The sequence below is a fragment of the Rubripirellula obstinata genome (assembly GCF_001642955.1).
Lineage (GTDB): Bacteria > Planctomycetota > Planctomycetia > Pirellulales > Pirellulaceae > Rubripirellula > Rubripirellula obstinata.
Genome location: NZ_LWSK01000004.1, coordinates 1 through 57,671 on the forward strand (window position 1 = coordinate 1; position 57,671 = coordinate 57,671).

The following is a 57,671-nucleotide window of genomic DNA, read 5'->3' on the forward strand; positions in this document are numbered from 1 at the left end:
CGGCTACGCCGCGAAACCGAGCCAGAGAATTGATGTGGGGCAGCCATCCGGGTGCTCGCGCACCCGGCAGGGAGCTGCCGGCCCTCCGGGCCTAACCCGTTTAACCGCGTTGGGCATCGCCCCGCGCGTCCATGCGGGACGAAACGCGTGGGGCATCGCCCACGCGGTTTAACGATTGGATTCGTTACCGAACTCGGCAGCGGAAACGGATCGTGGCACTTTCGCCGACGCGAAGCTTGTCGGTCAACTTCCAGATTAGTTGCAACGATTCACCTTCGTTGGGCATCGTTTCAAACTCTGCACCCGCACTGCACGTTTGGCTTTCCGCGACGTATTCCAGCCGCGTCGTCAGGTTGTCCGTCAGCACGACTTGGTTGACGGCTGAATCGCCGACGTTTTCGACGCGGATGGCAAAGTTGACGATGTCGCCTGGCTTGGCGTCGGGGCGATCAGCCAGTTTGCAAATCTGCAATCGTCCCGCTTCGGGGAATTCGTAGATCGTCAGCCCTTCGACGCTCTGGTCGCGAGTCAGCACGGGAGCCTTCAAGTCCTCGATCGCCGCTTCCAGCGATTCGTTAGCTGTCCATGCGACCGCAGCCAACGCGAGTTCTTCGACCAACGCTTTCTGGTCGTCACGCAGTTCGCTGATTTGGTCGAACGTTAAACCGACAAGTGCCGCCAACACATCGGTGGCTTCTTCGATTTGCAGAATCCCTTCAACTGGCACGCCACGATCACGATGCCGCATCGCATCGAGCGAGCGTGCGACTTCGGCATGCCCGAGTTCGATGGATTCGCCGATCACGACACCGCCTTCATTGACTTCCAGATTGTTGGCACCAATTTGGCGATCGATTCCGGCCAGTCCAACGGCGTGATCACCTGAAAGAGCACCCGTGATTTTGCGGACTGATTTGAAACGCGGTGCGTAAACGCAGACACGATTACTGGCTTTGACTTCGATGTCGCCCGCTTCGGTCGTGTAGTGGACGATGGTGTCTTCGGGTTGCAGTCCGACGATGGTGTCATCGCGGCGAACGCGGGCACCGGGTGAATGGTCGCCACCGTCACACAGGAATTCTTGGCCGTCAATTCCATAAGCGTTTTGAGGGCCCATCGGCGGCGTGATCACGTGCGGAGTCGTGTTGCAGGGCTGGCCGCAACCACAAGCCGAACCACACGAACTGCCACCACATGAAATATCGCCGCATGAATTGTCGCCGCATGCACCGGATTGGCAGGATTCGACTTGAAAACCAACTTGCGTCACGCCTGCGTTGGCTGACATGTTGACGGGTGCGCTGGCGAGCGGCGCGGATGGTTGAAGTGGAGCCTGCTGACTAGCTTGAGCGGGCGGCCCGGTCCTTGGCGGAATCTCCCTTACCGGCATTCCCCCCGCCGGCATCCCCGCATTCGATGCAGTTGTTTGGATCGACGGTGACGCGCAGCCGGACGCAACCAACACGATGCCGGATAGCGTCAAGATAAACTGTGTCAATGAAAGTCGCATTGCGGCCGTCCGTTGGTTCACTAAGAGGTAATTCGTCTACTGCTGCGTCGCTGGATACTGAGTCGCCGGATACTGAGTCGCTGGATACTGCGTCGCCGGATACTGGGTCGCCGCAGAAACCACTTCCGGCTTTACGATCGGTGCCCAGGCGGGGGAACCGAAAAAGAATCGTGGCATCAGTGCTGGTGATCTTGGCGGTGCGACGCTGCCGATGCGGACGATCGCAACAGGGCGACCGAAACGGTCGGCGACTTCCAATGCGTCCTGGTAATAAGTCGTTTCGATCGGTCGCTCGGCCGCTTGAGTCTGCGGAAGCGGCGATGCGGTTTGCGGATCTTCCAGATAGACCACTCGAGTCACCATTTGTCCGTCCAGTGCCGCTTGAATGTCGTCCTCGTCAAGGTAAACCTCGATGGGATACTTCGTCGCCAAGCCTGGTGGCGGATACGTGCGATCGATCACTTCGATCGTCGGGTACAGTTCCGCACCTTCGTAGCCTGGGATCGTTGTCATCTTGAATCGATAGACGCTGCCAACCATCAATCCGGCTTCCAGGTCTGGTTCAGTTTCCATGAACGTGTCCGAACTGGACAACGCGAATTCGGTTTTTCCGGGGCCATGGAAAGCCACCGGTTGAAAGTAGGTCATCACGGGGCCGCGAACGTTACGCTGCATCGCTCCGATGTAACCCGGTGGCATGTCGCTGCGTTGCAGGCGATGTTGTCCTGCACCGATCGGGCTGCCTTGGCCCAGGTAGCTGGACGGGTCGGCTGCGTTTGCTGATTCGACCAGCGCCCCAGTCAGCGAGGCGACCGTCGCGATCAACGTCACGGCGATTGCCGCCGAGGTTGATTTCAAAGTGGATGCGATTGAACGGTTCATCGTTCGGGTTCTCATGCGAGAGGTAAAGCCAGCTTCCAAATCGTTTCAAACAAAAAACGCGGTGCGATGTTTCCATCGACACCGCGTTTTTGCAATTCATTCAGTCCAGACGATCAAGCTTACTGGTTACAGTTCGGATCGACTCGTTGGCTGGCGTGTTGGTACAGCCCGCGGCCTGCTGGAACACCTGGATTGATGTTCTGCTCGGTGATCTTCACGCGGCTAACAGGGTTGGGATAACTGTATCCCGGTTGTTGCCGAACGTTGATCTTCATCTTTTCCACTGGACGCGGGATGTGCATCGGAGTGTGGTTCTTGATGACGTGCTTCTTCAATCCAGCGGGCGACCCCAATGGAATGTGAGGTGGTCCGGGAAGCCCAATCGGTGTGCCGGTGATTGGCATGCCGTATTGAGGTGCCGTCATGCCAGCGACCATACCGGGCAAGCCCATAGGAGCCGAAGCACATTGTCCACCGCCAGGTCCGCCACCACCAGGTCCGCCGCAACCTTCGGTCATTGCTGCTGCGAATGGAGCAGGCAATCCTGCGATCGGTGGCATCATGACGCCGGCCGAAGCGATTCCGCCTGAACCAGCCATTTCGATGTCCTTGTCGCCCAAGCGAATGATCGCCAGGATCGAACCGCGACGGTCGGCTTCGACGATTGGATCGACGCCTGGATCAAGTCGCGTGCTAACAAGAGTATCGATACCGGCCAGAGCTGGACCTTGGAAGTCTGGATCTGGAAGGTAGATGACTTTGGTGACGAAGTTGCCGGTCAGCACTTGGTCAAAGTCTTCTTCGGTGAACTGAACGGGCACCGAGTTGTGAGCAAGGTAGGCACCGGTGCGAGGATTGGCGTAGGCCAGTTCAAGCGTTGGGTACAGTTCAACACCGGGACGAGCCTGAATGTTGGTCACCTTCAAGCGATACAAACCGCCTTGAGGAAAGTTCTGACGAGCCGGCACGACCAACGGTTCGCTGTCGAACATCGATGCGCCGGTTGCGTCGTACTTGACTTGCATGCCTTCGGGGCTGCCGAAGGTGACTTGAACGGTTGACGGAACACTGGCCAGCATCGGAGCACTGGAAAGAACTCCGCCGCCTTGTGGGATGTTTGATCCCAGTCCGCCACCGCCGCCCATGCAGGAACCTGATCCGCCGCAGGATCCGCCGCCGCAAGAACAGTTGTAGTTCACTTGATTAACGGCAGGCTTACCGGCGGACGCTGAAGTGCCGGACATTGGAAGCGGTGCACTTTGCATGACTCCCATGGGAGCCGCACCGATGGCACCCGGTGGCATTGGACCACCGCCCATTATTCCCGGCGGCATCCCGCCACCCATCATTCCACCGCCCATCATTCCCGGGCCGCCCATGGGACCGCCCATCATTCCTGGGCCGCCCATCGGGCCGCCCATCATTGGCGAACCCATGACTCCGGGACCGGGACCACCGACACCGGGGCCGGGCTGTGCGAGCCTTTGTTCGGGTGGCAGATTATGGCGAACCGGTGCACACCCGGTGGCGATCAACGCCGTGGCCGCCAGTAGCGACAATTGAGTGACGATTCGTTTCATCGTATCCCCCGTTCCTTGGGTAATTCGTGAGCGTCGGGTTTCGGGACCGACGCCGGCTGTTGGGAAGGTGCGTTTGCCTTCCAATGGCAGCCGCATGTGTTTTCTGGCTGGACTTGCCAAGCGATCGCTCTTTAGGATCACTCTGCAACTCCATTTTGCAATCGAACCGGACGCGCCGGAATGACTGCTTAGGGGGTCATCGGCATGTTGACACCTGAATCTTTGAAAAAACCGTCATAACCATCCCATGAAGTCCGACCGGCATATTCCAATCCTGATGAAACCCTCCGTGAAACTCATCATGAACCGGTTCACCTGCTTTCTGTTCTGCTTGGCGGTCGCCGTTAACGCAGCAGCCCAATCGGATGCCGTCAACGCAAGCGACGCTGAAGCAGAAACGACGCAGAATCAAATGGAAGTTCGCGGCACGGAGCTAACCTCTGACCCGGCTGCGAAAGAATTGTTGGTTCGGGTCATCAAGCACATGGTTGGCGGTCCAGCCTTTGACGCGATGGTTCGTGAAACAGTTCATGTTTCACAGCACGATGTTGTCGGCGTCGGCAGCTACGAACAAGCGGGCGGTGGCACGGGATGTTATCACCTGCAATTGTCGATGCACGACGGACACGGCAAACACTCGCTGCGTCAAATCAGCGACGGCCGTTTGGCGTGGACGCGAAACGAGATTGCCGGCGTCGTTTCACTGCGGCGTGTCGATGTCGCTCGATTGGACGAATGGATTCGGCCCGATTCGCGAGCACTGGGCTTGCCACCACGTTTACTGGTCGGCGGTTGGGCCGAACTGTTGCTGACGCTCAACAACGACTATCACGTCAAGCTTGGTTCAGCGACATTGTCCGAGCAAAAGGTGCTTGTGATTACTGGAAATCTGAAACCGGAGGTTCGGCAAACCGTTTTGGCGGATTCTGGACGCGGAGAATGGCCAGAGCTCTACCCAACTGAAATTCGCGTCGCGATCGCCACTCAGCCGGATCCCAAAACTGGCTTTGGAAAGTGGTTGCCCGTCCGAATGGAGTTCCGCGGTGATCCGATCTTGGTGCCTGAAAAAGATGGTTACACGACCAGCAAAAACGGTCCGCTGATTACGTTGATCGAAATCTATTCGCTACGCTCGATCGATCCCCCGCCGCCAGAACGTTTTCGCTTTGAAAACCAAAACGCCGAAGTTGACATCATCAACGAAACCGATCGCTACATGCGAGCCTACGGCGTCCGGTTGACTGAAAGCGAACGCCGAAGTCTCAGGCGGTAGTTGTTTTCCGTTAAACCGCGTTAGCATCGGATAACGTAGGCCGGAACAAGCGCAGCGCAGTTCCGGCAATTGCATGGTATTGCGCCCGATTGCCGGAACTGCGCTAAGCTTGTTCCGGCCTACATCAAACGTCTACCAATGCTGCACTCTCAACGGAAACACGGTTGGTCTACAATCAAGCAAACCAACATGCTTCCTTGTAGAGTCCCGCACAGAGTCATTCGCCTTGTCCAAACCCGCTAATCGCCAGCCACCTTCCGCCTTGTTCGCTTGGGCACAACTTGTCCGACTACCGAACGTCTTTACCGTCCTCGCCGACGTCGGTGCCGCGTTCTTGCTGGTTTCCGGTGGACCGACACCGATCGGACGCTTGGCCTGCGTGGCGGTTGCCGGTGTTTTCCTTTATTGGGCCGGCATGATCTTGAACGATGTTTTTGACGTCGATATTGATCGTCAAAAACGTAGCACGCGACCGTTGGCGTCAGGATTAATCTCAATCGGTGCCGCCAAGACGGCCGGTTGGTTGCTGTTGATTGTCGGTGTCTTGGTTGGCGGTGCCAGCGGATATATTCCGTCGGCGAATTATGAATCGACCTGGTTGCCAATGGTGATCGCCAGCCTGCTTGGCGTGACGATTGTCGCGTACAACGGCCCGCTCAAGAAAACTCCGATCGCGCCCGTTGCAATGGGCGGTTGCCGAGTGCTTAGCTTTTTACTTGGTGCATCACCGCTGCTGGGGACAGCCGACGGGTTCACGATTCCAAAGTACGTGCTGGGAATCGGCGTCGGGATGGGAGTCTACGTGATGGGGCTGACCCAGTTTGGTCGTCGTGAAGCGGAAGGTGGCCCGTCGTTGAACTTGCCGACCGGCACGTTGGTGACACTGTTCGGAGCGGTCTTGTTGGCCGTCGCACCGCAATTGCAACGAGCACCGATCGGATGGCATCTGGCAGATTTGCGATTCACGTTCCCCATGCTGATCGGACTGATCGCCTTCCCCGTCGTCGTGCGAGCTTTCCGAGCAGTACGCGATCCCACACCGGCCAAGATTCAAGTCACGATGCAAATTGGAATTCTAACCATCATCCCATTGTCAGCCGCGTTCGCGTTCTTGGGCGCAGGTCAGGTCTGGGGATTGGCGATCTTCGGGTTGGTGGTCCCCGCCTTGCTGCTGGCGAAAGCGTTTCGCGTAACCTGAATCGATTGCGATGAGATCACTTTTCCGAAAGCGGTGTGTCGCGGAATTGTTGATGGCAAGACTTGCAATTCGCCGAGATGCGTTGAGAGATTTGATTTAGGTTGCCAGGCCGCATGCCGTTGCGTAACTCGGTCTCTAGCTTTTGAGCATCCGTCTCTGAGTCTCGCAGTAATTGCAAAATCGGTTTTGGCCAGTTCTGTGTTTCTTCGCTACGAAGCAGTTCTGTGAAATGCTCTCGCAAGATCAGAGCTTCGTGCGCAGGATCCAAGTCGGGATGTTGCTGAGGCGACTTCCACTGGGCGGCAGCGATCAGCTTCAAATAATGATGCGTGTGTTCGATGTTCACCATCGCCTGGGCGACCGCAGGCACTTGTTCCACTTCTTGAAACTCAACTGCCAACTGGTCCAGTGTTTCGTCGGGCACCCGCTTGGCCCGATCCGCGGATTGGTACAACCCGCGATAATTCGGGTCGGTTCCCGCCATTTCCAGCACGGTCCTGGCGTCGGACGGCGGGATCATACCGCCTGCGACGCAGGCGGCGCTGGCCGCGGCTGGACTTCGGTGTTTGCCGTGGTGGCAATGAATGTAGATCGGGCCACCAAGATCGCGAAACGCCTTGGCCAGTTCCATCACACGTTGATCAGGGACGCCATCATATCCGTGCGGCAAATGAACGTATCGCAACCCATGTCGTTTGGCGGCTTTGACGTCCGGCCTCGCACCATCGACACTGATGATCGTTTTGATGCCAAGGTTAGCGAGTTCTTCAAAAGCTTGGTCATCGGCGGGCAGGCTGCCTGAAATCACACCAGCGTGAAGCTGAACTGAATTCGGCAAATGGTCAAAGCTGCATTTCCGCGGGTAGGCTTTCACTGCCTCACCAGCGTCGTGGCGAGTCTCTTCGGCGACACCAATCAACGAGCAGCAAATTATTGCAAATAAGCAGCATAGAGAGATGAGTTTCTTCATGGACAGATTGTATCGCAATCCGTGCTTCGCAACCGTAACGGGTTGTGAATGGTCCGTGCTGGGTGTCATCTTACGAGAAAAATCCGGTGTTGGCGGACCACGGGTAAAGAGGGTAAATTTAAGGAATTCGTGAAACGCTGGAACCAACGCAGTGAAACTGGAAAAACCGGGCTAAGTCGGTCAAAAATCATGGACTGCACTTACTGGACACTCCTATCATGGAGCTGGGCGGAGGACAACGCTTTTGATCGAAACGATTTGAAGACACTGTCATCCAAAGAGGTTCACCGGGGAAGCCCGCAAAAGAAGCTCACCGAGGAAACCGAAGAACGCCTTTCTGCCAATTGCCAATTGTTGATTGAACGAGGATACCATGGTTACTGACAAGTCTCAGTTGCGTACAACTCTCACAACCGATCGCGGACTGAGCTAGAAGGGTTATGTCGGATCTACTCGCTTCGCCTGTCGTACAATCTGGTGCTGCCGTAGTGATCCTGTGTGTCCTGATTGCTGCTGGATTTTATATCGTGGCAAGCTGTCGGGACTATGTCGCTGAGGACCAGGAAGTGGCCTCCGACGCCCTCGCAAACTTGCGAGAAATGCATCGTAACGGTGACATCACGGACGAAGAATTCCGAACTATAAAAGCAAGAACCCAGCATCTTCGCACGGGTGAATCAAAGAACGCACCAGCCGACGACGTTGCAACCGCGACAACTGACGCTGACCCGCAAAACGAATCGACCGATTCAGATCGTTGAATCGGTAACTCCCAAGTTTAGATTCGCATCTTTGATCTTCACATCCACCGCGAAGATTGAAGGACAACCCTATCCGACTGTTTGCCCTCCCAAATCCACTTGGGCATGCGAGACGGAAAATATAACCGTTTAGAAACCCAACACGTACATCTGTGACTTTCAAAGTCGCCGCTGTTTCGTGATTCAATGAATCCTGATGCAATCGGTACTCAATCCGGTGCGTCACTATCAGGAGTAGCGCATGCCTTCGAAGGACACACCCACCAAGAGTCGCGGAACATCAACGAACAAAAAGAACGCGTTCTGTTCTTTCTGTCGTAAAAGTTACCGCGATGTTGGACCACTCGTCGAAGGGCCCGGCGACGTCTACATCTGCAACGAATGCATTGAACTGTGCCAATCGATTCTTGATCAAGAAGAGAAACGCCGCGGCCCCAGCAAGGCCCTGTTCAATGAAATCCCAGCACCTCGCGAAATCGTCGAGCACTTGGACCAATATGTAATCGGACAAGGATCGGCAAAACGAGTCTTGGCGGTCGCAGTTCACAACCACTACAAGCGACTCAACAGCGAATGGGAAGGCGACGGCGAAGTTGAAATCGAAAAGAGCAACATTCTGCTGGCCGGGCCAACCGGCAGCGGTAAAACGTTGCTGGCTCGTTCGATGGCTCGCATGCTGAACGTTCCCTTTGCAATCGGCGATGCGACAACGCTGACCGAAGCCGGGTACGTTGGCGAAGACGTCGAAAACCTGTTGCTGAAATTGCTTCACGCAGCCGACTTCGATGTCGATGCGGCTCAGCGTGGGATCTTGTACATCGACGAAGTGGACAAGATCGGCAAGACCAGTGCCAATGTTTCGATCACTCGCGATGTTTCGGGCGAAGGCGTCCAGCAAAGCTTGCTGAAGATGCTGGAAGGAACCGTTGCCAACGTTCCACCGCAAGGCGGACGGAAGCATCCCGAACAGCAGTACATTCAACTGGACACCAGCAACATTCTGTTCATCGTTGGCGGAACGTTCACGGGCATCGAAGACATCATCCGTAAACGTCTTGGGCACAAGACGCTTGGTTTCGGCGGCGGCGATAGTGTTCGCAACGAAGAATCCGATTCGGATCTGATGGCCAAGGTGCAAACCGAAGACATCCTGCAATTCGGTTTGATTCCCGAATTGGTCGGACGTTTGCCAGTGGTCAGCTACCTGCAACCGCTCGACGAAGCCGGATTGGTCGAAGTGATGACCGAGCCTAAGAACTCGCTGATCAAACAGTACCAAGCTCTGTTTGCGATGGAAGGTTGTGAGCTTAACTTCACCGACGACGCACTGCATTGTGTTGCTAGAAAAGCACTGGACAAGGGCGTGGGAGCACGTGGACTTCGCGGCATCCTAGAAGAAACGATGTTGGACATCATGTACGACTTGCCCGACCAAAAAGACGGCACGTTGTTCACGATCGACGAAAGCATCGTGATGGGAACGAACAAACTGTTCACGATGCCCACGACCAAGAGTGCATAGCTCTCGATCAACGAACCAAAACGAAACGACGCCCAAGCCTAAACCGCTTGGGCGTTTTTCGTTTGCTCCGGTGGGTTTGCCATGCTCGTAGTCTTCGTAGGCCGAATGGAGCCAAAGCGACATCCGGAATCTCCTTTTTGACTACCATCAGCCACCAGGGTACGGTGTTAAACAGAATTGGTGCGGCATTCGACGCACCAGCGGGGCTGGGTTTTGATCAAAGGTGAATCAATGGACCGAGAAGAACTTCTTAAGTTGATCGACACTGGGCCGGTTAAGATCACCATGAACGACGGTTCGCAGTACACCGTCAACGATCACAAAGATGTCGCCGTTGGCGACCTGACGGCCTATGTTTTGGTTCGCGATCCCAGGGGCATTCTTCGTGGCACCCATTTGTCTTTGGTTTGCATGGCGTCGGTTGAAGAATTGCAAGAAGCATAGTCGTACAACCGGGTCAGGCTCTTGTTAGTCCCGGATGGGACGGAAGCTCGGTGCCGTGGGTCTTGACCCACGGAATCAAACGCAACAAAAACCGAAGCCCCGGCTGGGGCGAAAGCAATGTAGGCCGGAACAAGCCTTGCGCAGTTCCGGCAATTGCATGGTACTACGTTGGATTGCCGGAACTGCGCTAAGCTTGTTCCGGCCTACTCTTCTGGTGCGGTGGGCCCGGCCGCTCACGCGTCGCGGCTCACTTTAATCGACAGGCCGGTATGCCTTAGGAACTAAGCCGGACGTTCTCTCACGCCCGCGAGGTTGAAAAACCTGATGCCCGATGCCGAACGTCACTTTGGCTCCATTCGGCCTACTTGGATCACGGTCCTACAGATCCAGGTCTGGCATTTGATCTTTGTGCTTTTCGTAGAACTTGGTGATGTCCAAGCCGCCGCGTTTTTCTTCTTCCATGATCTTGATTCGCATTTCTAATCGCTCGATGCGTCTTGAAAGCTGAGGGATCATATCGGGGTTTTCGTCGAGAACTTGGATACGGGGAACCGGCGGGTAACCTAGGTGTCGCTGCATCGCGGCGAACAGGAACAGTGGATCTTGGCGGCGGTTGCCAAAGGCGATCTTGCCTTCGCGGACGCCAAACAGGAACGGGCCTTTGCCTTCGACCGATTCCCCCGCCTCGATCATTCGGTCGCGGTAATCTTCACTGGCCAAAAACAGCAAATCCGCCGTCTCCACCAATCCAATCTGCGCCCGCAGCATCAAGATCCATTTCTTCCACGGCATGTCGTACATCGGGTCGGCGGAGATTGCGGTCAGGCCCTTGTCGTAGTTCAACCGGCTTCGGCACAGCACCTCGAAGTGATAAAAGAACAAACCTTGCGGCGATGATCCGTCACCCGATCGATACTTGGCCTCGGCTTCCAAGACTTGCAGCGCGGCCGCGATAGTGAACTGACCGGTTTCCTCTTCCGCTTGGGCAATCAAGTACGATTGGAACGGCGTGAAGTAATGGTCCAGCTTGTACATCGCTGGCGACATCAATCCTGAATGTTTCAATTCAGTAAGTAGATAATCGATCGCGATCGGCAACTTGGTTGTCGCCAATAATTCATAGCGAGCTTGCCGCAGCAATTCCTGCATCGGCATTTCGTCGGCCAACCGTTCACGCAGCAATTGAAACAGGTGTCCCTGTTCGATGTATTCGGCCTGTTCCAGCATGTTGGTCATGCGTGGCATTGTAACGTAGATGCTGGATGCCGTAACTCGCTGGGGCTTACTGCGGCCTACGCGAGCGGATGCTGATGCCGTAACTCGCTGGGGCTCGCTACGGCCTACATCTACATCAGTAAATGCTGGATGCCGTAGGCCGTAGCGAGCCTCAGCGAGTTACGGCAATTCGCTCACTCGTGCTTGCCGAAAACCACACATGCGTTGTGGCCGCCGAAACCAAAACTGTTACTCATCGCGATCTTGACGTCGCGTTCTTTGGCGACGTTGGGCGTGTAGTCCAAATCGCAGGCCGGGTCGGGGGTGTCCAGGTTGATGGTGGGTGAAATCAAACCGGTTTGCAGCGTCTTGCACATGATGATCGCTTCGATTGCACCGCTGGCTCCCAGCGAATGCCCGAGGGCGCTCTTGGTGCTGCTGATCGAAACCGATTTTGCGTGATCGCCAAAGACGGCTTTGATCGCTGCCGTTTCGGCCTTGTCGCCCAACGGAGTGCTGGTGCCGTGTGCGTTGACGTAATCAATCTCGCTGGCGGAGATCCCGGCGTCATCGATCGCGGCTTGCATTGCCGCGGCGGCACCTCGGCCTTCGGGGTCTGGTGCGGTGATATGCCCAGCGTCGCTGGTGGTGCCGTAACCTAATACCTCGGCGTAGATTTTTGCTCCGCGAGCTTTCGCGTGTTCCAGTTCTTCAAAGATCAACACTCCGCCACCTTCGCCAAGCACAAAACCATCACGGTCGGCATCGAACGGGCGGCTGGCGGCGGTTGGATCGTCGTTGCGAGTCGAAAGAGCTTTCATGTTTTGGAACGCAGCCAAACCCATGTTGGTAATCGCAGCTTCGGTTCCACCGGTCAGCATGAAATCTGTTTCGCCCAATCGAATGCTTCGCATTGCGTCACCCATCGCGTTGGTCGCACTGGCACACGCGGTCGCGACGGCGTAGTTGGGGCCTTTCAAACCGTAGGTGATCGAAAGATTCCCGCCAGCGGCGTTGACCATCATCTTTGGCACGGTGAAGGGACTGACGCGGTCGGGCCCCTTGGTCAGCATGCGTTCGATTTGCACTTCGATCTCACCGAGTCCACCGATACCGCTGCCCAAAACGACGCCGCATTTGTGACGATCGACTGAATCAAAATCGATGCCGGAATCTTTGATCGCTTGGTATCCAGCGTGGACGGCGAATTGGGTGAAGCGGTCCAATCGCTTTGCTTCGCGAGCGTCCACGACTTCGGTGACATCAAATTCAGGAATGTCGCCGCCAAAGTGAACTTTGTAGCGTTCGGTGTCCATCGACAAATCATGGATGCCGCTTTCGCCCGCCGTTAGTCGCTTCCAAAAAGATTCGACTTCGCATCCAAGCGGAGTAACGACACCGACGCCGGTGATGACGATACGACGTTGGGAAGAACTCATTTGCGTCACCGTTGGATTCTCGCGATGGTTGGTCCTGGACGATAGCGTGTCCTAGGAAAACGAATGCCGCCCGCGTCAGTGCAAAAATGCCTTGGCGGCAGATTCGAGCTTGGCGGGCGGCAATGGTGTTTGTCAATTCGATGGGTTCCGTCATCCGACGGAATCAGTCGTCTTCGCCTTTGGCGGATTCGATGAATTCGACTGCTTCGCCGACCTTTTGAATCTTTTCCGCAGATTCGTCAGGGATGCTGATGTCAAATTCTTCTTCAAGTTCCATGACGAGTTCAACGGTGTCGAGCGAGTCGGCACCGAGATCGTTCACGAACGAGGTTTCGCGAGTGATTTTGTCTTTGTCGACACCGAGTTGTTCGGAAACAATGTCGATCACGCGTTCTTCGATGGAGGCCATGGGCAGTCTCTAGTGGTTGCTGAGCGACGCCTTTCAAGGAGAAAGACGATCGAGATAACAGTGAAAAGATAGGTGAAACGGGCGAAACGCGTCAATACGCTGTTGAAAAGCCGCTGTTTTCGCTGGAAACAGCCTCAATACGGCTGTAACCAATTTGCTTTTGCTCTTCTAAACCAAGTTTTAGCCGATCATGCCGCCATCGACGACCAGGGTTTGACCGGAAATGTAACCAGCATCTTTGGACGCCAAAAACAGCACGGCGGCGGCAACATCCTCGGCTCGACCAAGCTTCTTAGCCGGAATTCGCTTCTTGGCTTCTTCCAGGACCACGTCGCCGAGTTCCTTGGTCATTTCGCTTTCGATGAATCCGGGGGCCACCGTGTTGGCGGTCACGCCGCGGCTGATTAATTCTTTGCTGATCGTGCGAGTGAACCCAATCATGCCCGCCTTGGACGCCGAATAGTTCGCTTGCCCCGGGTTGCCAATCATGCCCGAAATCGAAGCCATATTGATGATCCGGCCATACTTCTTACGACGCATGATGCCCGCCGCCGCACGGCAACAAACAAAGCAACTAGTCAGATTCGTCGCGATCACGCTGTCCCATTCTTCGTCCGACATGCCTCGCATTAATTTGTCGCGAGTGATGCCGGCGTTGTTGACCAGGATGTGAAGTCCACCGTGCGTCTTATTGGCATTTTCGATCGCCGACTTTGCAGCTTCGCGGTCGGTCACGTCACACGACACCGCTTCGGCCTTGCCACCGGCGGCTTCGATTTGGGCAACGGTATCGGCAAGCTTGTCGGCGTTGCGAGCCATGCAGACCACGGTCGCTTTGTTCATTCCCAGTGCGATCGCGACTGCTTTTCCAAGTCCTTGCGATGCGCCAGTGACGATGGCGACTTGACCGGACAGGTCGGTGGAGAGATTCAGTTCCATGTTGTTCTTGCTTTGTAAAACAGTTTTAGTTTTGTGAGTTAAATCGTAGCTGGGCCCGCCAGGGTTCAGACCGTGCTGACTGAACCCTGGCGGGATCAGCTACGACTGAACTTTTTTAGCCGTCGCCAAACCCGTCGGTGTTGGCTTTGCGGTTGATTCGTTTCAGCGTTCCTCGCAGCACGCGTCCCGTGCCAATTTCCTCGAACCGATCAAACCCGTCGTCCATCATTCGCCGAATGGAGGCTTCCCAAAGCACGGGGCCAACGACTTGGCGTGACAACAGATCGCGAATCTCATCCGCGGAAGTATGAGCAGCCGCATCGACATTGCTGTACACCGGAATCCGAGTGTCGGTGATCGTGATGTCGTCCAGTGCTGACTTCAGAGTTTCAACGGCCGATTGCATGATCGGCGTGTGGAACGCACCAGCAACGGAAAGCGGAATCACCTTCATCGCACCGGCTTCGGTCGCGACTGGAATCAGTTTTTCGATCGCCGATTTGTGTCCAGAAACCGCAATGTTGCCAGGGCAAAGCAGGTTGGCGGTCTGCAGTACTTCGTCGCCTTCGCGGCATTGGGCACAAAGCCCTTGCAAGGTTTCTAGGTCCAGTCCCAACACGCTCGCCATGCCCGATTCGGCGGCATCCGATGCGGCTTGCATCGCTTGGCCGCGTTTTTGCACCAAGCGAACCGCGTCGGCAAATTCCAATCCGCCCGCAAAGCAAACCGCGGTGTATTCACCCAAGCTCAAACCGGCGGCACCGCCGATGGCATGGATGCGATCAGGTTGTTCCGATTCCAAAACTGTGGCCGCCGCGATGCCAACGACAAACAAAGCAGGCTGACAGAACTCGGTCGAATTGAGCTTTTCGATCGGGCCATTTTCACAGATCGACCGCAAGTCATAACCCAGGATTTCACCGGCTTGTGCGAATAAATCGGCTGCCGATGAATGGTTTTCGCAGAGCCAGCCGCCCATGCCGAGTGCTTGTGCGCCCTGACCAGGAAAGAGAATCGCTGAGGTGTTCATAAAAAATAAGGCCCGGCGTTAACCGAGCCTACTGCATTTGAAATGGTCGAAAACTGGTACTTCTGGGGCCTAAGCTTCTTGAGGCTCAACCACCGTGCGGCCTTGGTAATACCCGCATTTTGGGCAAACCGTGTGAGTCGGCACAGCACTGCTGCATTGTGGGCAGTACGCGATCTGCTTTTTCTTGACGCGATCGTGGCTACGGCGTTTGCCGGTTCGGCTGTTGGAGTGTTTGCGTTTTGGGACGGCCATCGTCGGAGCTTCCGAAGGAGTCGCTTGAATTGGGAATTGGGTGATTTGTAGCCGCGTATCGTAGGAAACGACTACCTGATTCGTCAACCACTATCCGGCACTATCCGGCCCAGATTTTGCGGGACTCCGGTATTCGACCAACCTTCGTTGGAGTCCAGGCTTTAGCCGCTCCCGCTGTTTGCGAATCGCCTAAAGGCTAGACTCCAGCCGAAACCGCCAATTTTTCGCCCACCGCCATGCCCATATTGACTTTGCTTGCCGCCAAAAAGGCGAATTGCACGCGTTTTAGGCCCGCATCGGACAACTGCTGCTGAATTTCTTCCAAGCCTGGCATTTGCCCGGCGACCGTGGCCAGGTCCAGCCGCAGTGCTTCAATGGCTTCCGCTAAATGCGGTGCCGAAGGGCCTCGAAACAAATCAATCACGACGACTCGACCGCCGGCTGCCGTCGCCTCGACCGCTTTTTTAATCAGATTTTTGACCTGCTCTGGCCCCAAACAAGCGATCCGCTGAGCGATCAAGACTAGGTCAAACGACTCTGCTGGCACCGGTGCCGACACTGGATCACCCTCGATCGCCGAAAACCGGTCCGCCATTTCGATCGATTCAGCGGTCGCTTTGGCTGCTTCAATCGACGCCGCATCATCAACCACGGTGACAGTGGACTCAGCGTCACGGTGTGCCATCGCACAACTCCAAACTGCCGATCCGCCACCCAAATCCAAAATCCGAATCCCCGGTTTTTGGTCTTCGCCGCCGATATCCAAAATCTCAGCCGCCTGCATCGCTGACGCGGTATGAGCCCACTGGGTCGCGGCCAAGTAATGATGCTGAAATTTGTCATCGTTGCCCGACCGATCGGTTTTCCCCTGAATTCGGTCAGCCAATTTTTCCCACAACGAATCGCCCAGATCATCGTCGTACTGACACAACAAATGCCCGGCCCGCGACAACGCATGGTCGTTGTCATATTTCTCCACGATCCCAACGGCCATCAAAGCATCGATCATCAACGGCAACGAAGATTCCTGCAGCTTCAAATTCTGAACCAATTGCTCCATCGTCCGCTGACCACCGCGAAGCTCATCGATCAGCCCAATTTTTCTAGCCGCGCGAAGCAAGTGTGACGAAGCATTAACCTGCATCAAGCCTTGGTACTGAGCGAGGATGCGTTCTTGAGCGGTGGACATGGTGACGATCGATTCAATGAAGTGACAGGACAGAGCTAACGTGCTTGGACATAGCCTTTATCGTCGTGTCTTCGATTCGTCGTGTCAATTTGCCGAACACCATGTAGGCCGGAACAAGCTCCGCGCAGTTCCGGCAATTGCATGGCACGGTGTTGGATTGCACGGTGTTGGATGGCACGGTGTTGGATTGCCGGAACTGCGCCGAGCTTGTTCCGGCCTACTAACCAGCCAATCGATGCACATGCACATCGTTCTTCCCCAGATGCGATTGCGTTAGATCAACCAAGTGTTCGTGGTGGGTGAACATGATCACTTGTGTTTGCGTGGATAGCTGGGACAGAACTTTCATCGCGGCCACCGCGCGGTCGTTGTCGAGTTGTTGCAGACAGTCGTCCACAATCAGTGGCATTGGTTTGCCCTGGTCGCAGCGATGTTTTAGCGAGGCCAATCGCATGGCCAGGTACAACGAATCCGCTGTTCCGTCGCTCATGCTGGACGCGGGCACGTCGTCGTTACCATCACGCACGCCATGCAACACGGGATGGTCCTTGTCGTCGTAATCGACCTTCAACCCGACGTAATCGCCGCAGGTCAATTCGCGAAAATAGCCTTCGGCAATTTTCATCACGGGTTCCTGGTTTTCGCCGCGATAGTGTTCGATCGCACGCCGCAAAATTCCGCTCGCCAAACGCAGACGGACGTACTGTTCCGCATCATGGCCGATTTCGCCCAACTGAGACGCGAGGGTTTGCGAAATTTCGGACGCCTTGGTTCCGCCATCGATCTGCCGCATCTTTAAATTCAACTCACCCAGTTCCAGCGTGATCGTTTCAATCTCTTTCGCGACTTGCGTGCGTTGTCTTTGCGAATCTTCCAGTTGTTCCTCCAGCACACCGGGCTGAGCGTCCTTGATCGAATCGATGAAAGATTCAATCGATTGACCGCGAGCCAAACGTTTCAGGTCAACTTCAGCCTGATGCAATCGGTCGGCAATTTTTTGTCGCAATCGTGATTGCGTCTCAAACTCGGGCAATTGATCAGGCTGTTCGCATCCCGCTTCGCGGCAAAGGTCGGCGACCAACACTTCCAGACGTTGCATGTCCGCCGATTCATTTTCCAGCTCGGTGCTTTTGGCCTGAATCTGCTTGGACAATCGACTGCGTTCCGCCTCATTTTCGGCTGCCTGGTCAACACGTCTGCCGAGTGATTCGATCAGCGGCGTGATTCGCTGCAGCAACACGCTGGTGTCTTGGCAGTCCAAATCGAGTTCTGCATTGTTATCAGCCCCGTCGCCGTCGATTGCCTTGATCAACCGTGCCACCGACATGCCATACGCTGCGGTTTCATTTTCAATCGACGTCATCCGATGCAACAAATCATCACGTTCCTTCTTGATCGCACCGAGATCCTTGATCGCATCGAGCATTGGAACGATGTCGTCGGGTGTGGGCGACGCGGAACTTAGAGAGGCGGTCGCAGCGTCCCATTGCGATTGCCATGTTTTCATCTCGTCGGTTCGCTGTGACAGCATCGATTCCGCTTCCTGCAAATCAGCCTGCATGCCCGCGATGCGTTGACTGACGGAATCGTATTCCCGTTGCCGTTTTTGTTCCTGTTCGGCCGTCGTTTTGGCCAAGTCGTACAACGCGAACAATGATTCGGTATCATTCGAATCGTCTGATGAGAGATCGATGTTTGCCGAGGAAGATTGCAAGGCGTCGGACAGTTGCTTGATGGCCATTTTGATGGCGTTGCCTGCTTGTGCGACCTCACTCTCTAATTCTGCCAACACATCGGCTTGCTCAACCAGGTCTTGGTGCAGGCCGATCCAGTCTTTCATCGCAGCGGGCGACTTCGCGGTCACGCCAATCACCGACCAAAGGTCACGCCATTCTTGCTTGGTCTGTTCCAGCAACGATGTTTTTTCAGCGACTCGCTGGGCGGCTTGCGCGGCTTTGGTCGTCAGCCGGCGAATGTTGACGACCATTGATTCTCGCTGAGTCACCTCTTTTTGATGCAATCGCAATTGGTCCACAATCTCGTCCGATCGCCTGACCCACTGGATTAAGTCGTCCACATCGACGTCATCATTGTCATCGGCTAGTTGGCTTGATTCTGCGTCTGCATCGCCAGCCAAAACACCCGAGCGTTTTGACAATCTTTCAAGCTGTTCGTTACGCCGCGAGCGTGCTTGTTGCAGCGACGCGGCCGATGGCAAATGGTCGCCAGTTTCAATGGCTTCGTATTCGGCCTCGGCATCGGCCAATTGGTTTTTCAGATCGTCGCAATCGCGAATCGCAACTTGCAATTCGTCATCACAATCGTCTAGCTGTTTGGTCAACCCATCGATCGAACTCTGGTCGGGCAGAGCGGTACTAATCCACTGCTGAATTGACGTGTCGGCACCCAATCGCTTGGAGATCGTTTCGCATTTCGATTTCCGCAAATCTCGCCTTGCCACCGCCTCGCTAAGTGTTTTGGCCAGGTTCGTGGGCGAATCAACTTCGCTTAGAACTCGCGTCAGCTTTGCCGATGGGTCAGCTCGTTCCAATGATTTCAGTTCTTCGTTTGCTTTGGAAATTCGGTCGCTCAGTTTTGCGACCTGTCGCTGGGTGTCCTCGCTGGTTGCGACTAGTTGTGCATAGCTGGCCGCCAGTCGCCCCACTTTGTTTCGCTGAGTTTCGTTGAGCCGGAACTGATCGACTTGCGAAGTCAGGTCATCGTTGTCGTCTTGTTTTTTGTCCACTTCATTCTTTGAATCCTGAGCCAAGTCGGCGATCCGTTTACGCAGGTCGCGTTCCTGGCTGCTGAGCACTTTGGTCATGTAACCAGTTCGATCGACTTCGCCTTTTTCGCGAACCGGCAACTCTTTTAGCAGCGTCTCGATTTCGCTTCGATGCTTCAAGACAACACCGTCTTCGCCAACGCCTGAAAGCTGCTCGTTCAGTTCGGCGAGTATTTGTTGTAGTCGTTTGACGTTGTTGGATGCGACGTCAATCGAAACGCTGACGTCACGACGACGATCAGAAAAGCTGTCTTCCAGAATCGCGGCGCTGGCGACCGCACTGAATTCTTCATTGGCCGATTGCCAAGCGGGGATAATCGGCAAGGCATCGATCTGGGCCGCCAATACCGCACGTTTTTCGGATAGCGATTCGCTTTCCTGTTTCAGCCGATCTAGTTCAGCCCTTTTCGCAGCCAAGCTCTTTTCCAGTTCGGCGTACTCGGCGGGCGGCACCTGGGATTGCTTCAGCGTTTCGCGGGTTTCTTTGGACGCCTTCAAAGCATCGGTGATTTTTGATTTACCCTGCTTCTTCAGCAACGCCTCTTCTTCGGCACGCAGTTCGTCCTGCACTTTCTTCAAACGCCCCAATCCTGCACCGGCGGCGAACAGCATTTCGCCCAGTTCACCCTCGCCCTGCAAAATCATTCGCCCTCCGTCAACGAGTTCGTTGTGGTTGATCAAGAACTGAGTGCCGAACGTTGCCTGGTCGATTCCCGCCAGCATCGATTCCAGATTCGCATCATCGATCGCTGATTTCCCATCCGCTCCATCAAGCACGGTCCCTTTGCGGCCTTTCTTTCGGATGCAGTGCAACGAGTTTTCGCCGTCGCGAATCACACCGCCAACCCGCAGTTTCTTCATCGGATGCAGATAGTCGTCCTTTGTCTGAACGGGAAATCCATACAGCCATGCATCAATGGCTCGCATCGAAGTCGATTTCCCCGATTCATTTTTGCCAACGATCATGTGGAAACGGTTCGGCCCGGCGGATAGGTCAACCGTGACATCCGTTAGGTGTCCAAACGCAATCAAATCCAATCGATCAATGTTCATAAAGGAGCGCCGGTGGCTAAGCAGTCGTGTTTAGTTTCTGGTGGGCCCAACTACTTTACAGCCAATCGGCGAAAGTCGCACGGGCGTGCATCCGGAAGCAGGGCGAGGTGCCATACCGTGGCGAATTGCCAGTCACGGGAGATGGCCGGGGTCCGACAACGAATGCGTTCTGATCGGGCAAACGCGGCGAAGTCTTCCGGATGGAACGGTTACGACGGTTGTGCATCGATCGCTTGTACGATCCGCAAAGTTTACGTGATTCGGTCTCGTTCACATTGGCTTTTATGAGCCAACTTTCAATCGGACGCACAGGGCTCCTGGTTTTTGGCAATCGATGTTCGATCGCCCGATTGGAGCAACGTCCAGCCGGTCCGCCAAAAGTGGCCGGATCCATTTTCAATATTTGTGATTCGCCGCTCGGCACCGACTGAGCTGTACTAAGCACCGTAACTAGGGAAATTAAAATGACTCGAATTAACACCAACGTATCGTCTCTTGTTGCTCAAAACCGACTTGCATCAAGCAACAAAGACTTAAACTCTGCTTTGACTCGTCTTAGCACCGGACTTCGCATCAACAACGGTTCGGACGACCCGGCCGGCTTGATCGCTTCCGAAGCTCTTCGATCGGAAATCACCGGTCTGGGCAAAGCCATCACCAACACACAACGTGCCGGTCAAATCATCAGCACCGCCGACAGCGCCCTGGGCCAAGTCGGTAACCTGTTGAACGACGTTCGCGGTTTGGTTGCCGAAGCCGCTAACAGTGGTGCACTGAGCGATGAAGAAATCGCTGCAAACCAATTGCAACTTGACAGCTCATTGGAAGCCATCAACCGAATCGCTCAAACAACCACCTTCCAAGGTCGAAAGTTGCTTGACGGATCGCTTGATTACAACAGCACTGCCTCCAGCGTTGGATCGCTGGAAGACGTTGACATTTCCAAGGCAAAGCTTGGTACCGCCAGTAGCATCGACGTCAGCGTTGACATCAAATCGGCTGCCGAAAAGGGTTCGATCAGCGTTGGAGCAGACGCGTTCAACGTCGCTACAACCGACGCGGTTGGAACGAGCGAAGTTGCGACCAAGACGCTTAGCTTCGACGTCGGCAGTGAAACGATTACTGTTCGCGGTGGTGCTGACTTGGCAAGCTTCGCGCTGACTCAAAATGACGGGCTTGATGGTGCCGCTGCTGCATCAGGAACCAGCACTGCGACCGCGATCGAAATTGAATTCGATGGTGACTCCAATACATCAACGGTAGCAGATGTTCTGACGGCGTTGAACGGAATTGAAGGAATCGTTGCGACCTCCAGTGGCGATAGCAGCACCAACGTTGCCGCCGCGGTCACAACCGTCAACGCAACTGACGGTGAAAACGTCGGAATTGAGGTCACCGCAGCGAATGAAGAAGCGGTCACGATCAATTACACGCAAGGCACCGACGCTGATGTTGTTGCAACATTCGATGCGACTGCCAACACGCTGAATGTCGCGTTGGGCACTACATCTAGCAACAACACGCTGTCCAATATCAAGGCTCAAATTGATGGCGAAACCGGCGTCAATTCAAGACTCCTCGATGCAGCCGGTGAGGCACTGACAGGCTTTGATGACCTGACCGTATCGGGCACGGCTCTTCCTGCTGACGTTACTGCCGAAAACGTCAAGGCTGGCCTGAAAGATTCGCTTGTCTTCCAATTGAACGGAACCAACGGAGCTGAAACATTCAACTTTGGTGCCGGAACCACGCAAGCACAAATCAAGGCTGCTGTTAACTTGGTCAGCGACGCCACCGGCGTTGTCGCCGATGACGCAGACGGATTGTCCTTCACCAGCGATTCCTACGGCAGCGATGCATTGGTCAACGTCGAAGTGATCAGCGAAGGCGATGACGGAACGTTTGGTGCAGCTCTTTCCAGCACTCGCGCCAAGGGAACTGATATCAAGGCCAGCATCAATGGCGTCGAAGCAAGTGGTTCGGGAAACAGCTTCTCGATCAACACTTCGTCACTTGCACTTAACATGACGGTCAGCGACGGAAGCACGACTGACTTCAGCTTCCAAATCAGCGGTGGCGGTGCAACGTTCCAATTGGGACCAGGCGTTTCAAGCCAACAACAAGCTAGCTTGGGCATTGGCAGCGTCAGCACCGGCAAGCTTGGTGGTGCATCAGGACGTCTTTACGAATTGGGCACCGGACAAGCCAAGAGCCTGACCAATGACGTCAGCGGTGCTGCGAAGATCATTGACGAAGTCATCGGCAAGGTCACCGCACTTCGCGGTCGTTTGGGTGCATTCCAATCGACGACTTTGGAAAGCAACTTGGCTAGCTTGGGCGAATCCCGCACCAACCTGCAAGAAGCTGAAAGCTCGATCCGTGACGCCGACTTCGCTCAAGAATCAGCCAACCTGACCCGAGCACAAATCCTGGTTCAATCGGGCACGAACGTGCTTTCACTGGCCAACCAGAACCCACAAAACGCATTGGCACTGTTGGGTTAATCCCCAGCCAGTTCCTAACGCGATTTTCATAGCGAAAAGCCGGTTTGAGACTCTGTCTCAAGCCGGCTTTTTTGCGTTTCGAACCGCCGCTTTCGCAGCAAATGTTGGAGTTTAGCTTTTAGGCGATTTAAAACGGGCCTGAATCGGCCAAAGCCTAGACTCCAGGACAGAAACTTTGCCGGTTGTAAAGATTGCCCACCGCTGGTGGATTCACTTTGATCCTTCTTGGCGTGTTGCCGGGGAAAACCTCGCTCGGAACGCCGATCTCGAATAACGGATGACCTTGCTCTCAACACAGGGGCTCGGCAAGACGCCGAATTCGTACGTCATCACCGGTCCGTCGCGGCCGGGCACACCGGTTCGATCGCGATTCAAACAACGGAAGGTTTCAAACTATGACACGAATCAATACTAACGTCCCCTCACTGATTGCACAAAACCGTCTTCAGTCGAGTAACCAGGATCTCAATACAGCACTCACCCGTCTTAGCACCGGTCTTCGGATCAACAGTGGTGCCGACGACCCCGCAGGTTTGATCGCCAGCGAAGCTCTGCGATCAGAAATCACCAGCCTGGGCAAGGCGGTCAGTAACACCAACCGAGCCAGCCAAATCATCAGCACCGCCGACAGTGCTTTGGGCGAAGTCAGCAACTTGCTGAACGACATTCGTGGGTTGGTCGTCGAAGCGGCGAACTCGGGCGCACTTTCTGACGAAGAAATCGCTGCTAACCAGTTGCAGATCGACAGCTCGCTTGAAGCGATCAACCGAATCGCTCAAACGACAACCTTTCAAGGCCGGAAATTGCTGGACGGTTCATTGGACTTTACCAGCACCGCCAACGGTGTCGATTCGATCAGTGACATCAACATCGACCAAGCCAACCTAGGGGCAACCGGATCGATCAACGTTGACGTCGAAGTCAATGCTGCAGCAACACGTGCATCGATCAGTTCAACCGGAGTTCCGCCGTCAACGACGTCAGCGAGTTCCACCGGCACAATCACCTTTGGATCGCCAGTTGCTGCTGATGAAGCCTCCGGCACGGCGACGTTCGCTAGCTCTAGCACCGTTGGCGTTGAAGCGGCTAATCCAATCACGTTTGCGAACGCAACCACGCCTGACGGCGAAGCGGTTGCTACCCTAACCTTAAGCAGCGGCGTTGACTTGACCGTCACCGCAGTTGACGACGGACCAGCCGACGGAACCGTCGGCAATGACACGACGGTCAACGTGATCACCCAAACCACGGGAACCTCATCAGCAAGCTTCGACGCGGCCACCAACGTGTTAACGTTGACAGTCACCGAAGGCCAGACGACCGCCCAATTGGCGACCGACCTCGGAACCGACGCCAACTTCGCCTTCACCGCCGGTGCCTCCGGCCCCGCGATCACTGATGCTGGCGATACCGGTAACTACACCGACCCAGTCGGTCCTGGTGCCCCCGGATACGATGTCACAACTCTTGGTACCGACGCTACTGATGCAACAACCGGGTTTACATTGTCCGCCGTTGATGGTGGTGCAGCCGATGGGGCCGTTGGTAATGACACGACATTAACTTTCGCATCTGGCACAAGCAACAGTGCGGTTTATGACGCCGCCGCAAACGAGCTAATCGTTTCATTGGTCGATGGTGCAACCATCCAAGACGCCTACGACACCATCAACAGCGATGTTGGTGCTGACTTCGTCGCATCGAACTTGAACAACGGTGACTACACCTATTCAATCACAGACAGCGGTTCCACCACGAACGCCCTGACCGGCGGGACCAGCCCAACTCTTGCGGGCACCTTCGATCTCGAAGCGGTCAACACCGGCGCGGCTGACGGAACGACTGGTAACGACACCACGCTGAACCTAATCGCCGGAACCGGTGTTGGCACAACGGCCCTGTTCAATGCAGACACCAACCAAGTTGACATCACCGTTGGTGAAGGCGCGACGATCGAGGACATTGCTAACGCCATTAATGACGATGGAACGCTTTTGACTCGAAATTTGCAAAACGGCAACGCGTTGTTCAACGCCGCTGATTTGGGAACCAACGACCCTGCCTTCACAGGCGGTACCGACGACAGTGTTGATGATGTGATCACCGTCCGTGCCGATGACCCATCAGCAACCTTCGACGGAACCACGATCAGTTTGGCTGCGGACAATTCGCTGGCCGCAGGCACAGCATCGGCATCGCTGGACACCGATGGAAACATCGTCGTCAATGTCAGCAGCCTCGGCGAGGTCGCCGTTGGAACGATTTCCCAGGCCATCAGTGACTTGGATGGTTTCACGGCGGAAGTCAGTGCGGCCGCGGGCGACGGATCCGTAGACATCGTCAGTGAACTCGCTGCCGGTTCCATCGCAACAGCCGATCTAGCTGGCGGAGTGTTTGGTGGTGGACTGAACGCCGACCTGGTCGTTCAAGTTCGCGGTGCTGAAGGCTCCGAAGTGTTCCAGTTTGAAAAGGGTGCATCGCTGGAAAGCATCGTGCAATCCATCAACTTGGTATCAGACGCGACGGGCGTCTTGGCTGAAGACGACGGTGGAAGCTTAAAGCTTAGCAGCCAGTTGTACGGTTCCGATGGCACAATCGACATCGAAGTGATCAGCGAAGGCGCTGGCGGAACGTTCAAGAGTGGATTGACTTCCTCGACCGCTGCGGGTACCGACATCAGTGCTACCGTTAACGGAATCACCGCCGATGGCGACGGAAACAGCTTCTCGATTAACACATCAACACTGGACATCAACTTGACTGTCAACGATGGTAGTTCAGATAACTTTACCTTCGCCATCTCCGGTGGCGGTGCCAAGTTCCAACTCGGCCCCGATGTCACCACGACCCAGCAAGCACGTCTCGGTATCGGCAGTTTATCGACCGGACAATTGGGCGGCCCTGCTGGTCGTCTTTACGAACTGGGCAGCGGTCAAGCGAAGAGCCTGACCAACGATGTCGGCGGAGCAGCCAAGGTGATCGATGATGTGATCAGCAAGGTAACCGGCCTTCGTGGTCGATTGGGTGCGTTCCAAGCAACGACTTTGAACAGTAACTTGGTCAGCTTGAAAGAAACACAAGCGAACCTGCTAGAAGCAGAAAGCTCGATCCGTGACGCTGACTTCGCACAAGAATCAGCGAACCTGACACGAGCTCAGATTCTGACCCAGTCCGGCACCAACGTGCTGTCGCTGGCTAACCAGAACCCGCAAAACGTGTTGGCGTTGCTCGGGTAATCGATCGCAAGATCAACCTGATCGAAAGTTCATCAAAGAAGGCTGGCGAAGTAAATTCGTCAGCCTTCTTTTCGTACAGTCGCCAAGGAGTGTTGTGATCGCGCGTGCTCGTTCCCAGACAGAGCCTGGGAACAAGAAGGAAAAAGTAGGCCGTAGCGAGTGAAGCGAGTTACGGCAGCGTTGCAGGAAAATGCCGTAACTCGCTTTACTCGCTACGGCCTACAAAATACTGCCGATTTAGATGCCTGCACCCGCCTGGGAACAAGGCCTTCATTCATTCGCAATGTCACGAGCCTTCTTAAGATCCAGCTTTCCGGTACCCAGCAGCGGGATTGCGTCGACCTGCTTGTAACTATCCTGCGAAGGGATAAACAAGTTTGGCAAACCCGCTTCCTGCAACTTTACTCGCATTTCACAGATGTCTTTTTGCGTCGGCACATGCAGCACGACCAGTCGCTCGCCCTTCTTTTCATCAGGAACCGCGGTCACGCAGACTCGAACCGTTTCGTCTTCATCACCTTCGACAAATAGCTTTGACAGTTCCTCTTCGACGCGAACATGCGGGACCATTTCACCGCCAATTTTCGAGAATCGACTTTGCCGACCGGTGATGTGAATGAAACCTTGGTCGTCGATATTGGCAATGTCACCGGTGGTGTACCAACCGTCAACAATCGCCTTGGCGGTCAAGTCATCTTGCCCCGCATAGCCCTTCATCAAATTTGGCCCCGAAACCATCAACATGCCGTCCTGGCCGGCCGGCATTTCTTCACCGTTGTCGGTTGAGATCACCCGCGCGCTGATACCGGGCAATGGCCGGCCAACCGAACCCTCGATCCGGTCAGGTTGGTACTTCGCCGCCGAACGAGTGGGCGGAATGTTGACCGACACCAACGGACTCAGTTCGGTGGTTCCGTAACCTTCGACCGGCCGGACCCCGAATTTCTTCTCGAACGCATCAAACAAATCAGCCGGCATTTTCTCAGCGCCAACGACCGCAACATCCAATTTAGAAAACTGCTCCGGCGTCACGCGGCGCAAATACCCACGCAGGAAAGTCGGCGTCGCCAACAACACCGTAACGCCGTATTTCTCAGCCAACTTCCCAACCTGCTTTGCATCAAGCGGGTTGAAGTGATAGACGCCTCGCGGACCTAGCGTCATCACGGACCACAATGTGACCGTATAACCAAACGAATGGAAAAACGGCAGGATACCCAACACCGTGTCAGAAGTGTCAAGATGAACCGCTCGCTCGATCGCTTCGACATTGTGACTAATGTTTGCACCGGATAGCTGAACACCTTTGGGCATCCCGGTCGAACCGCTGGTGAAAATAACCGTCATCAAGTCATCGGGATCAATCTTGTGAGTGCCCAAGATGCGATCCAACAAGAACGCGGGGACCAAAACTGCTTGAAACGCAGCAATCGCTTTATCCAGCTTGCTAACCTTGTCCTTCAAACTTTCCAGGACCACGAGTTCACTATCGAGTTCTATGTCAACTTTGCTCAGAAACCGTTCGCTGGTCAGGACGTGCTTCACACCCACGCTTCGGTTGCAGTGGTTCAACACATCGCTGCCGGCGGTGTAGTTCAAGTTCGCCGAAATGCGTCGATCGATTGCGAGCGCCACGTTCACGATCACCCCAGCCACACTGGGCGGCAACAGAACCGCCACGTGCTGCTCGTCTTTGCCAAACACTTCTCGCCGCAGCACTCGGCGAAGCGCTAGCGTGCGGATCAGCATCTCACGACCGCTGACCTCGTTGCCCATCGAATCGGCCGCCTGCATCTGCCCGCCACGTTTGCGCCAAACCCTGACAATCCGCCTCGCCAAAACAGGAAATTCACTTCGCGCGTCAACCGTTGCCTGGGCACCCAACGCGTGAACCTTGCTACGAACATGTTCCAAAGGCGTCGTTCGCGGCAACGGTTCGCCGATGTAAAGTGTCAGCGTGCGACGAAACTTGGTGGGCCATTTGAAGAAAAACTTTCCACCCGAGAAACTAAAAATGCTCCCCCACATCCCGTGCATCCACACCGGCACGATCACCGAATCCGTCTTCTGGACAAACTTACGAAGCCCCGGCTTGAAGGCCTGCAGTTGGCCGGTGCGAGTCAACGTGCCCTCGGGAAACAGCCCGACGACATCGCCCTTGTTCAATCCGTCGCGAGCATCCAAGATCGCTCGCATAATCGACTTTGGGCCTGACAACATGTAGATCGTGTCGAAGGCGTCACCGAGGTATTTCCCCAACCCTGACGTAAAATTTTCGCCGTCAACGACAAACCGAACGTTCCGCGGCAGCATCCACAGAATCAAAATTCCGTCAATCCACGAAACATGGTTCGCGGCCACGACGCAGCCGCCTTCTTTGGGCAGATTCTCTAACCCAACGATTCGTTTTCGATACAGCAGCCCCAAGACGATTTTGAACGGTAACCGAACAAAACGACGAGGGTGAAAAACGGCCATCCAGGCTAAGCCGACGATCACGATTACCAAAATCGCAAAGATCCATTGCCATAGGGTCACGGGTGAGTTTCCAAAACAGAGAGGTGGTTCAATTGGGAAGCCAATAAGTTATCCGATTTGCCGCTCGGTCGCGTGGTCAACTTGTGCCGCAATAGTCGTTATGTTGTAGCTATCCGCAGCCGATGACACGACCGACCACCCAGCACACCACACAGCCCGCTATCAGCAGGGCATCCATGGAGCAATCGATGGACTACATCAGCACGCACCAGATCAAGCCAGGCGATAAAGTCGATTTGAAGTCGATTGAAACCAAAAGTCGTGGCTCGTTTGACGACAAGGATGACGCCAAGGCATTCACCGCCAAAACCAACGACGCAATCCGGGATCTGCAATACCGTATGTTCGTCGAAGGCAAACAATCACTTTTGGTCGTGCTGCAGGCTCCCGACGCAGCCGGAAAAGATGGGTTGATTCGTAAAGTTCTCGGACAAATGAATCCGCAAGGATGCCGTACCTACCCTTTCAAAGTGCCCAGTAAAGAAGAAGCAGCTCACGATTTCTTGTGGCGAATTCACAAAGCCGCCCCGGCGAAAGGCAAAGTGTCAGTCTTCAACCGATCGCACTACGAAGACGTGCTGGTTGTCCGCGTCGAAGATCTGGTGCCCAAAAAGGTTTGGAGCAAACGCTACGAGATCATCAATCACTTCGAGGCCAATCTGGCTGCGGCAGGCACTCGCATCCTGAAATTCTATCTTCACATCAGCCCCGAAGAGCAACTAGAACGGTTCGGAAAACGACTGGAGAATCCAGAGAAACATTGGAAATTGAACACGGGCGATTATGCCGCTCGAAAAAAATGGGGCGACTATCGACAAGCCTACGAGCAGGCGATCGAAGAGTGCAGCACCGACCACGCCCCCTGGTTCGTGATCCCCGCCGACCACAAGTGGTATCGCGACGCATCCGTTGCCGGGATTGTCCACCAAACCTTAAAAGACATGAATCCACAAATGCCGCCCGTGGATGTCGATCTGGACGAAGTGCGTGCGTTGTACGAAAGAGAATTGGCTAAGTAACGAGCGGGCAATGAGTGTCGCCTTTCGCTCCGCGAAAGTAGCGAATTCGCTGCTTTCGCGGAGCGAAAGGCGACTATGAAAAGTCGTAAGTTCCGAAGCAGAAGAAACAAAACCTACTCGCCCGGTTGCAGGCGTCCCATCAATTCGCCGGTCGCTTGTTCGATCCATTCTTGCAGCTCGACTTCATTGTCTAAGTTGACGACTGCATTTTCGCCGGACAACTCCTTGGGCATTTTGGTCATTAACAACGATAACTCTTCTTTGACCCAATCACTTGCGACTGATTGATCGTCTTCGGGGAACAACTCGCCTGCCGAAACGCCACTGGACTTGGATCCGTTTTTGAGTTCATTCACGACGGCGGTCACGCTGGCAATCGCTCCTTGATCAACTTGGCCCGTGGAATCGGTCGCGGCAGATTGCTGGGGTTGGTTGGTTCGCAGCTTAAACTTTTCTAGCCAAACCTGACCACCGCCGGTGTTGATCGAAACGCTTCGCAGCGACGCTTCGATCGATTCATATTGACGACCCAGTTTCCGATGCAACTGCGTGGTTCCGGTGATTTCGACTCGCGGAACCAACAATCGATCATCCACTTCTTCCAATTTGGTTTCCAACCACTGTTCGTATTGATCAGCGATATCGTCGATTCGCTTTGCTTCGCTAGCGTCGATACGGCACCACTCGAAACGCACTACATCGAGCGGATGAAATGTGCGAGTCGTCTCGCCGCGTGAATCGATGTCGACGATCACGCATCCTTTTGCGCCAGGCTCATTGATTTTTCGACCTTGGACATTGCCGCTAAAGACGACCGGGGCGGATCCCTCAATTTGATGTTCGCCACGTTGGTGGATGTGGCCGAGTGCCCAGTAGTCGTAACCAAAGTCGGCTAATTGCTGCGGGCTGCACGGTGCGTAGGCGGTGTGTCCCTCGAAACCGGTCAACGATGTGTGCAACAGTCCGAGGTTAAACTGCCCGCTGATCGGTTGCGGGTAATCCTTGACCAAGTCGCCTCGCTCGTGCTGTTTTCGATAGGACCGTCCGTGTACAGCTACTGCTAAACCATCAAAGTCAAACTCGCGAGTGTCCACCGTCTTTTCACTCAGCATGACCTCGCTGCCGTCGGGGTTTTTAGGCAGCCGCAGGTTCAGCGTCATTTTATTAAACGCGTCGTGGTTGCCGCGAATCACTGCGATTGGAATTCCGGCGTCAATCAAACGACGTGCCTGGGCAACAAAGAATAGCCCCGTGTTTTGATCGGGCCAATCACCGTCATACAAGTCGCCCGCGATCACGACTAAATCGACTTGCTGGTCCATTGCCAGTTGAACCATATTCTCCAGCGCACGTCTGGACGCACCGCGAATTTGGTCCGCCGGCGCGTCTTCGTACTTTGTCAGATTGCGGAGCGGCGAATCCAAATGGATGTCGGCCGCGTGCAGAATTTTGTGGCTTGCCATCGTCGATTACATCTCCATCCAATTAGCATCCCCGATTTCCCACAGCACCGTTTCGGGCTGCGTCGGATCTTCGTCGCAATCCAAAGCGTGGAAGATAAGCGATGCGGCGGTTTTGGTGTTGTACTGGGCTTTGCGAGCGGGCGGAATCACCAGGTGTAACGACTGACGTGCTCGAGTCATCGCGACGTACATCAAACACATCGCTTCGGTCATCGATGATGACGTTGCTGCGCCGAATACTTGCTGCCAATCTTGGCTTAGAAAATGCCAATGGCTGCTGCCGACATAACGAGTCAGCCCGGTGGGTGGTTGATCGGGTGAATCCGCCATCGCGACCGGCTTGGTGCTTGGGCGAACCAAGTCGCTTTCCAACTGCGGCAAAATCACGCTGTCAAATTCCAAACCTTTGGACTGGTGAACCGTCATCACGCGAACCGGAGCCGCCTGAGGTCGTTCGACTCGTTTTTCGCGAACCATTCGCACAAAATCTCGCAGCCGTGGTGCTGGATTGGTTTCGTACTGAATCGCCAAGCGGGTCAATTGCTTCAATCGCATCGTGTCGCGGTCATCGCAAATGCCCGCCAGACGCGACGCCAAGAATTCGACCGTTTCAGCGATCCCATTTTCGTCCGTCATCCGGCGAACCCAATCGGGACCAAAGTCATCGATCTCGGCCAGCGGTGTGCTGTTTGCGTGCAGCGACCAACGTTTGTCGCCCGGATGTTCGGCCATCATCAAACTGGACAGAACAATTTCGACGGCCGCCGAATCGGTCAACGGATTGCCACCTTCCTGTGAGACTTCGACCTTCATCTGTTCGAGCAAATAAATCATCTCGGCGACACCTTTGTTGGTGCGAGTCAGAATGCCGACGTTTTTCTCAGGAGCCGAATCGACGAGATCTTTGGCGATGATCGCCGCGTCCTCAAAACAGGTTTGTCGCTTCTCGTCCGCACCGCCATCGGAAGCTCGCGACGTCACCAAGCGAGCGTGTCCGGGCAATGATTTCCTGGCTGTTTCATGCTCAGGGAATTGATTGGAAAACTGCAGAATCGCGTCCGCTTCGTAGGCCGATTTGTCCGCTCGGTTCGATGGATCAGAATCAGTCACGATTGGATGCCTGGACAATCGAGGGAAGATCGCGTTAACGGCTTCCATGATCACCGGGCTGCTGCGGAAACTCTGGTTCTGACTAACCTCTTCCACCTCCGGAACTTCTTTGGCCACGGCGTCAAAGATCTCCGCCACACCGCCACGCCAACCGTAGATCGCTTGCTTGGTATCGCCCACGCAGAAAAAGGATCTTGGAATCGGGCGGTCGGTATCACCAACGGTCGCGCCACCTGAACTAGAAGCACAGGCCACCGCCAACGGACGCAGCACTTGCCACTGGATTGGCGACGTGTCTTGGAATTCGTCCAGCAATAAATGATCAACCGCACCGTCCATGCGCATCGAAAGCGATTGCTCGTCCAGGCTGGCAAACTGATTGGCTAGTCGGATTGAAACGTCATCAAACCCGAGTGCTCGTTTGGCTTGTTTCAGCGAATTGATTTGAAAGTCATACGTCTGCAACACGCTGCCAGTCGCTTCGTTTTGAGCCTTTAGCAATCGCAACATTTCGCTTCGCGCGATCGCGTACAGAACCTTGAACGCTTCTCCGAGTCCATCAGGAAAAATCGATCGACCGAACTTGATCGGATCACCGCTTAGTTTTGATTTGGCAATGTTTGTGATCAGCGTTTCACCATCCAGGCAAGCAAATTCTCGCGACTCCATCGCCGAACCCATCTTTTCCAACTTCGCCTTTAACGTTTTTTGCTTGGGCGTCGCGGTCAGCATCTCACCGGCCGCTTTGGTGATCGCGGCCGATTCGGGCAACTTGGGGGCTGCCATCTTGGTCCACGCTTTCTTGTCGGCTTGGCGTTGGATCGCGTAGGCGGTTTCGACAACGTTCATCAATTCGCGAGTCACGCTGCGTTTGACTTCGCCCTTGCCCAGCATCGCTAGCAGCGAAATGATCTCGCCGCGATCAAGACTAGAAATCGTCTGATCGATCGCACGTTCTCGCATCCAAACTTCTTCGATCTCGTCAGTCAATCGCCAGGCGGGCGGCAGGTTCAATTCAAACGGGAACGAACGTGCGATTTGTGCGAACAATGAATCGAGCGTACAGATACGCAATCGGTGCATGTTCCGCAGCAGCGTGTCCAACAAGTTCAGGCACGCGCTGCGAGGCAGCGTCGGCAATCCCACCTGGCTGCGAAGACTTTCCAGCGACCCGTCGTCATCGTTTTCATCGGCCGCCTTGGCCAGCGAAACAAGAACCCGCGACAAAATCTCGCCCGCCGCCTTGCGAGTAAACGTGGTCGCCAAAATCGTTTCCGGCGCGGCACCTTGCAGCAAAATCCGCAGCAACCGAGCGGTCAGTTGATAAGTTTTCCCGCTGCCAGCGGACGCACGAACAAGCGTCGGTCGCAATTCGCCAAGCGAGCTGGTGTCCACTTCGGTTTCAGTCGGATCGCCCGTATGCTCCTCCGCCCATTGCAGCAGCGATTGGTTAATGTCGCTCATCGTTGGCCTCCATGCTTGATCGAAAGTCTTCTAGCCACAAAGTGGCGGCAGCACCGTGCCGTGGGCGTCAGCCCACGGTTCTGGTCCGAATCGTAACCGCAGCCCCGGAGGGGCGACAGCGATACGTACGCTCCTTTGCTGTCACCCCTTCGGGGTTCTGAATAAAACCGCGTTCTGTCCGTGGGCTGACGCCCACGGCAAGGTGCTGTCGTCACTTCGTGACTATTAAAACCAATCATTCGCTTGCTCCCACGGCATCCAAAATTCGGCCCGCAATTCCTTCTTGTAGAATCATTGCATAATCATCGAACTCGACTCGCTTGTCCGTCGGCTCGAACTCTTCACGAAGGACTCGGCTAACGCAGTCGCGAATTTTTTCCTCCGCTTCGATCATCTGTTCTTCGCTAAAGGTGGCTAAGTTGATTTTTGTCTCGTCATCCTTGTCGCTAACGTTGAAATACCCCAATTCAACTTCGTGCGGCGGTGCGTCGATGCCCAAATAGGGCACCATCATGCGATACAACGGCAATTGCAGGTCAACCCAAGTCGGAACGCCGTCCACTTTCTTGAGATGCTTTTTCTCGGGTGGGTGACCATGAGTTTTGTAGTCCAAAATCGCCCAGCGATTGGTTTCGGCGTGGAAGTCGATCCGATCAAACCGCCCGCGAAGTCCCACCGATCCTTCATCGACCGTAACAGCCGCACCAGATTTCTCATCGACGGATGCTTCGGTAGCGTGAATCGTCCAGCCTTCGGCAATACGCTCGGCTTGCCGCAACGCCACCGTCGCTAACCGCCGTTCGGCCTGAGTGACTTGCAACAAGACAGCCGCCGAAACGTCGCCGCCAAAATGGTTGTCCGCGTAGTCGTGCAAGTGCTCGATCAATGCAGCTTCGATTTTACTGGCGCTGGTTTCGTCTTTGTCACCCGATTGTCCAAACGTTTCCAATGCCCCGTGAACCAGATCGCCAAACTGGTTGGCCGCCAACTCGCGTCCCTCGTCGTCGATCGGTTTGATACGCAAGACATGCCGCAAGTAAAACCGATACGGACACGTCAAATAATCCTTGAACGCCGTGACGCTCATCCGTTTGACGATCTGCTCGCCATCCGAAGCTGGGAATTGCGGAATCGCGATGCTCGTTTTCTTGGGACCAGCATCCCAGGCATGCGACACCGGCGGCAACGAGCGGCTCCCTTCCAGCAGAAAGCGAACTCGCCGTGCGGAATCCGGCTTAGGCGATGCCGCGATCAAACGACTTGGCGGTGTCGGTGATCCATCGGCACCGATTTTCCCGACAATGAAGTGAACTTTTTCGCGAACCGATAGCATCAGATGCATCGCGTAGACATCGCGAGCGTAACGACGCTGGTTGTCCGCCATGCGAAGCGAACTGCGAATCGATCCTGGCAAAAATGGATCACTGGTGGTCGCTGATGGGACAAAGGGATGATTCAAACCGATCACCGAAAGCGAATCCGCATCATCGAGTGACAAGTCCAACCAGCCAACGATTTCGATCGCGTCGGTTTCGGGAGTTCCGACGACACGCAGGTCCGCCAATCGGCCTGCCATCATTTCAATCGCCAATCCGCCTGAGACCGAGAAATCGAGCCCGTCGTTGAGCGATGCGAACCGCGTCAGGATTTTGTTTGCGGCATTGATCGCCATCGACGTTCGCGGATTGGCAGACGCATCGGTTTGGTCTACCGCTGCACCGAGCCATTCGCTGATGACTTTGCACCAACGGCTGAGCGGTTGGTCTTTGGAATCGAACACTGAAAGCCAGTCTTGCACCCACTGGCCGACCTGGATCGCCAGAGGGTAATTCTTGATCGCTTGGGGCGGCAAAGTCCCAGAGATTTTTCGCGGGTAATGATTGGCCAGCAATTGATCCACTTCGCGAAGCCATGTGGAAGATTCGTCCACCTGCAAACTTTCACCAGCTTGCAAACTTGCAGTGATCGCACGACTGACATGCGAATGACGCACCAATGCCGCCAGCGATTGCCAAGTGTCGGATTGCACATGAGTCGCGGTTAAATCGAACAGTCGCCCAATGGAAGTCGATGCGACGGTCCATCCGATCGCACGGAACGTTGAACGCCCTGCACCACGCAGTTCCATTTCCACCGGGCCGACATGAGTTTGATCGGTGACGCCAACAACCGCCCGCTTACCATCAAGTTGAGTGACCGATTCGACTGCCGCGATCGCTTGGTCGGAAACATCACCGGCCGGCAACAGGTTTTCATCGCGAAGCGGGAGTTCATGGTCGATCCAGGCAGATGTTTTGACACATCCAAACTGATCAAACCGGGCCGCTTCCGATTTGGGTGCAGCGACCATCGCAACAATATCGCCGTTCAAACCACCCAGCATTTTCAGCAGCATGTCGCTGATGTCGCTGGTTCCGATCAGCACCACGGTCTGATCGCACTTGCATCGGTTTTGCTCGATCGCTTCGGCGCGGGCGAAGTCAGGATCGATCAATCCGACGCGAGCGAGTTCGCCTGCGTATCGGTTGGATAGTTCAGCCAGCATGCGCCAGCGACGTGTTTCGGATTCTGTTTCGGTTTTCTGAGCGACTTCTTCAAACGTCAAATTGCTGGACGCCAGATCTTCGTGCAGTCTGCGAACCGTGCCCGCCAATTCCAACCAGGGTGCCATCGGTTCACGTGGTGGCAAGTTCGGCAGCAGTGCCGCCATTCCTTCTGGATCGGCATCTCGCATGACCGCGGCCCAGGCGAGAGTTTGCTCAAATTCAATCGCGGCCGGTTGGTCGGAACCGTAAAGCTGTTCAGGTAATTCGCCAACCGTGATGAACGTTGGCGGTTGGTAACCGGCCTTGGACGACGCGGCCAGATCGGAAAGCAGCGTGCCGAGCCGATTGGAACTGCGTGCGGTTGGCAGGACACACAGCAAGCTTGAAAGATCCCATTGCTGGTCAACCGAGTATTTCTTGATCAGCGAATCGGCGGCCAACGGCAGGATCGGCTTGTCCCAGCCAAGGAAAATCGTTTCACGAAGATTTTGTTTCACGAGTTGCTTTCTGGGCACGCGGTTTAACGTTTTTTAAGGATCAGCATTATCGCCAACGGCTTTGACACGTTTGGTCAAACGGCTGAACGAAATTGTCCGGTGGCAGTTTCACAACAACAACCCGTGAGAAAATTTGCGGGTTGTCTTGAATCTTATGGCAAACTTTGCCGATAACCCGGGTTAGGTGTCTGCTTGGAACGACCCGTGCGCATGGAGGCGCACCACCATGATCCTCTGGACTGTAAAACTAATTGGCATGATTCGGCGAGCGATCGCCGGTCGTAAATATCCATACCAACTGGCGTGGGCCGTTGCATTCGGCTTGCTGCTGGGCATCGTCCCGCACGGAAACCTGCTGGCAATCTGCCTGCTGGTTGTCGTGTTGTCGCTGCGATTGAACCACGCCATGGCGGCTTTGACCGCGATCGGTGCGTCGTTCCTGGCCACCAAGTTGGATCCGGTTTCGCACACCGTTGGTGAGTATTTGCTGACGCAGCCGAAATTCGCAAGCGTCGCCGAAACCGCTTGGTCATTGCCCATGATGCCGTGGACCGACTTGAACAACACGGTTGTCCTGGGCAGCCTGACCATTGGATTGGTCGCACTGTTGCCAGTCTTCCTGGTCACGTATCCCGTGTTTCGTTTTCTCGCACCCGCTAAAGCTGCGGACGATCAAGTTCAAGAGAGCGAGTACGAAACGCACCGATCATCGACTTCCAGCAAGACAATGATTGTTGATCGTGGCAACCAGCGTGTGCCACCGCCCAAACGAGACGCGTCCCGAGAAGAATCGACCAGCCAAGTATCGACTAGCCAAGCAAGCGAACCGATTCAGTTTGTCGAAGTGCAGCCCGCTCACACGGCACCGCCGCAGAATCATGCGGCGGTGGAAACCCGTATCGACGTCATTCGCATCAAAGAACAAGCGTCAACGCAAACCGCTGCGACTGAGTCTGACGTCAACGAAGCCGACCAATCTAATCCTAACCAACCGATGGACGAAGCGCTCAATTACCTGCTTCGTCAATTGCGCGACTCGCAATCAAGGAACGCAGCATGATTCGCTGGACATTCGTAATGACGCGGTTGATCGTGGTAGTCGCGATCATCGCTCTGTTGTGCTTGGGGCTTGGGCCCGTTGCCAAATACGTGACCGTTCGCAGCATCGAACAAGCCACCGGCGCGAAGGTGGAAATCGAAAAGGCGACCGTGGGTCTGTTCCCACCAAGCGTTCACTATTCAGGCGTTCAAGTCGCAGATCCTCGCGACGACAAAGCCATGCGAGACGCCGTCGCTGCCGATTCAGTAGAGTTCGTGATCGATGGTGCGGCGCTGATGCAACGTCGTTGGGTCGCACGTACCGGATCGATCACTGGCCTGAAAATCGGTAGCGATCGCGACACGTCAGGCCATCTGGATCCTGAATTTGAAGTCGAAACCGAACAGTCCGGTCCATCGATGTTAGATCGACTTGTCGGTGGCGCGAGCGACCAGATTTCGGACACCGCCGACGCGGTCGTTGACGATCTGGAAACAATCCGGCGCAGCAAGGAAATCCGCACGCGATGGGAAAACGAATACGCCAACCTGACGACGCGTGCGAGAGAACTGGAACAAAAAATTCGACTCATTCGTGACCGGGCACGCGGGATCGATAATCCGCTGCGTGATTGGCAAAAACTGGAACGAACCCTGACGGAAGCCCGCGAGGCTCGTGATGAATTGGTGTCGGTTCGTCAAACACTCGACGCTTTACCAGGACAACTGCAAACCGACTTGGCTTCGCTTGAAGAAGCAAAACAGATCGACATGGCCAAGGTTGACCAGTACGTTCCCGGCGACTTGACCGGTGCTGGTGAATTTGGCGTGGACATCATCGCCGAATCGGTGCGTGACCAAATCGCTCAAGTCAAATCCTACTTGGACGGCGGAAAGACGCTGGCCAATTACACAGTCGTGGCACCCGATGCCGAGCGAACACGCGGTGTCGATCATGACCTGATACCGCTGGATCGTCCGCAATTGATGATTCGTCGCTGCGAAATCGGCGGGATGATGCGAGCCGGTGGTGACATCTACGCGATGACCGGTGTCGTGGAAAACATGACGCCCACACCGGAAATTTTGGCCGAACCAACCCGAGCTCGTTTGAGCTTGGAAGGCAAAGAATCGATGCGAGTGGAATACGTTCGCGATCGACGCAGCGGTGCCGACGTGGACTTGATGACGTTGCATTGGCCAGAAATGAAGGCCGAGAAAATGCGACTTGGCGGCAGCAGTTCATCTGCACTTGCCGTCAACGGTGGCCGACGTGAATTGTGGATCCAAGTGCGAACCGAAGGCGACCAGGTCGATGGCCGGATGGTCAGTAAGCAAACTGGTGTGCAAATGGATCTGAACGTTGAATCCAAGTATGCCGGTTCCGCTGGCGTTCAATCGTTGCGAGACAGCTTGGCGTCGGTCGATCGAATTGAAATCGATGCCAACTTCACCGGAACGTGGAAAAAACTGGACCTGGATCTCAACACGAATCTCGGTCAAGTGCTTCGTCGTGCTGGCGAAGACGCCGTTGCGAATCAAATGCGAGAATCGAAAGCCAAGCTAGCTGCGAAGGTCAACAAGGTTCACGCTGAGCAAACGATGGAACTTCGCAAATGGTTGGGCGAACAAGCCGGTGAAGCACGCACGTTGCTTGCCAGTGCCGATAAATCGATCGCAGAAATGAGCAGCAAGGTGTTGACCGAAGTCGGCGACGCAGAAGAGTTGCTCGGCAGTCGATTAAGAAGCGCCGTGATGGGCAAGCTGCGCTAGATCTTTTGCGAATGACCTGTAGGCCGTAGCGAGCCTCAGCGAGTTACGGCAACGCGTGTGAATGCCGTAACTCGCTAAGGCTCGCTACGGCCTACAATTAGCTACGCCACTGGCTTTACAAAACCTAGATGCAGCTCACAGTGGCGGCATTGCAGGTCGTCGTGCTGCTGGCGTGTCATGTTTCCAAAGAACACATGCTTGGGGATTGGGCCGATCGTCTGGTATCGGCCGACCGCTTGCCGGAAGTGATCCAGGGCCTGCGAGACGTCAACGTCTTCCGTTGGCCAAAACAGATCCTGAGCTTTGGGTGGCAGCTTGAATCCCGGTTTCGGTTTCCCATTGAGAACAATCGGCCGAATGATCCTGGCAAAAATCTTCATGGGAAGTGACGGTTTGAAGGGCAGGTCGGTGTGCCCGCTGACCACATCAAAGGTTCTCGCAAGATGTTCCAAAATCTGACCGAAACTGTATTGACCAACGGTCGTGACTTCCATGCTTGCCAACCGGTCGACTTCGGCGATCGCTTCTTCGAGTCGATCAAAATGCAGCGGGCGTAGTTCTGGTTTTGACATGCTTCGGACGATCAGTTTTTAGGTTGCGAGACACAGACGTTAGACAACTTTCCAATGCCATCGATTTCGACGACGCAGTGGTCATCATGCTTCAAAAATACCGGCGGTGTTTTTGCGGCTCCGACACCCGGCGGTGTTCCGGTGTAAATCAAGTCACCCGGCTTCAGGGTCGTAAATAATGAAAGATGACTGATCAGGCTTGGGATGTCAAAGATTAATTGTGCCGTCGTACTGTCTTGCACGGTTTGATCATTCAAGTGCATGCGTACCCGCAGGTTGCCTGGGTCGCTGATTTCATCTTTCGTGACAACGCATGGCCCAACGGGCGCGAACGTGTCAAAGGTTTTGCCCAGCAACCATTGACCGCCGGGCCGACCTTTTTGCCAATCACGCGCAGACACGTCATGGCCGCAGGTGAAACCAAAGACATAATCCATCGCTCTGTCCGCGGAAACGTTGCGAGCCGGTTTGCCAATCACGACAACCAGTTCAGCTTCGTAGTCCACCTTCTCTGAGATGTCTGGCAACTCAATCGATCCTCCATGACCAAGCAGCGCCGAATTGAACTTGCTAAACACCACCGGCAACGTCGGGATTTCGGATCCCGTTTCAATTGCATGGTCACGATAATTCAGTCCGATGCAAATGATCTTTTCAGGTGTGGGCACCGGCGGAAGCAATTGCTCCGGGACCGGTTGCCAGGATCCGTCTTTGACCACAGTTGGATCGCTAAAGAAATCTTCGTCGGTCAATGTGATGGGCTGCACACCCTTGGACGGATCGTACAAGGCGATCACGGGCGAGTCATCTCGCAGGAAACGGCATAACTTCACTGGGGTGGATCCAATTGATTGGTAGGCGGGGGCATTGGTTCAGCATTCACTATTTCAGCATTCACTGTTTCTGATTCGATGGCCGCGGGTTCTTGTTTGACTTGTTGGATGTTCAGGTACACCAAAACCCCGATCACTGGAATTCCCAAGATCATCAAGACGATCAAGGCAGCTCGGAAAATGCTGGAATTCAAATGATCGTTGGACACGGTTGAGCGTTCGTTATTCGGGAACGATGGATGTGAAACGTTCGGTTTGCGGCGAACCGCTTGCACGGTCGCGAGTGTACCAAAGTCTAGCCGAGCTTGTCTGAAGCTCGATCGGGCGTATTTCGCGGAGACACGAAAACGAGAGGTTGGGACAACCTCACCTACAAATCTGAGCCGCGTTTTCGACGGCGGCTTCTTTCTGTAAACTGATTCCAGTCACCTACGACGGCAGCATCCTCCATTCCCCAGCGAACTTTGCCACCATGACCAGCCTGACTCAATCCGACGCTTGGCAAAACCTGTTATCTCACTTCGCCACGATCAAGGACCAGCATCTTCGGGATCTGTTCGCATCGGATCCGGCGAGGGGCAAGACCTTCACGCTGCAGGCGGCAGGCATGTTTTTGGATTACTCCAAAAACCGCATCAACGCTGAAACGATGAAGCTGTTGATCGCGTTGGCCGAAGACGCTGGACTGAAAAGTCGTATCGAGGCGATGTTCACCGGCGAAAAAATAAACACGACCGAAGATCGTGCTGTTTTGCACACCGCGCTGCGGGCTCCTCGCGATGCAACGATCATGTTCGAGGGCAAAAACGTTGTCCCCGACGTCCACGAAGTCCTGGACCGCATGGCAGACTTCACCGTCCGCATCACCAGCGGCGATTGGAAGGGGCACACCGGTAAACCGATTCGCAACATCGTCAACATCGGGATCGGCGGGTCAGACTTGGGGCCAGTGATGGCTTACGAAGCACTTCGCTATTACAGCAACCGTGATCTGACGTTCCGGTTTGTGTCGAACGTGGACGCGACCGATTTTTCCGAAGCAACGATCGACCTGGATCCGGCCGAAACGTTGTTCATCGTTGCGTCAAAGACCTTCACGACGCAAGAAACAATGACCAACGCCGAATCAGCGAAGCAATGGTTGTTGGAAGGTTTGAAAACTGATGAATCGGCGGTTGCGAAACACTTTGTGGCGCTATCGACGAATGCTGAATCCGTTCAAGCGTTTGGAATCGACACCGACAATATGTTCGGTTTTTGGGATTGGGTTGGTGGCCGCTATTCGATGGATTCCGCGATTGGACTCTCGACGATGTTGGCGATCGGGCCAAGCGGGTTTGGCGAACTGTTGGATGGTTTTAACGAAATGGATAACCATTATCGGACCGCACCGCTGGATCAGAACCTGCCCGTAATCATGGGCCTGTTGAATCTTTACTACACCGATTTCTTCGGTTCACAAACAACGGCCGTCTTGCCGTATGACCAGTATTTGTCGCGTTTTCCAGCTTATTTGCAGCAGTTGACGATGGAAAGCAACGGCAAGCATGTGACGCTCGATGGCGATCAGGTTGATTACGACACCTCACCCATTTTCTGGGGCGAACCCGGCACCAATGGCCAGCATTCGTTCTATCAATTGATCCACCAGGGAACGCATTTGATCCCTTGCGACTTTATCGCCTTCACCAAATCGCTGAACAGTATCGGTGACCATCACGACAAGTTGATGGCGAACGTGTTTGCGCAGGGCGAAGCGTTAGCCATGGGAAAAACTGCTGACGAAGTTCGTGCTGAGGGTACCGACGAAAGCCTAGTCCCTCACCGAGTCTTTGAAGGCAACCGTCCGTCGAACACGATTCTGATCGAGAAACTAACGCCGAGTGTGCTAGGTAAGTTGGTCGCGTTGTACGAGCATAGCGTGTTCACGCAGGGTGTCATCTGGCAAATCAACCCGTTCGACCAATGGGGCGTTGAACTTGGCAAACAATTGGCCAAAGCGATCATCCCAGAGTTGTCACCAAACGACGCGGATCTGTCGCATGACAGTTCAACGAACGAGCTGATCCGTCGTTATCGGTCGATGAAGTAACCTCGGGGCGATCAACCTCAAAAGCCGTTTCAAGATCGTCGCGAACAAGTAGTTCACAGAGCGAATCGCGAAGGGCGATCGAAAGCGATTGAGCGTCTTGAAAACGCTCGGCAGGATCCCGTGCAACTGCCTTCATGCAGATTGCTTCCAGATCTCGCGGAACCTGATGACGCAGCGAGCACTGGCTTGGTGGAATGTGTTCACCACGCAGCGAATCTGCGATTGCGGCTTTGCGGCTGTTTGCTTTGATCAGCGTATCCAGTGCCAGGCAATCGTACAGAACGGCACCGACACCATAGACATCACTGCGTGCATCGGTTTTTCCACCACTGACTTGCTCAGGCGAAGCGTAGGCGGGCGATCCATGGAAAGACTTCGCACAGGCTTCCCTATCCGAATCGTTTTCGTCCTCAATAAGTTCAGCATTTCCCCAATCAATCAGCCAAGTGGTGTTTTGTTGATCGATCAGGATGTTTTCGCCCTTGATGTCCGAATGACTGACACCAAGTTCATGCGCCGATGCCAGCACGTCGACGACATCACACAGGATGCTGAGCAACCTTTCGAGCGGGAATTGTCGCTGCGTCATGGAGACGCCAGCCCTGATTTCGTGAAGGATGTGACGAAGATCCTGACCCTCCACCAACGTCATCGCAAAGAATGGGCAGCCAATGACACTTCGGTCAATGTCGTGAACCTCTGGAACATTGCTGGAACGAAGCCTTGCCATGACCCGCGCCTCTCGGACGATACGATTTTCTGCGTCGCGATTACCCATTAAGTCACGACGAAGGAACTTGATGGCAACATCGCGGTCAAGCATCAGGTCATGGCAGCGATAGACGTCGCTCTGCCCACCGCGTCCGATCTGATCACCTTTTTCGTAGCGTCGCCCGGAGTCAGGTGCCCCCAATGGAAGTCGCCTGTCGAGCCGTTCTTGATTCAATTGTGTCGTAGTTTTTTTCTCATACATTTCAACGCAGACTCCCTAATGCTTTGTCACTCAGATAAAGCACGATTTGCTTTAAGCTTGAACTATTCTCAGTTTTTATGTTGTCCAAGAAATCTACGTTGTTCAGGTCTTAGTACAGCGAAAGACGCGTGAAGCGGAAGAAAGAACCAGGGTTCGGTATGGCTTGTAGCGTTTATAACGCATCAGCGGTTGCGATTCTAAAAAAACAAAGTTGCCATGATGGGCGGTAACGGAAGTTCCAGTTCATATCAATCATTCAGCCAAGCCGAGATCCAAAAAAGGCGGTCTTGAAGACACTTCTCGTCTTTAGTCGGCAAACTTTTGCTAGAAATCTAATGTGACGTCGTCGCGATTGAGATCTTGCCAATCAAAATTGGCTGGGTCGATTTGGGTGGACTCGATTGCCCACTGCACAATTCGCTCCGGTGCGATGCCTTGTTCTCGATACGTTGATAATCTTGTGTCGCCATGGCGTTTTGCGAGTCGCCGACCGTCGGGGCCGAGCACCAGCGGGACGTGGGCGAACGTGGGCGGTGAGTAGCCAAGGGCGTTGAAAAGCTCGATTTGTCGAAACGCGCTGGCGATTAAATCATTGCCACGAACCACTTCGGTGATTCCCATCAAAGCATCGTCAACGACCACGGCAAGCTGGTACGACGGGCTGCCGTTTTTTTGCGTGATCGGAAAGTCACCCAGGTCTTTGGCTGGGTTGCAGGACTGTGTGCCTAGCACCAAATCGTTGAAGCTGACCATGTGATCGGCTGCACGAAACCGCCAACTGAACGATCCTGTTTCCGGAATGGGGTCGCCTGTTTGCCAGCAGGAACAGGTACCGGGATAGATTTTTGGCTCGTGGTCAAAATGCGGTGCGCTGCCAGCTTCTTCGATATCTTTGCGTGTGCAAGTGCAGGGAAAGACTTGGTTGGCTTGGATCAATCGGTCGAGTGCTTTTTGGTACAGATCCAAACGCTCGGTTTGAATGAACGGGCCTTCATCCCAATCGATGCCGATCCATCGCAAGTCTTCGATCGCTTGTGCCATCGCCCAGGGTTTGACTCGAGGTGAATCGACATCTTCGATTCGTAGGATCAGCTTTTTACCGGTCTCCTTTATACCGGTCGACCGCGCGGACCAGTACGCCAGCAGATAGGTCCGTGCGTTCCCAAGATGCTGAGCCCCGGTGGGCGATGGTGCGAGACGTCCTGCATTCATAGCTTTAGTTTCGGTAGCACGTAGCGCAAGCGGACGATTGAATTGATCGACATTCCAACGGCACCTGGCGTTACCCGCTAAAAATCGGCGTTGCCCGGCGTGCGTGGGAATGGGATCACATCTCGAATGTTGGCCATGCCGGTGGCGTATTGGACAGCTCGTTCCAGCCCCAAGCCGAAACCCGCATGCGGCACGCTGCCGTATTTGCGTGTGTCGATGTACCACCAATAATCGTCTTCGTTGAGCCCCGCTTCGGCCATGCGAGACTGCAAGACGTCAAGCCGTTCTTCACGTTGGCTGCCACCGATAATTTCACCCACACCAGGAACCAAAACATCCATCGCAGCGACGGTTTTCTTGTCGTCGGACACGCGCATGTAAAACGGCTTAATCGTTGACGGATAGTCAGTCAAAATGACGGGACCACCCACGTGTTTTTCAGTCAAGAAACGTTCGTGTTCTGCTTGCAGGTCGGTGCCCCAACTAACCGGATACTCGAATTTCTCGGACGTGTTTTCCAGAATCGAGACCGCTTCGGTGTAGGGCATGTGGGTGAAGGGTTTTTCGATTACGGATTTCAGTTGATCAATTTTTCCCTTCTCGATCATCTTGTCAAAGAACTCCATGTCTTCGCCGCAGTGATTCAGGCAGTCGCTGAAAATGCGTTTCAGAAAATCCTCGGCCAATCGCATGTTGTCCGTCAGATCGAAGAAAGCGGCTTCGGGTTCCACCATCCAGAATTCAGCAAGGTGACGCGATGTGTTGCTGTTTTCGGCTCGGAACGTGGGGCCGAAAGTGTAGATGCGTCCCAGCGCGGTGGCGTAGGTTTCACCGTTTAGCTGTCCGCTGACCGTCAAGTAAGCCGGCTTTTCAAAGAAATCGTATTCATACTTTACCGGTCCGCCTTTCTTGGCCAGCATTTCCAGATCCAGCGAGGTGACGCGGAACATTTCGCCGGCACCTTCGCAATCGCTGGCCGTGATGATCGGCGTGTTGACGTACAGAAATCCACGTTCGTGATAGAAGTCATGGATCGATTGGCAGATCTGATTTCGCACGCGAGCGACCGCGCCAAACGTGTTGGTCCGCGGACGAAGGTGCGCCCATTCACGAAGCTTCTCGAACGAGTGACGTTTCTTCTGCAGCGGATACGATTCGGGATCGGCCCAGCCCAAGACTCGCACTTCGGTCGCGTGCAGTTCGGTCGCTTGACCCTTCGCCGGCGATTCTAGCAATTCGCCGACGACGACAACGCTGCAACCCGCGGTCAGCTTCTGAACCTCGGATTCATAATTGGAAAGCTCAGCCGGGGCCACGATTTGCAGATTGCCGAAACAACTGCCATCGTTGACTTCGATAAAGCTAAAACCGCCTTTGGAATCGCGCCGAGTTCGCACCCAACCGCGAACTTCAACATCGGGGCTAATCGATTCCTGCTTGCGTGCGTCAGCGACGGAAGTCCAGTTCATCTTGCAATCATCCATGGGGTCTGTGAAACGTTGACGTCAGTTCCGATGGTCTTACGAAGCATCGTCATCATTGCTGTCGGTAAGCACGGCAGCAGCGGCGGGGGCTTCGTTGGCTGGCAAGATCTTCTTGATCACGTTGCCGTAGATCTTGATGCCTGATCCGATGGTTGCAACTGCCAAAGCGATCACCAAGATCACGTTGAAAAGCAAACGCGAAAAACCACTGCCTACCGCATCACCGATGTAACTGCGTTTATTGTTCATGATCAGAAACGTCAGGTAGGCGATCGGCAACATCGTAAAGCACACCGCCGACGCAGCGACTGGGAACCAGATCGGCAGCGAAGAAACGACGCCCAGGATGCCGATCGCTGGAGTCAGGGCGAACAATCGAAAACGCTTCTTGGTTTGTTCCAGTCCTAACATTTCGCAGAACGTGAATCCGCAAACCACCATGTGAGTACTGATCGCTCCGCATGTCATACCGATCAACCCGAGGTCAAAAATGATACGACCAGCGTTTTCACCTAGCACACCACCCAGCGCCTTCGCGGCACCGAGCGGACGGATGGTTGTATTGACCACATCAGCACCGTCGTAAACGCCGCCGACTTTCATCGCGATGATCACCAGCGATGTTACCAACACGAAAGGCAGAAACATGGTCATGCCTAAATCCCAGCGAGCCAGCTTTTTGTGATCTGCACCCCAGCCCTTCTTTAGCAGCGAATAGGGATACAGAAACGTCATGTTGATTCCAACGGCCGCGCCCAGCATGCCTAGCACTTGAGTCACCGTGCTGTTGTTCAGCGAGCCATCGACGTTCCAAAGGTTCGGAATCCCGTACCAACCGATGAAGCCTTTCAGAATATCGACGATGTCTGAGGCAACCACGTCGATTTTAGCGACCACCACGATGCCAAACATGATCACCACCAACGCGATACAACCTCGCAAGAACCATTCGTACAGTCGCACGCCCTTGGAATCGCCGCCGTAGTTAAACGTGGTGATGATATTGATCAACAAGATGATGATGCCAATGCCAAAGCTAAGCATCAAGCCTTCGCTGGTGAAACCCAGTCCCATCGGCGTGCTTTCGGAAGTCACCTGCGCCAAATTGGCTTTGGCCTGGTCAATGATCACTGGATCCATTGTCTTCATCGCTTCGTCGACCGCATCGCTGGCCGCAGTCAGTTCCGGTGGCACGCTGACAATGTTTTGCATCGCACCGAGGTCGCGTGCGGCGCTGGCCGCCAATCCGTATTGCGGAAAGTGCCAGATAATTGACGACATGATCGTGCCAAGCGCCCATAGGACGACCAACCACTTACCAATTTCGCGTCCAAACGATTTGTAAGGCCGTTCGCCGGTCGTCAGCACCACGTTGGACAATGCACCCAGCATCATCACACCCAAGAACATCGCGACGGGTTGAACCCAAAGCAATTTGTAGCCAAACGACGCTCCCGCGATCACCGACGCCGCGGCACTGCCCGCGCCCAACGTCATCGCACTCTGCAGCAACCCGGGCCCGGTGCGTTTGATGTAACCCATCGCCGATGCACCAAACGGCATTTGGTTCAGCCGTTGCAATTCAGCGACTTCACGCTGCTGGGCTTCGGTTAAGGGAGGATTAGACGCAGGAGCCGAGTCTGACATCGCGGATTCCTAAGGTTCGAAAACAGAGGCATTGAACGGAAACGACGCAGGATAGCATAAGTCGCAGCCCCCGTCAGAGTTCCTGCGTCAGCAATCTAGCGCCAGAGTTCCAGCGCCAGAGTTCCAGCATCAGAGTTCCAGCATCAGAGTTCCAGCATCAGCAATCAAACGTGCCTAGGTATAACGAGACGTCTCCTGCATCTCCTCGGCAACCGATTCTTTTTCGGCCAGCAAGCGTTCTGCGTCGAGTGCTGCCATGCAACCTGTTCCAGCCGACGTGATCGCTTGGCGATAATAGTCGTCTGCCACGTCGCCGGCGGCAAAGACGCCGGGCACACTGGTATTGGTTCGGAACGGCTTGGTCCACTGGATGTAGCCTTCTGAATTCATTTCCACCGCACCATCCAAGAACGAAGTATTGGGTGTGTGGCCGATCGCGACAAACATTCCACCAACGGTTAGGTCACGTTTGGAATCGTCCACCGTGCTAGCTAGTTTCAAGCCGGTCACCAGTTTTCCATCGCCGACGACTTCTTCGACGACGTGATTCCAAAGGACTTCGATTTTCGGATGGTTCAATGCACGTTCTTGCATCACCTTGCTGGCCCGCATTTGATCGCGGCGGACCACCATGTAGATCGTCGCAGCGTTTTTTAGATTGGCCAGGTACGTCGCTTCTTCAACCGCCGAGTCACCCGCACCGATCACGGCAAGTGGTTTGCCGCGGTAGGTGGGAAGAGCTCCGTCGCAAACCGCACAAGCGCTGACGCCCTTGTTCTTGTATTCTTCTTCGGAGGGCAGCCCCAGGTAGTTCGCCCGAGCACCGGTGGCGATGATCACGGTGTGCGTCTTCACCGCATCGCCGCTGGCGGGTTTCAGCGTATGCACGCCGCTCATCGAAAAATCGACGCTTTCGATGTCATCGCTGATCACCTTGGTGCCAAAATTGAGAGCTTGCTGTTTCATCAGCTCCATCAATTCGGTGCCTTGGACCGCATAGTGAGCCTTGTCGTCTTTGACGTGCCCTTCGGGTGCCGGCGGAAGGTTATAGTGCCGAGATTTATCGACGGCAGTTTCAACGAACTCGCGGATATTCCCGGCAGGGAACCCGGCATAGTTTTCGACTTCGGTGGTGTACGCCAATTGGCCCAGCGGAATCATTTCTGGTTTGAACGTGCCTTCATAAAGCACGGGATCCAGGTTGGCTCGTGCTGCGTAAATGGCGGCTGACCAGCCAGCGGGACCGCTGCCAATGATGATCGTCTTTTCTACTTTTTCCGACACGTTAAAATCTCTCCAGAGAAAAAACTGCGAGTTCGAGGTTTTGCTTCGGGGAAGTATATGCCCGCAGGCCACTTTCGGGCGAGAGGGCGGTAAAGTGTCGCAGAACTGCCCATAGATCTAATGAGCCGCGACGCGTAAGCGGCCGGGCCTCCACCTTGCCCCAGGCCTTACGGCCAGCCGCTCACCATTGCCGTCGTAATGTCGATTAAATCGACAGCCCAGATAGCGTGTCGCAGAACGAGCGTCCAAACCCGAAACGTCCTAGCCTGATTCGTGAACGAACCCCTGCGGGGCCAATCGTTCGTGCCGGCCGTTATCGACCTTCCATAATCCCGTCCGGCTGGTCAGATTTCCGATCTGTGTCAGCGGTGTCCCAAGATCAATCGAAGCGATTTTGTCGGCATCCGATTGGCTCATCGTGACCAGTAATTCAAAATCCTCGCCATCGCTCCAGGCATGTTCAAACGGCGTTCGGCCAGAGGTTTGTGACAGGGTGACTGCGTCGTCATGGATCGGGATCGAATCGATATTCAATTCCACGCCCACCCCGCTCTTGGCCAGCAGTCGGTCCATGTCAATCGACAATCCGTCGCTGACGTCGATCGCGGCCGTCACGCTGACGTGCTGTCGCAATTGATTCGCCAAATCAATCCGAGCGGTCGGACGAAGATGGCGTCCGTGCAAGCTGCCGCCAACGGAACCGCTGACCAAAATTGCATCACCGACCTGTGCACCGCTTCGCAACCATGCCGCACCGGCCGCGACCTCACCCAACAGCGTGACACTGATCGCAAGCGGTCCGTCGTAGGTTGAAATGTCACCACCAGCAATCGCCACGTCAAACTCGGCGGCGGATTCCAGAATGCCTTCGTAAACGTCGCCGGCAATCCGAGTCGCATTCTTGTTTGGCAGCGTTAACGTGACCAGCGCCGATCGGGGCGTCGCCCCCATCGCGGCAATGTCACTGAGGTTGATCGCCATCGCTTTGTAGCCGATGTCGGCCAGCGAATGCTGATCGCTCAGGAAATCCACGCCGTCGATAATCTGGTCGGTGCAGGCAATGGTCTGCAGGCCCGCAGGAGAATCAGTAACAGTGAGGTCGATCACGGCAGCGTCATCGCCGATGCCAACGGCGACCTGGGGCAGCGACCGACATCGACCACGCAAATAAGCAAGAAATGATTGTTCCATCGCAACAAAGTAGCCGCTATCCCAATGAAGCTAAAGACGGCAGATGCGAGGCCCAGTCAAAACGATACAATCGACGACATGAATGATTCCCTTCGCGACGGTTTGCAGACAACGTTTCAGTGGCAGAGCCAATTGCCCTGGCTGTTCCTACTACTGCTTGCCCTGCCGCTGCTGATTTCGGTTTGGCGATTCAAAATTTATCCGTCGATTGTCTGGACCATCTTGCTGGTGGTTTCCGTTGCCTGCTGCATCGTGACGATCTTCGCTGCGAACTTTTTGGTCGTGACCGCCGCGATCGATGTGGCATTGATCTTGATTGCCAGCGCCGATTGGTTGCTGCTGTGGTTTCGCTCGGAAAGCGGCATCCGCGTCAGCCGCTCGCTGCCGCGTACGATATCGTTGGGTGTGCCAGTTGAAAGTGAATTAACCGTCGAGAATCGAACCGGCATGACGCTGATCGGTGAAGTGCGCGACGACTTGCCCGAGGATTTCAGCGCTACGCCGAATGAACACTCACTGCGTTTGCCACCGCTGGCTCGGATGACGAGCAAACGAAAGCTGACCGCAAATCGCCGAGGCGCGTTCGAGCTCCAACATGTCTATTTGAAGTTCGCAAGCCTGTGTCGTTTGTGGGTTCGCCATCAAAGGATCGATCTATCGCATTCGTTGAAGGTCTATCCTGACATGAAACAGCTTGCCGATTACGCACTGCTGGCTCGCACGAATCGGTTGAGTTTGATTGGTGTTCGGAAGACGCGGCGGATCGGACAGGACAGCGATTTTGAACGACTGCGAGACTACAGCCGCGACGACAATTATCGGCACATCGATTGGCGTAGCACCGCGCGGCGAAGCAAGTTAACGGTTCGCCAATTTCAAAGCGACCAAAGTCAACGAGTGATTTTCTTGCTCGATTGTGGTCGCATGATGACCAACAGTCGCGACGGTTACAGTTTGCTTGACCACGCACTCAATTCGATGCTGATGATGGCCTACGTCGCATTGCATCAAGGCGATTCAGTCGGCTTGCTGTGTTTTTCGGACAAGATTCATTCTTACATTCCACCGCGTGGTGGTAGCAGCCAAATGAATCGCTTGCTGCAAGCCGGTTTTGATCAGTTTCCCCGGATGGTCGAATCGCGTTACGACCAAGCATTTTTGTATCTATCAACGCACTGCAAGCGACGCAGTTTGGTGGTCTTGGCAACGAACGTGATCGATGAAGTCAACGCGGGCGCGGTCGTCGATTACCTGGGCAACATCACCGGCCAACACTTGCCGTTGGGGGTTTTGCTGAGAGATCGTCAAATGTTCGACGCGGCCGACACACCCGACGGGCCAATGGGCGAAGGCGACGAGTTTTCCATGTACCGGTCCGCAGCGGCCGCCGATATTTTACTGTGGCGAGACCAAGTGATCCGTGATTTGAGCCATCGCGGAGTGTTAACCGTGGACGCATTCCCCGATGAGTTGACCGCGCCGTTAGTCAATGAATACCTGAAGGTAAAAGCAAAGCATCTGCTTTAGCGGACGCCGTAACTCGCCGAGGCTCGCTACGGCCTACTTGTTAGACCGTTTTCCCGAACAGATTGTAGGCCGTAGCGAGCCCCAGCGAGTTACGGCAATCTAATTCAATTGAACTAACTCTTTCGGCGTTTGCTTTCGGTTCGCATCAATCGCTTTTTGTTCCTGTTCTTTGCTGACCAAATCATAGAACACGGTTCGCTGACGTGGCTCGAAACCTAGTTCTTCGATGGCCTCGCGAATCTGATCCAGGGTCAAAAAGTGAACCGTTCCGGCTTCGGCGACGACGTTCTCTTCGATCATCAAACTTCCCATGTCGTTGGCACCAAAAGTCATCGCCAACTGGCCAACCTTCAAACCCTGCGTCACCCAACTGCTTTGAATGTTGGAAACGTTATCCAAAAATAATCGCGACACCGCCAACATCTTCAGGTACTCAAACGAACCCTTCGGTGCGTAATGATCCATTTGAGTATTATCGGGTTGGAATGTCCAACAAATGAAAGCGGTGAAACCGCCGGTTTCATCTTGCAGGTCTCGCACTCGCTGCAAGTGTTCGGCACGCTCTTCTAACGTTTCAGCGTGACCGAACATCATCGTCGCGGTGCTGATACCGCCAAGCTTGTGCCAAACCCGCATCACGTTCAACCAATCGTCGGTCATCACTTTGCCGCGAGTGATCTCATCGCGAACGCGGTCAACCAGAATCTCTGCACCGCCGCCGGGAATGCTGCCCAGTCCCGCGGCCTTCAATCGCGTCAGCACTTCCTCGATCGACAGATTGTTGACCTTTGTAAAATGGTGCAATTCCGGCGGGCTAAAACCGTGGATGTTCAGATCGGGAAACGCTGTCTTGATGTCTCGCAATAGCTCTTCGTACCAATCGAGTTTGAACTTGGGGTGAAGACCACCCTGCATCAAAATCTGGTTGCCGCCGAGTTCGATCGTTTCAGCGACCTTCTTCAGGATTTCGGCACGAGGCAGGACATAGCCTTCGTCACTTTTGGGGCCGCGATAGAACGCACAGAAATCGCAGACCGCTGTGCAAATGTTGGTGTAGTTGATGTTCCGATCGATGTTGTACGTCCGAACATTCTCGGGATGCATTCGACGCGAAACCTGATCGGCGGCGGCACCAACCGCGGCCAGATCGTTGCTTTGCAGCAGCGTCAGAGCGTCAGCGGCCGTCAACCGTTCGCCGTCGATGGCTTTGTCGAGAATTGAGTCGATGGAAACTTTGGCGGGAGCGATCATGTCGGTCGTCGTTTGAGAGTCAGTGGTGGTTTTGGAGTCGGAAGCATTCGGAGCTAGCCCGATTGCCGACGCTCTTTCTTGAAAAGCGGTCAGCCCCAACCGTTCGCCGGGACCGAGATGGAAGTGCAAGTTCTCTGCAAAATAACGGTGAACGTCTTCTTTGGTCAGCCCATGCTTGGCGGCTTCAGCGTCAGCGATCTCTTCAAACGCTTCGCGGCCAGCGTCGCGACTGGCTTCCAAAATATCCGCCAAACCGGTCGTATCGACGCCGGCTCTGGCAACCCAGGTCGCAAACACAAAGGGTAATTCGGTGTGACGACACCATCGATCCCCCAAATCCCAAATCGTTCGGTAAACACCCCTCGCCGGATGCATCGCACGGTCGCCGATCATCAAAATCGCGTCTGCATCGACCGATTCAGGGTTCTCGTCCATGCCCATCGGAATCGTCTCGGGACGCAGGCCATACATCTCCCAAAGCAGCACGCGGACCATCGCGGCGCTCGTCCGGCTGCCCTCGTCCAATGCCAATCGGCGGATTCGCTTCGTCGGCACGCGGCTGAGTAATCGAACGCTCCAGACCGGTCCGCGACAAGCGATCGCAGCGTTGGAAATGATCTGGTACCCGCGATCCAACCCACGGAAGTATTCAACGCTCGGGATCAGAGCCACATCCAGGTCGCCGCTGGCCAGATCGTCGGCCAACCGACTGGGCAAGTCCAAAGACAGCGACGCCGAACTGCCCAACAGTTGCGGCAACTGGTGGATCAGAGGCTTGGTGTTCAGGTAGGAAACGGCACCGATGCGGAGCATTTTTGACGACTGCAATAAGTGGAAGTGTCTCGTTGACTGCTACTTGCTTAAACCGCTGCTTGGGCACCAGGACAACTCAGACGCATCGACTCGGGTTCGTTTTCCATTGGACGGGTCGTGAAACTCGATCGAAACGGCTCGCAGTTGAATTTCACCTGCTGAATCGCCATACAATGAATCGCCCAGAATCGGAAATCCGCGTGATGCCGAACCGATCCTCAACTGATGCATCCGCCCGGTTTCCGGCTTCAGGATCAACCGCGTCCGATCGCCCGCGGCATCATAATCGACGTTTTCGACGCGCGTCACAGCAGATTTTGCGTCCGAAGCAGTTTCGTCGGCGATTTCGACTTTGGGATGGTCCGCAATCTTGCGAATTCTGTCTTTCCAGCATCGTTCGATCCCGCTGGCGTCACCGGCAACGACAGCGTGGTAAGTCTTGTCGATTTTGCGAGCCGCGAACTGCTCGCTCAGCAGCCTGGCTGCCTTTTTGGTCGTCGCCACCAAGATCACGCCGCCAACGGGCACGTCCAGCCGGTGCGGCATCGCCAGGTACTCAACCGAATCGGCCAACTGAGCCCGCAACTGAATTTCCAGCGAATCGACACCTTGGGCTGCTTGAGTCGGCAAACCCGCCGGTTTTTCAGCAGCCAGCCACGTCGGTTCTCGCTGAAGGATCTTGATCAAAACTTACTTTCGCTGGGCGTGTCTGGTCGGCGAGGCTAGCCGCCTATTGTAAACTCCACTGACATCATCCCAACCCGTCTTCATTCCAACGAATCCAAACGAACTCGATGCCCAAAGACTTTTTAAAAGGTGCCGCCGACCAATACGACGTCGTTGTGATCGGCAGCGGACTCGCCGGCATGACTTCGGCCAACATCTTGGGACGTGCCGGTCACCGAGTGCTGCTGCTGGAACAGCATTACAAGCTGGGCGGATTGGCGACCTGGTTTCTGCGACCCGGCGGACATATTTTTGATGTTTCGCTGCACGGATTTCCGCACGGCATGATCAAGTCCTGCCGCCGTTATTGGAACCGAGACATTTCCGATCGAATCGTTCAGCTTACCAACATCCGATTCGATAACCCGCAATTCTCGCTGACCACGACTTTCAATCGCGAAGACTTCACGCGTTTGCTGACGACCGACTTTGGGATCGAACCGCAAACGGTCAACGATTTTTTCGACACCGCACGAGGAATGAATTTCTACGACGACCAAGCGACGACCACGCGTCAATTGTTCGACCGTTTTTTCCCAGGACGCGACGATGTGGTTCGTTTGTTGATGGAGCCAATCACCTACGCCAACGGATCGACGCTGGAAGACCCAGCGATCACTTACGGCATCGTGTTCAGCAATTTTATGAACAAGGGCGTTTTCATTTACGAAGGTGGCACCGAAGACTTGGTCGCTCGGATGAAGAAGGAACTGCAATCCAACAATGTTGATATTCGCATCAATTGTCCGGTGGAAAAGATCGTCGTCAAAAATGGCCACGTCGCCGGGGTCGAAGTCGGTGGTCGCACGATCGGTTGCCGTGCCGTCGTCAGCAACGCAAACCTGCGAACGACGGTGCTGAAATTCCTGGGCGACGAAGTGCTCGACAATTCCTTCGTTGAAAAAGCACAAGAAGTGCGACTGAACAACAGCAGCACGCAGGTCTACATGGCACTGAAAGAGGGCGAAACGATCGAGGAATCCTCGGGCGATTTGTTCTTTACCAGCACGTCCAAGGAATTCCGCACCGACTTGCTGCTGTCGCGAGACATCACCAGCCGAACGTTCAGTTTCTATTACCCACGAACCAGACCTCAAAAGAAGAAGGAACGCTTCGCGGTCGTCAGCAGTACCAACGCGAACTGGTCCGACTGGGCGGATCTAAACGAAGAAGACTACGCCGCATCCAAGGCCGATCTAGTCGAAACCACGATCGAAGCCCTTGAAAAATATCTTCCCGGCGTGCGAAACAAAATTGAACGAGCCGAAGCAGCCACGCCACGAACCTTCCACCATTACACCCAACATGAAATGGGTGCCAGTTTCGGAACCAAGTTCGAGGGCCTCGGCGTCAGCCGCGACCTCCCCAACCAAATCGGCGGCATGTACCACGCCGGCAGCGTCGGCATCATCATGAGCGGCTGGCTGGGCGCGATCAACTACGGCGTCATCGTCAGCAACGAAGTCGACGCCCAATTGCACAACGAAAGTGCTCACGTTTAGAACGCAGATTCTTAACCACGGATGGCTTTCGCAGACCCACGGATAAATTCACCCGGCAAATCCGTGGTCCCGCGAAAGCCATCCGTGGTTAATTTTTCTACCGCCACGAACGTGCAACTAAGACTGCGTTTCTAATTGGCAAGGTTTGCCGTTGATGCGGATGGCAACTTGCGCACGAATCACCTGTTGGCGATCGAGTGCTGTTTATTCTTGACTATTGCTGGCCGTGCTGCATGGTTGTCATAGCAAGCGATGACTGGAGCCGACAGTCAAGTGCCTAATGCCGAGAGTGGATGCCAGGAGCGAGCCGAAAGGTGAACCGAGAGCTGAAGCCAGTGGCCAAACGCCGACGGCCTAGGCCGGTCATCTAGTTTGCCTGTTCGCGTGATGATGCGCACATCACGCGTTCTTTTTCCTACATTGTTCGCTTAATCTTTAACCACGGATGGCTTTCGCGAGACCACGGATGTATCGGGCGAGTTTATCCGTGGTCCCGCGAAAGCCATCCGTGGTTATTCTCACTCGCGATAAATCAGTCGGTACTTGATTTGTCGCCAAACGAACAGCATCACTCCCATCAACCCGAGCATCGAAACGCTGATCCACAACAGCATTGGGCCAAGCGTGATGATGTTGTAGGCGAACCAGCCGTTGTAGACGCTGTCCCATTTTAGGATCGTCAGCAGCGTGCCGGCGCATAGGTACGGGCCGAAGGGCACCTGAGCATCGCGCGTGATAATGTACTGAATGATGACGATAAAGATCGCTGTAAACGGTGCCAAGAAGAAGGCTGCCAGGGATCCTTGCCAGCCAATGAACGCTCCGATCATCGCCATCAGCGTCACGTCGCCGAATCCCATCGCTTCCATATTCATCGCCCAAGATGCGATGATCCGAATCGCCCAAACGATTCCGCCGCCGACCG

Annotated in this window: 41 protein-coding genes and 1 pseudogene (1 of these 42 running past the window's edge); 13 read left to right on the forward strand and 29 right to left on the reverse strand. The window is 54.8% G+C overall.

All coding sequences use genetic code 11. From position 1 onward, the window contains the following. Nucleotides 1-184 precede the first annotated feature (184 nt). The 3 genes from RC85_RS02160 to RC85_RS02170 form a co-directional block, all read right to left on the reverse strand. Complete coding sequence (locus RC85_RS02160) at nucleotides 185-1,510, reverse strand: DUF11 domain-containing protein (RefSeq protein ID WP_068258244.1); 1,326 nt, start codon at nucleotides 1,508-1,510, stop codon at nucleotides 185-187. 36 nt (nucleotides 1,511-1,546) lie between these two features. Beyond that, nucleotides 1,547-2,392 (reverse strand): hypothetical protein, encoded by an 846-nt coding sequence (locus RC85_RS02165; RefSeq protein ID WP_200836756.1) that lies wholly within the window; start codon nucleotides 2,390-2,392, stop codon nucleotides 1,547-1,549. Between the two features lie 119 nt (nucleotides 2,393-2,511). After that, nucleotides 2,512-3,972 carry a hypothetical protein gene (locus RC85_RS02170; RefSeq protein WP_068258359.1) on the reverse strand — a complete coding sequence of 487 codons (1,461 nt, stop codon included), beginning with the start codon at nucleotides 3,970-3,972 and terminating at the stop codon, nucleotides 2,512-2,514. Nucleotides 3,973-4,261: 289 nt separating this feature from the next. Between RC85_RS02170 and RC85_RS02175 the strand changes: the two genes are divergently transcribed. Both RC85_RS02175 and RC85_RS02180 read left to right on the forward strand, forming a co-directional pair. Continuing rightward, nucleotides 4,262-5,245 (forward strand): hypothetical protein, encoded by a 984-nt coding sequence (locus tag RC85_RS02175; protein WP_157593861.1) that lies wholly within the window; start codon nucleotides 4,262-4,264, stop codon nucleotides 5,243-5,245. A 226-nt stretch (nucleotides 5,246-5,471) separates the two neighbouring features. Next, nucleotides 5,472-6,443, forward strand: coding sequence for a UbiA family prenyltransferase (locus tag RC85_RS02180; protein WP_068258247.1), 972 nt, complete (start codon nucleotides 5,472-5,474; stop codon nucleotides 6,441-6,443). 16 nt (nucleotides 6,444-6,459) lie between these two features. Here the strand turns inward: RC85_RS02180 and RC85_RS02185 are convergent, their stop codons facing one another. Next, nucleotides 6,460-7,413 (reverse strand): protein-tyrosine phosphatase family protein, encoded by a 954-nt coding sequence (locus RC85_RS02185; RefSeq protein WP_160148113.1) that lies wholly within the window; start codon nucleotides 7,411-7,413, stop codon nucleotides 6,460-6,462. A 488-nt stretch (nucleotides 7,414-7,901) separates the two neighbouring features. On the opposite strand from RC85_RS02185, the gene RC85_RS02195 reads away from it, so the two are divergent. The 3 genes from RC85_RS02195 (at nucleotide 7,902) to RC85_RS02205 (ending at nucleotide 10,140) form a co-directional block, all read left to right on the forward strand. Continuing rightward, a complete protein-coding gene (locus tag RC85_RS02195; RefSeq protein WP_238383081.1) occupies nucleotides 7,902-8,174 on the forward strand; it encodes an SHOCT domain-containing protein in 273 nt (90 codons plus the stop codon). 241 nt (nucleotides 8,175-8,415) lie between these two features. Continuing rightward, nucleotides 8,416-9,696, forward strand: coding sequence for an ATP-dependent Clp protease ATP-binding subunit ClpX (gene clpX, locus RC85_RS02200; RefSeq protein WP_068258251.1), 1,281 nt, complete (start codon nucleotides 8,416-8,418; stop codon nucleotides 9,694-9,696). A gap of 231 nt (nucleotides 9,697-9,927) precedes the next feature. Continuing rightward, complete coding sequence (locus tag RC85_RS02205; protein ID WP_149752733.1) at nucleotides 9,928-10,140, forward strand: hypothetical protein; 213 nt, start codon at nucleotides 9,928-9,930, stop codon at nucleotides 10,138-10,140. A gap of 378 nt (nucleotides 10,141-10,518) precedes the next feature. Here the strand turns inward: RC85_RS02205 and RC85_RS02210 are convergent, their stop codons facing one another. The 8 genes from RC85_RS02210 to RC85_RS02245 form a co-directional block, all read right to left on the reverse strand. Next, nucleotides 10,519-11,367, reverse strand: a complete 849-nt coding sequence (locus RC85_RS02210) for a hypothetical protein (protein WP_084422292.1) — start codon at nucleotides 11,365-11,367, stop codon at nucleotides 10,519-10,521. Nucleotides 11,368-11,549: 182 nt separating this feature from the next. Further along, nucleotides 11,550-12,794 (reverse strand): beta-ketoacyl-ACP synthase II, encoded by a 1,245-nt coding sequence (fabF, locus tag RC85_RS02215; RefSeq protein ID WP_068258254.1) that lies wholly within the window; start codon nucleotides 12,792-12,794, stop codon nucleotides 11,550-11,552. Between the two features lie 163 nt (nucleotides 12,795-12,957). Continuing rightward, on the reverse strand, nucleotides 12,958-13,203 hold the full coding sequence (gene acpP, locus RC85_RS02220; RefSeq protein WP_068258255.1) for an acyl carrier protein: 246 nt from the start codon (nucleotides 13,201-13,203) through the stop codon (nucleotides 12,958-12,960). A 180-nt stretch (nucleotides 13,204-13,383) separates the two neighbouring features. Next, entirely contained in the window at nucleotides 13,384-14,142 is a 759-nt protein-coding gene (fabG, locus tag RC85_RS02225; protein WP_068258256.1) for a 3-oxoacyl-[acyl-carrier-protein] reductase, read from the reverse strand. Between the two features lie 115 nt (nucleotides 14,143-14,257). Further along, nucleotides 14,258-15,172 carry an ACP S-malonyltransferase gene (gene fabD, locus RC85_RS02230; protein ID WP_068258257.1) on the reverse strand — a complete coding sequence of 305 codons (915 nt, stop codon included), beginning with the start codon at nucleotides 15,170-15,172 and terminating at the stop codon, nucleotides 14,258-14,260. A gap of 69 nt (nucleotides 15,173-15,241) precedes the next feature. After that, entirely contained in the window at nucleotides 15,242-15,424 is a 183-nt protein-coding gene (rpmF, locus tag RC85_RS02235) for a 50S ribosomal protein L32 (protein ID WP_068258364.1), read from the reverse strand. 196 nt (nucleotides 15,425-15,620) lie between these two features. Beyond that, a complete protein-coding gene (locus tag RC85_RS02240) occupies nucleotides 15,621-16,613 on the reverse strand; it encodes a class I SAM-dependent methyltransferase (RefSeq protein ID WP_068258258.1) in 993 nt (330 codons plus the stop codon). A gap of 220 nt (nucleotides 16,614-16,833) precedes the next feature. Beyond that, entirely contained in the window at nucleotides 16,834-20,451 is a 3,618-nt protein-coding gene (locus RC85_RS02245) for a YhaN family protein (protein WP_068258259.1), read from the reverse strand. A 464-nt stretch (nucleotides 20,452-20,915) separates the two neighbouring features. Here RC85_RS02245 and RC85_RS02255 point away from each other — a divergent pair, with 464 nt between their 5' ends. After that, entirely contained in the window at nucleotides 20,916-22,955 is a 2,040-nt protein-coding gene (locus RC85_RS02255) for a flagellin N-terminal helical domain-containing protein (RefSeq protein WP_068258261.1), read from the forward strand. A gap of 395 nt (nucleotides 22,956-23,350) precedes the next feature. Then, nucleotides 23,351-26,191 carry a flagellin N-terminal helical domain-containing protein gene (locus RC85_RS26050; RefSeq protein WP_084422284.1) on the forward strand — a complete coding sequence of 947 codons (2,841 nt, stop codon included), beginning with the start codon at nucleotides 23,351-23,353 and terminating at the stop codon, nucleotides 26,189-26,191. 270 nt (nucleotides 26,192-26,461) lie between these two features. On the opposite strand, the gene RC85_RS02265 is transcribed toward RC85_RS26050, so the two are convergent. After that, the gene (locus tag RC85_RS02265; RefSeq protein WP_235033267.1) at nucleotides 26,462-28,729 is read right to left on the reverse strand and encodes an AMP-binding protein; all 2,268 of its coding nucleotides are present in this window, start codon (nucleotides 28,727-28,729) and stop codon (nucleotides 26,462-26,464) included. Between the two features lie 188 nt (nucleotides 28,730-28,917). On the opposite strand from RC85_RS02265, the gene RC85_RS02270 reads away from it, so the two are divergent. After that, on the forward strand, nucleotides 28,918-29,748 hold the full coding sequence (locus tag RC85_RS02270) for a polyphosphate kinase 2 family protein (protein ID WP_084422285.1): 831 nt from the start codon (nucleotides 28,918-28,920) through the stop codon (nucleotides 29,746-29,748). Between the two features lie 113 nt (nucleotides 29,749-29,861). Here the strand turns inward: RC85_RS02270 and RC85_RS02275 are convergent, their stop codons facing one another. The 3 genes from RC85_RS02275 to RC85_RS02285 form a co-directional block, all read right to left on the reverse strand. Further along, nucleotides 29,862-31,211, reverse strand: a complete 1,350-nt coding sequence (locus RC85_RS02275) for a metallophosphoesterase family protein (RefSeq protein ID WP_068258264.1) — start codon at nucleotides 31,209-31,211, stop codon at nucleotides 29,862-29,864. A gap of 6 nt (nucleotides 31,212-31,217) precedes the next feature. Continuing rightward, nucleotides 31,218-33,785 (reverse strand): UvrD-helicase domain-containing protein, encoded by a 2,568-nt coding sequence (locus tag RC85_RS02280; RefSeq protein ID WP_068258265.1) that lies wholly within the window; start codon nucleotides 33,783-33,785, stop codon nucleotides 31,218-31,220. A 235-nt stretch (nucleotides 33,786-34,020) separates the two neighbouring features. After that, nucleotides 34,021-36,828 carry a PD-(D/E)XK nuclease family protein gene (locus tag RC85_RS02285; RefSeq protein WP_068258266.1) on the reverse strand — a complete coding sequence of 936 codons (2,808 nt, stop codon included), beginning with the start codon at nucleotides 36,826-36,828 and terminating at the stop codon, nucleotides 34,021-34,023. Between the two features lie 226 nt (nucleotides 36,829-37,054). On the opposite strand from RC85_RS02285, the gene RC85_RS02290 reads away from it, so the two are divergent. Both RC85_RS02290 and RC85_RS02295 read left to right on the forward strand, forming a co-directional pair. Next, nucleotides 37,055-37,888 (forward strand): TIGR03546 family protein, encoded by an 834-nt coding sequence (locus RC85_RS02290; RefSeq protein ID WP_068258267.1) that lies wholly within the window; start codon nucleotides 37,055-37,057, stop codon nucleotides 37,886-37,888. Beyond that, a complete protein-coding gene (locus tag RC85_RS02295) occupies nucleotides 37,885-39,639 on the forward strand; it encodes a TIGR03545 family protein (RefSeq protein ID WP_068258268.1) in 1,755 nt (584 codons plus the stop codon). The genes RC85_RS02290 and RC85_RS02295 overlap by 4 nt, the downstream gene beginning before the upstream one ends. A 101-nt stretch (nucleotides 39,640-39,740) precedes the next feature. On the opposite strand, the gene RC85_RS02300 is transcribed toward RC85_RS02295, so the two are convergent. Genes RC85_RS02300 through RC85_RS02310 form a run of 3 tightly spaced genes read right to left on the reverse strand, consistent with a single transcriptional unit; the run spans nucleotide 39,741 to nucleotide 41,253 of the window. Beyond that, nucleotides 39,741-40,211 (reverse strand): DUF1569 domain-containing protein, encoded by a 471-nt coding sequence (locus RC85_RS02300; protein ID WP_068258269.1) that lies wholly within the window; start codon nucleotides 40,209-40,211, stop codon nucleotides 39,741-39,743. Nucleotides 40,212-40,222: 11 nt separating this feature from the next. Further along, nucleotides 40,223-41,026 carry a fumarylacetoacetate hydrolase family protein gene (locus RC85_RS02305; RefSeq protein ID WP_420821396.1) on the reverse strand — a complete coding sequence of 268 codons (804 nt, stop codon included), beginning with the start codon at nucleotides 41,024-41,026 and terminating at the stop codon, nucleotides 40,223-40,225. Nucleotides 41,027-41,040: 14 nt separating this feature from the next. Continuing rightward, nucleotides 41,041-41,253: a hypothetical protein gene (locus RC85_RS02310; RefSeq protein WP_149752734.1), complete on the reverse strand. Its 213-nt coding sequence runs from the start codon at nucleotides 41,251-41,253 to the stop codon at nucleotides 41,041-41,043. Nucleotides 41,254-41,516: 263 nt separating this feature from the next. Here RC85_RS02310 and pgi point away from each other — a divergent pair, with 263 nt between their 5' ends. Further along, the gene (gene pgi / locus RC85_RS02315; RefSeq protein WP_068258271.1) at nucleotides 41,517-43,136 is read left to right on the forward strand and encodes a glucose-6-phosphate isomerase; all 1,620 of its coding nucleotides are present in this window, start codon (nucleotides 41,517-41,519) and stop codon (nucleotides 43,134-43,136) included. Here the strand turns inward: pgi and RC85_RS02320 are convergent. From RC85_RS02320 to RC85_RS02345, 6 genes are all read right to left on the reverse strand, one after another. Next, nucleotides 43,048-44,109, reverse strand: coding sequence for a serine/threonine protein kinase (locus tag RC85_RS02320; protein WP_068258272.1), 1,062 nt, complete (start codon nucleotides 44,107-44,109; stop codon nucleotides 43,048-43,050). The two genes, pgi and RC85_RS02320, sit on opposite strands and share 89 nt — an antisense overlap. A 324-nt stretch (nucleotides 44,110-44,433) precedes the next feature. Then, a complete protein-coding gene (gene gluQRS, locus RC85_RS02325; RefSeq protein WP_068258273.1) occupies nucleotides 44,434-45,321 on the reverse strand; it encodes a tRNA glutamyl-Q(34) synthetase GluQRS in 888 nt (295 codons plus the stop codon). Between the two features lie 77 nt (nucleotides 45,322-45,398). Further along, entirely contained in the window at nucleotides 45,399-46,790 is a 1,392-nt protein-coding gene (asnS, locus tag RC85_RS02330) for an asparagine--tRNA ligase (RefSeq protein ID WP_068258366.1), read from the reverse strand. Between the two features lie 51 nt (nucleotides 46,791-46,841). After that, nucleotides 46,842-48,452, reverse strand: a complete 1,611-nt coding sequence (locus tag RC85_RS02335) for a divalent metal cation transporter (protein WP_068258274.1) — start codon at nucleotides 48,450-48,452, stop codon at nucleotides 46,842-46,844. Nucleotides 48,453-48,626: 174 nt separating this feature from the next. Continuing rightward, a complete protein-coding gene (locus tag RC85_RS02340) occupies nucleotides 48,627-49,736 on the reverse strand; it encodes an NAD(P)/FAD-dependent oxidoreductase (protein ID WP_068258275.1) in 1,110 nt (369 codons plus the stop codon). 261 nt (nucleotides 49,737-49,997) lie between these two features. After that, the gene (locus RC85_RS02345) at nucleotides 49,998-50,927 is read right to left on the reverse strand and encodes a thiamine-phosphate kinase (RefSeq protein ID WP_068258276.1); all 930 of its coding nucleotides are present in this window, start codon (nucleotides 50,925-50,927) and stop codon (nucleotides 49,998-50,000) included. Between the two features lie 78 nt (nucleotides 50,928-51,005). On the opposite strand from RC85_RS02345, the gene RC85_RS02350 reads away from it, so the two are divergent. Continuing rightward, nucleotides 51,006-52,454: a DUF58 domain-containing protein gene (locus RC85_RS02350; protein ID WP_068258367.1), complete on the forward strand. Its 1,449-nt coding sequence runs from the start codon at nucleotides 51,006-51,008 to the stop codon at nucleotides 52,452-52,454. 99 nt (nucleotides 52,455-52,553) lie between these two features. On the opposite strand, the gene mqnC is transcribed toward RC85_RS02350, so the two are convergent. The 3 genes and pseudogenes from mqnC to RC85_RS02360 all read right to left on the reverse strand — a co-directional run bounded on the left by mqnC (nucleotide 52,554) and on the right by RC85_RS02360 (nucleotide 55,205). Continuing rightward, nucleotides 52,554-53,705, reverse strand: coding sequence for a cyclic dehypoxanthinyl futalosine synthase (gene mqnC, locus RC85_RS28165; protein ID WP_068258374.1), 1,152 nt, complete (start codon nucleotides 53,703-53,705; stop codon nucleotides 52,554-52,556). A gap of 126 nt (nucleotides 53,706-53,831) precedes the next feature. Beyond that, nucleotides 53,832-54,518, reverse strand: a pseudogene (locus RC85_RS28170) (menaquinone biosynthetic enzyme MqnA/MqnD family protein); the annotation flags it as partial. Between the two features lie 39 nt (nucleotides 54,519-54,557). Further along, complete coding sequence (locus tag RC85_RS02360; RefSeq protein ID WP_068258278.1) at nucleotides 54,558-55,205, reverse strand: RluA family pseudouridine synthase; 648 nt, start codon at nucleotides 55,203-55,205, stop codon at nucleotides 54,558-54,560. A 107-nt stretch (nucleotides 55,206-55,312) separates the two neighbouring features. On the opposite strand from RC85_RS02360, the gene RC85_RS02365 reads away from it, so the two are divergent. Continuing rightward, on the forward strand, nucleotides 55,313-56,746 hold the full coding sequence (locus RC85_RS02365) for a phytoene desaturase family protein (RefSeq protein WP_068258280.1): 1,434 nt from the start codon (nucleotides 55,313-55,315) through the stop codon (nucleotides 56,744-56,746). A gap of 518 nt (nucleotides 56,747-57,264) precedes the next feature. Here the strand turns inward: RC85_RS02365 and RC85_RS02370 are convergent. Next, nucleotides 57,265-57,671: the end of a prepilin peptidase gene (locus tag RC85_RS02370; protein WP_068258376.1), read on the reverse strand. The gene runs 919 nt beyond the window's last position; only the last 407 of its 1,326 coding nucleotides appear in the window; its start codon lies beyond the right edge, outside the window — the gene reads right to left on this strand; it ends in the stop codon at nucleotides 57,265-57,267.

Coding starts and splice junctions, on each gene's coding strand:
- acpP (WP_068258255.1), bottom strand. CDS start 13,203: ATGGCCTCCATCGAAGAACGCGTGATCGACATTGTTTCCGAACAACTC.
- RC85_RS02240 (WP_068258258.1), bottom strand. CDS start 16,613: ATGTCCACCGCTCAAGAACGCATCCTCGCTCAGTACCAAGGCTTGATG.
- RC85_RS02335 (WP_068258274.1), bottom strand. CDS start 48,452: ATGTCAGACTCGGCTCCTGCGTCTAATCCTCCCTTAACCGAAGCCCAG.
- RC85_RS02345 (WP_068258276.1), bottom strand. CDS start 50,927: ATGGAACAATCATTTCTTGCTTATTTGCGTGGTCGATGTCGGTCGCTG.
- gluQRS (WP_068258273.1), bottom strand. CDS start 45,321: ATGAATGCAGGACGTCTCGCACCATCGCCCACCGGGGCTCAGCATCTT.
- fabD (WP_068258257.1), bottom strand. CDS start 15,172: ATGAACACCTCAGCGATTCTCTTTCCTGGTCAGGGCGCACAAGCACTC.
- RC85_RS02365 (WP_068258280.1), top strand. CDS start 55,313: ATGCCCAAAGACTTTTTAAAAGGTGCCGCCGACCAATACGACGTCGTT.
- RC85_RS02165 (WP_200836756.1), bottom strand. CDS start 2,392: ATGAACCGTTCAATCGCATCCACTTTGAAATCAACCTCGGCGGCAATC.
- clpX (WP_068258251.1), top strand. CDS start 8,416: ATGCCTTCGAAGGACACACCCACCAAGAGTCGCGGAACATCAACGAAC.
- fabG (WP_068258256.1), bottom strand. CDS start 14,142: ATGGAACTGAATCTCTCCACCGACCTGTCCGGTCAAGTCGCCATCGTC.
- RC85_RS02350 (WP_068258367.1), top strand. CDS start 51,006: ATGAATGATTCCCTTCGCGACGGTTTGCAGACAACGTTTCAGTGGCAG.
- RC85_RS02320 (WP_068258272.1), bottom strand. CDS start 44,109: ATGTATGAGAAAAAAACTACGACACAATTGAATCAAGAACGGCTCGAC.
- RC85_RS02210 (WP_084422292.1), bottom strand. CDS start 11,367: ATGCTGGAACAGGCCGAATACATCGAACAGGGACACCTGTTTCAATTG.
- RC85_RS26050 (WP_084422284.1), top strand. CDS start 23,351: ATGACACGAATCAATACTAACGTCCCCTCACTGATTGCACAAAACCGT.
- RC85_RS02280 (WP_068258265.1), bottom strand. CDS start 33,785: ATGAGCGACATTAACCAATCGCTGCTGCAATGGGCGGAGGAGCATACG.
- RC85_RS02300 (WP_068258269.1), bottom strand. CDS start 40,211: ATGTCAAAACCAGAACTACGCCCGCTGCATTTTGATCGACTCGAAGAA.
- RC85_RS02245 (WP_068258259.1), bottom strand. CDS start 20,451: ATGAACATTGATCGATTGGATTTGATTGCGTTTGGACACCTAACGGAT.
- asnS (WP_068258366.1), bottom strand. CDS start 46,790: ATGAACTGGACTTCCGTCGCTGACGCACGCAAGCAGGAATCGATTAGC.
- pgi (WP_068258271.1), top strand. CDS start 41,517: ATGACCAGCCTGACTCAATCCGACGCTTGGCAAAACCTGTTATCTCAC.
- RC85_RS02270 (WP_084422285.1), top strand. CDS start 28,918: ATGGACTACATCAGCACGCACCAGATCAAGCCAGGCGATAAAGTCGAT.
- RC85_RS02295 (WP_068258268.1), top strand. CDS start 37,885: ATGATTCGCTGGACATTCGTAATGACGCGGTTGATCGTGGTAGTCGCG.
- RC85_RS02290 (WP_068258267.1), top strand. CDS start 37,055: ATGATCCTCTGGACTGTAAAACTAATTGGCATGATTCGGCGAGCGATC.
- RC85_RS02170 (WP_068258359.1), bottom strand. CDS start 3,972: ATGAAACGAATCGTCACTCAATTGTCGCTACTGGCGGCCACGGCGTTG.
- RC85_RS02255 (WP_068258261.1), top strand. CDS start 20,916: ATGACTCGAATTAACACCAACGTATCGTCTCTTGTTGCTCAAAACCGA.
- fabF (WP_068258254.1), bottom strand. CDS start 12,794: ATGAGTTCTTCCCAACGTCGTATCGTCATCACCGGCGTCGGTGTCGTT.
- RC85_RS02185 (WP_160148113.1), bottom strand. CDS start 7,413: ATGAAGAAACTCATCTCTCTATGCTGCTTATTTGCAATAATTTGCTGC.
- mqnC (WP_068258374.1), bottom strand. CDS start 53,705: ATGATCGCTCCCGCCAAAGTTTCCATCGACTCAATTCTCGACAAAGCC.
- RC85_RS02160 (WP_068258244.1), bottom strand. CDS start 1,510: ATGCGACTTTCATTGACACAGTTTATCTTGACGCTATCCGGCATCGTG.
- RC85_RS02275 (WP_068258264.1), bottom strand. CDS start 31,211: ATGGCAAGCCACAAAATTCTGCACGCGGCCGACATCCATTTGGATTCG.
- RC85_RS02205 (WP_149752733.1), top strand. CDS start 9,928: ATGGACCGAGAAGAACTTCTTAAGTTGATCGACACTGGGCCGGTTAAG.
- rpmF (WP_068258364.1), bottom strand. CDS start 15,424: ATGGCCGTCCCAAAACGCAAACACTCCAACAGCCGAACCGGCAAACGC.